Source organism: Acidovorax sp. Q11, from assembly GCF_054950075.1.
The window spans coordinates 1-55,292 of sequence record NZ_JBUDZG010000021.1 but is presented as its reverse complement, the minus strand read 5'-3'; the positions used below and the strand labels follow the sequence as shown (position 1 = coordinate 55,292).

General features: G+C 66.2%; 52 protein-coding genes, 1 pseudogene and 1 riboswitch (1 of these 54 running past the window's edge). Of the genes and pseudogenes, 22 read left to right on the top strand and 31 right to left on the bottom strand.

The window, feature by feature from the left end; genetic code table 11:
* The 3 genes in view from ACYZGB_RS16270 to ACYZGB_RS16260 are tightly spaced (at most 14 nt apart) and all read left to right on the top strand, a layout consistent with a single transcriptional unit that may run on beyond the window.
* Positions 1-57, top strand: the end of a protein-coding gene (locus tag ACYZGB_RS16270; RefSeq protein ID WP_462389794.1) for a FeoA family protein. Its footprint begins 273 nt before the window's first position; 57 of the gene's 330 nt are visible here — the last part of the coding sequence; its start codon lies beyond the left edge, outside the window; its stop codon occupies positions 55-57.
* A complete protein-coding gene (gene feoB, locus ACYZGB_RS16265) occupies positions 54-1,979 on the top strand; it encodes a ferrous iron transporter B (protein WP_462389753.1) in 1,926 nt (641 codons plus the stop codon). Before ACYZGB_RS16270 ends, feoB begins: the two co-directional genes overlap by 4 nt.
* A gap of 14 nt (positions 1,980-1,993) precedes the next feature.
* A complete protein-coding gene (locus ACYZGB_RS16260; protein ID WP_462389751.1) occupies positions 1,994-2,233 on the top strand; it encodes a hypothetical protein in 240 nt (79 codons plus the stop codon).
* Positions 2,234-2,323: 90 nt separating this feature from the next.
* Here ACYZGB_RS16260 and ACYZGB_RS16255 read toward each other — a convergent pair whose 3' ends face one another.
* Genes ACYZGB_RS16255 through ACYZGB_RS16245 form a run of 3 tightly spaced genes read right to left on the bottom strand, consistent with a single transcriptional unit; the run spans position 2,324 to position 5,155 of the window.
* Positions 2,324-3,004, bottom strand: coding sequence for an HD domain-containing protein (locus ACYZGB_RS16255; protein WP_462389749.1), 681 nt, complete (start codon positions 3,002-3,004; stop codon positions 2,324-2,326).
* Positions 3,005-3,011: 7 nt separating this feature from the next.
* A complete protein-coding gene (gene argF / locus ACYZGB_RS16250) occupies positions 3,012-3,941 on the bottom strand; it encodes an ornithine carbamoyltransferase (protein ID WP_462389747.1) in 930 nt (309 codons plus the stop codon).
* A 17-nt stretch (positions 3,942-3,958) separates the two neighbouring features.
* Positions 3,959-5,155 (bottom strand): acetylornithine/succinylornithine family transaminase, encoded by a 1,197-nt coding sequence (locus ACYZGB_RS16245; protein ID WP_462389746.1) that lies wholly within the window; start codon positions 5,153-5,155, stop codon positions 3,959-3,961.
* Between the two features lie 240 nt (positions 5,156-5,395).
* On the opposite strand from ACYZGB_RS16245, the gene ACYZGB_RS16240 reads away from it, so the two are divergent.
* The gene (locus tag ACYZGB_RS16240; RefSeq protein ID WP_462389745.1) at positions 5,396-5,719 is read left to right on the top strand and encodes a DUF3579 domain-containing protein; all 324 of its coding nucleotides are present in this window, start codon (positions 5,396-5,398) and stop codon (positions 5,717-5,719) included.
* A gap of 5 nt (positions 5,720-5,724) precedes the next feature.
* Here the strand turns inward: ACYZGB_RS16240 and ACYZGB_RS16235 are convergent, their stop codons facing one another.
* Together ACYZGB_RS16235 and rpsT are read right to left on the bottom strand one after the other, a co-directional pair.
* Positions 5,725-6,930 (bottom strand): AAA family ATPase, encoded by a 1,206-nt coding sequence (locus ACYZGB_RS16235; protein ID WP_462389743.1) that lies wholly within the window; start codon positions 6,928-6,930, stop codon positions 5,725-5,727.
* Positions 6,931-7,130: 200 nt separating this feature from the next.
* Positions 7,131-7,433 carry a 30S ribosomal protein S20 gene (rpsT, locus tag ACYZGB_RS16230; RefSeq protein ID WP_015015385.1) on the bottom strand — a complete coding sequence of 101 codons (303 nt, stop codon included), beginning with the start codon at positions 7,431-7,433 and terminating at the stop codon, positions 7,131-7,133.
* Positions 7,434-7,609: 176 nt separating this feature from the next.
* Here rpsT and murJ point away from each other — a divergent pair, with 176 nt between their 5' ends.
* Complete coding sequence (gene murJ, locus ACYZGB_RS16225; protein ID WP_462389741.1) at positions 7,610-9,169, top strand: murein biosynthesis integral membrane protein MurJ; 1,560 nt, start codon at positions 7,610-7,612, stop codon at positions 9,167-9,169.
* Between the two features lie 96 nt (positions 9,170-9,265).
* Positions 9,266-10,117 carry a SirB1 family protein gene (locus ACYZGB_RS16220; protein WP_094288185.1) on the top strand — a complete coding sequence of 284 codons (852 nt, stop codon included), beginning with the start codon at positions 9,266-9,268 and terminating at the stop codon, positions 10,115-10,117.
* 12 nt (positions 10,118-10,129) lie between these two features.
* On the opposite strand, the gene ACYZGB_RS16215 is transcribed toward ACYZGB_RS16220, so the two are convergent.
* The gene (locus tag ACYZGB_RS16215; RefSeq protein WP_462389739.1) at positions 10,130-10,996 is read right to left on the bottom strand and encodes a ParB N-terminal domain-containing protein; all 867 of its coding nucleotides are present in this window, start codon (positions 10,994-10,996) and stop codon (positions 10,130-10,132) included.
* 63 nt (positions 10,997-11,059) lie between these two features.
* Positions 11,060-12,145, bottom strand: a complete 1,086-nt coding sequence (locus tag ACYZGB_RS16210; RefSeq protein ID WP_462389738.1) for a transporter — start codon at positions 12,143-12,145, stop codon at positions 11,060-11,062.
* Positions 12,146-12,264: 119 nt separating this feature from the next.
* Here ACYZGB_RS16210 and ppk2 point away from each other — a divergent pair, with 119 nt between their 5' ends.
* Positions 12,265-13,179 (top strand): polyphosphate kinase 2, encoded by a 915-nt coding sequence (gene ppk2 / locus ACYZGB_RS16205; protein WP_462389792.1) that lies wholly within the window; start codon positions 12,265-12,267, stop codon positions 13,177-13,179.
* Positions 13,180-13,315: 136 nt separating this feature from the next.
* Here the strand turns inward: ppk2 and ACYZGB_RS16200 are convergent, their stop codons facing one another.
* The 7 genes from ACYZGB_RS16200 to ACYZGB_RS16170 form a co-directional block, all read right to left on the bottom strand.
* The gene (locus ACYZGB_RS16200) at positions 13,316-14,308 is read right to left on the bottom strand and encodes a GlxA family transcriptional regulator (protein ID WP_462389736.1); all 993 of its coding nucleotides are present in this window, start codon (positions 14,306-14,308) and stop codon (positions 13,316-13,318) included.
* Between the two features lie 18 nt (positions 14,309-14,326).
* Positions 14,327-14,941, bottom strand: a complete 615-nt coding sequence (locus ACYZGB_RS16195; RefSeq protein ID WP_462389734.1) for a DJ-1/PfpI family protein — start codon at positions 14,939-14,941, stop codon at positions 14,327-14,329.
* A complete protein-coding gene (locus ACYZGB_RS16190) occupies positions 14,938-15,498 on the bottom strand; it encodes a cysteine hydrolase family protein (protein WP_462389732.1) in 561 nt (186 codons plus the stop codon). Before ACYZGB_RS16190 ends, ACYZGB_RS16195 begins: the two co-directional genes overlap by 4 nt.
* 158 nt (positions 15,499-15,656) lie before the next feature.
* Positions 15,657-17,270 (bottom strand): methyl-accepting chemotaxis protein, encoded by a 1,614-nt coding sequence (locus ACYZGB_RS16185; RefSeq protein ID WP_462389730.1) that lies wholly within the window; start codon positions 17,268-17,270, stop codon positions 15,657-15,659.
* 199 nt (positions 17,271-17,469) lie between these two features.
* Complete coding sequence (locus ACYZGB_RS16180; RefSeq protein WP_462389791.1) at positions 17,470-18,483, bottom strand: AI-2E family transporter; 1,014 nt, start codon at positions 18,481-18,483, stop codon at positions 17,470-17,472.
* 250 nt (positions 18,484-18,733) lie between these two features.
* Complete coding sequence (gene purM / locus ACYZGB_RS16175; RefSeq protein ID WP_462389729.1) at positions 18,734-19,777, bottom strand: phosphoribosylformylglycinamidine cyclo-ligase; 1,044 nt, start codon at positions 19,775-19,777, stop codon at positions 18,734-18,736.
* An 80-nt stretch (positions 19,778-19,857) separates the two neighbouring features.
* Positions 19,858-21,075 carry an MFS transporter gene (locus ACYZGB_RS16170; RefSeq protein WP_462389727.1) on the bottom strand — a complete coding sequence of 406 codons (1,218 nt, stop codon included), beginning with the start codon at positions 21,073-21,075 and terminating at the stop codon, positions 19,858-19,860.
* A gap of 271 nt (positions 21,076-21,346) precedes the next feature.
* On the opposite strand from ACYZGB_RS16170, the gene hda reads away from it, so the two are divergent.
* Genes hda through folK form a run of 4 tightly spaced genes read left to right on the top strand, consistent with a single transcriptional unit; the run spans position 21,347 to position 24,943 of the window.
* Complete coding sequence (gene hda, locus ACYZGB_RS16165) at positions 21,347-22,045, top strand: DnaA regulatory inactivator Hda (RefSeq protein ID WP_462389789.1); 699 nt, start codon at positions 21,347-21,349, stop codon at positions 22,043-22,045.
* A gap of 35 nt (positions 22,046-22,080) precedes the next feature.
* Positions 22,081-22,791 (top strand): histidinol-phosphatase, encoded by a 711-nt coding sequence (locus tag ACYZGB_RS16160; RefSeq protein ID WP_462389725.1) that lies wholly within the window; start codon positions 22,081-22,083, stop codon positions 22,789-22,791.
* A 13-nt stretch (positions 22,792-22,804) separates the two neighbouring features.
* Positions 22,805-24,415: a polynucleotide adenylyltransferase PcnB gene (pcnB, locus tag ACYZGB_RS16155; protein ID WP_462389724.1), complete on the top strand. Its 1,611-nt coding sequence runs from the start codon at positions 22,805-22,807 to the stop codon at positions 24,413-24,415.
* A 15-nt stretch (positions 24,416-24,430) separates the two neighbouring features.
* A complete protein-coding gene (gene folK / locus ACYZGB_RS16150; protein ID WP_462389787.1) occupies positions 24,431-24,943 on the top strand; it encodes a 2-amino-4-hydroxy-6-hydroxymethyldihydropteridine diphosphokinase in 513 nt (170 codons plus the stop codon).
* Between the two features lie 261 nt (positions 24,944-25,204).
* Here folK and ACYZGB_RS16145 read toward each other — a convergent pair whose 3' ends face one another.
* The 4 genes from ACYZGB_RS16145 to ACYZGB_RS16130 are packed head-to-tail and all read right to left on the bottom strand — an operon-like array spanning position 25,205 to position 30,175.
* Positions 25,205-26,185: a Bug family tripartite tricarboxylate transporter substrate binding protein gene (locus ACYZGB_RS16145; protein WP_462389723.1), complete on the bottom strand. Its 981-nt coding sequence runs from the start codon at positions 26,183-26,185 to the stop codon at positions 25,205-25,207.
* 32 nt (positions 26,186-26,217) lie between these two features.
* Positions 26,218-26,901, bottom strand: a complete 684-nt coding sequence (locus ACYZGB_RS16140) for a response regulator transcription factor (RefSeq protein WP_462389722.1) — start codon at positions 26,899-26,901, stop codon at positions 26,218-26,220.
* Positions 26,898-29,108, bottom strand: a complete 2,211-nt coding sequence (locus ACYZGB_RS16135) for a PAS domain S-box protein (RefSeq protein WP_462389720.1) — start codon at positions 29,106-29,108, stop codon at positions 26,898-26,900. Before ACYZGB_RS16135 ends, ACYZGB_RS16140 begins: the two co-directional genes overlap by 4 nt.
* A 2-nt stretch (positions 29,109-29,110) precedes the next feature.
* Entirely contained in the window at positions 29,111-30,175 is a 1,065-nt protein-coding gene (locus tag ACYZGB_RS16130) for a CDP-6-deoxy-delta-3,4-glucoseen reductase (protein WP_462389718.1), read from the bottom strand.
* 312 nt (positions 30,176-30,487) lie between these two features.
* On the opposite strand from ACYZGB_RS16130, the gene ACYZGB_RS16125 reads away from it, so the two are divergent.
* On the top strand, positions 30,488-31,471 hold the full coding sequence (locus tag ACYZGB_RS16125) for an NAD-dependent epimerase/dehydratase family protein (protein WP_462389716.1): 984 nt from the start codon (positions 30,488-30,490) through the stop codon (positions 31,469-31,471).
* On the opposite strand, the gene ACYZGB_RS16120 is transcribed toward ACYZGB_RS16125, so the two are convergent.
* From ACYZGB_RS16120 to ACYZGB_RS16090, 7 genes and pseudogenes are all read right to left on the bottom strand, one after another.
* Positions 31,459-32,115, bottom strand: coding sequence for a DUF4124 domain-containing protein (locus tag ACYZGB_RS16120; protein ID WP_462389715.1), 657 nt, complete (start codon positions 32,113-32,115; stop codon positions 31,459-31,461). The two genes, ACYZGB_RS16125 and ACYZGB_RS16120, sit on opposite strands and share 13 nt — an antisense overlap.
* Before the next feature lie 56 nt (positions 32,116-32,171).
* Complete coding sequence (locus ACYZGB_RS16115) at positions 32,172-32,714, bottom strand: hypothetical protein (RefSeq protein ID WP_462389713.1); 543 nt, start codon at positions 32,712-32,714, stop codon at positions 32,172-32,174.
* Positions 32,715-33,059: 345 nt separating this feature from the next.
* Positions 33,060-34,019, bottom strand: coding sequence for a chemotaxis protein (locus ACYZGB_RS16110; RefSeq protein WP_462389711.1), 960 nt, complete (start codon positions 34,017-34,019; stop codon positions 33,060-33,062).
* 131 nt (positions 34,020-34,150) lie between these two features.
* Positions 34,151-34,453: an antibiotic biosynthesis monooxygenase family protein gene (locus ACYZGB_RS16105; RefSeq protein ID WP_462389709.1), complete on the bottom strand. Its 303-nt coding sequence runs from the start codon at positions 34,451-34,453 to the stop codon at positions 34,151-34,153.
* Between the two features lie 46 nt (positions 34,454-34,499).
* Complete coding sequence (locus tag ACYZGB_RS16100) at positions 34,500-35,378, bottom strand: LysR family transcriptional regulator (RefSeq protein ID WP_462389707.1); 879 nt, start codon at positions 35,376-35,378, stop codon at positions 34,500-34,502.
* Positions 35,379-35,407: 29 nt separating this feature from the next.
* On the bottom strand, positions 35,408-35,812 hold the full coding sequence (locus tag ACYZGB_RS16095) for a hypothetical protein (protein WP_462389706.1): 405 nt from the start codon (positions 35,810-35,812) through the stop codon (positions 35,408-35,410).
* A gap of 150 nt (positions 35,813-35,962) precedes the next feature.
* A pseudogene (locus tag ACYZGB_RS16090) lies at positions 35,963-36,863 on the bottom strand (LysR family transcriptional regulator).
* Positions 36,864-36,973: 110 nt separating this feature from the next.
* Between ACYZGB_RS16090 and ACYZGB_RS16085 the strand changes: the two are divergent.
* Entirely contained in the window at positions 36,974-37,615 is a 642-nt protein-coding gene (locus ACYZGB_RS16085) for an NAD(P)-dependent oxidoreductase (RefSeq protein ID WP_462389704.1), read from the top strand.
* A gap of 57 nt (positions 37,616-37,672) precedes the next feature.
* Here ACYZGB_RS16085 and ACYZGB_RS16080 read toward each other — a convergent pair whose 3' ends face one another.
* Positions 37,673-38,197: a CPBP family intramembrane glutamic endopeptidase gene (locus ACYZGB_RS16080; RefSeq protein ID WP_462389702.1), complete on the bottom strand. Its 525-nt coding sequence runs from the start codon at positions 38,195-38,197 to the stop codon at positions 37,673-37,675.
* A gap of 396 nt (positions 38,198-38,593) precedes the next feature.
* On the opposite strand from ACYZGB_RS16080, the gene ACYZGB_RS16075 reads away from it, so the two are divergent.
* From ACYZGB_RS16075 to ACYZGB_RS16065, 3 genes are all read left to right on the top strand, one after another.
* Entirely contained in the window at positions 38,594-39,091 is a 498-nt protein-coding gene (locus tag ACYZGB_RS16075; RefSeq protein ID WP_462389700.1) for a hypothetical protein, read from the top strand.
* Positions 39,092-39,228: 137 nt separating this feature from the next.
* Positions 39,229-39,398, top strand: a riboswitch (FMN riboswitch).
* Positions 39,383-39,508 carry a hypothetical protein gene (locus tag ACYZGB_RS16070; RefSeq protein ID WP_462389698.1) on the top strand — a complete coding sequence of 42 codons (126 nt, stop codon included), beginning with the start codon at positions 39,383-39,385 and terminating at the stop codon, positions 39,506-39,508. It overlaps the preceding riboswitch by 16 nt.
* A 16-nt stretch (positions 39,509-39,524) precedes the next feature.
* Entirely contained in the window at positions 39,525-40,082 is a 558-nt protein-coding gene (locus ACYZGB_RS16065; RefSeq protein WP_462389697.1) for a 6,7-dimethyl-8-ribityllumazine synthase, read from the top strand.
* A gap of 115 nt (positions 40,083-40,197) precedes the next feature.
* Here the strand turns inward: ACYZGB_RS16065 and ACYZGB_RS16060 are convergent, their stop codons facing one another.
* Positions 40,198-41,793 carry a methyl-accepting chemotaxis protein gene (locus tag ACYZGB_RS16060; protein WP_462389695.1) on the bottom strand — a complete coding sequence of 532 codons (1,596 nt, stop codon included), beginning with the start codon at positions 41,791-41,793 and terminating at the stop codon, positions 40,198-40,200.
* Positions 41,794-42,092: 299 nt separating this feature from the next.
* Here ACYZGB_RS16060 and ACYZGB_RS16055 point away from each other — a divergent pair, with 299 nt between their 5' ends.
* On the top strand, positions 42,093-43,739 hold the full coding sequence (locus ACYZGB_RS16055; RefSeq protein WP_462389693.1) for an ankyrin repeat domain-containing protein: 1,647 nt from the start codon (positions 42,093-42,095) through the stop codon (positions 43,737-43,739).
* A 69-nt stretch (positions 43,740-43,808) separates the two neighbouring features.
* Here the strand turns inward: ACYZGB_RS16055 and ACYZGB_RS16050 are convergent, their stop codons facing one another.
* On the bottom strand, positions 43,809-45,083 hold the full coding sequence (locus ACYZGB_RS16050) for a CaiB/BaiF CoA transferase family protein (protein WP_462389692.1): 1,275 nt from the start codon (positions 45,081-45,083) through the stop codon (positions 43,809-43,811).
* A 167-nt stretch (positions 45,084-45,250) separates the two neighbouring features.
* Entirely contained in the window at positions 45,251-46,447 is a 1,197-nt protein-coding gene (locus ACYZGB_RS16045) for an acyl-CoA dehydrogenase (protein ID WP_462389690.1), read from the bottom strand.
* A 181-nt stretch (positions 46,448-46,628) separates the two neighbouring features.
* Here ACYZGB_RS16045 and ACYZGB_RS16040 point away from each other — a divergent pair, with 181 nt between their 5' ends.
* On the top strand, positions 46,629-47,573 hold the full coding sequence (locus ACYZGB_RS16040) for a LysR family transcriptional regulator (RefSeq protein WP_462389689.1): 945 nt from the start codon (positions 46,629-46,631) through the stop codon (positions 47,571-47,573).
* Positions 47,574-47,660: 87 nt separating this feature from the next.
* Positions 47,661-47,876: a hypothetical protein gene (locus ACYZGB_RS16035; RefSeq protein ID WP_291469747.1), complete on the top strand. Its 216-nt coding sequence runs from the start codon at positions 47,661-47,663 to the stop codon at positions 47,874-47,876.
* A 65-nt stretch (positions 47,877-47,941) separates the two neighbouring features.
* Here ACYZGB_RS16035 and ACYZGB_RS16030 read toward each other — a convergent pair whose 3' ends face one another.
* On the bottom strand, positions 47,942-49,510 hold the full coding sequence (locus tag ACYZGB_RS16030; RefSeq protein ID WP_462389688.1) for a tetratricopeptide repeat protein: 1,569 nt from the start codon (positions 49,508-49,510) through the stop codon (positions 47,942-47,944).
* A gap of 378 nt (positions 49,511-49,888) precedes the next feature.
* Between ACYZGB_RS16030 and ACYZGB_RS16025 the strand changes: the two genes are divergently transcribed.
* The 3 genes from ACYZGB_RS16025 (at position 49,889) to ACYZGB_RS16015 (ending at position 52,395) form a co-directional block, all read left to right on the top strand.
* Positions 49,889-50,770 carry a DUF6279 family lipoprotein gene (locus tag ACYZGB_RS16025; RefSeq protein WP_462389686.1) on the top strand — a complete coding sequence of 294 codons (882 nt, stop codon included), beginning with the start codon at positions 49,889-49,891 and terminating at the stop codon, positions 50,768-50,770.
* A gap of 97 nt (positions 50,771-50,867) precedes the next feature.
* Positions 50,868-51,047: a hypothetical protein gene (locus ACYZGB_RS16020; protein ID WP_063462633.1), complete on the top strand. Its 180-nt coding sequence runs from the start codon at positions 50,868-50,870 to the stop codon at positions 51,045-51,047.
* 166 nt (positions 51,048-51,213) lie between these two features.
* Positions 51,214-52,395: a tyrosine-type recombinase/integrase gene (locus tag ACYZGB_RS16015; protein ID WP_462389684.1), complete on the top strand. Its 1,182-nt coding sequence runs from the start codon at positions 51,214-51,216 to the stop codon at positions 52,393-52,395.
* A gap of 859 nt (positions 52,396-53,254) precedes the next feature.
* On the opposite strand, the gene ACYZGB_RS16010 is transcribed toward ACYZGB_RS16015, so the two are convergent.
* Positions 53,255-54,964: a DUF262 domain-containing protein gene (locus tag ACYZGB_RS16010; protein ID WP_462389682.1), complete on the bottom strand. Its 1,710-nt coding sequence runs from the start codon at positions 54,962-54,964 to the stop codon at positions 53,255-53,257.
* Positions 54,965-55,292 lie beyond the last annotated feature (328 nt).

The following is a 55,292-nucleotide window of genomic DNA, read 5'->3' as shown; positions in this document are numbered from 1 at the left end:
ATGGTGCAGGTGCAGCCTTTGGATGACGCCACCGTGCCTGCCAAGGAGCTGGCATGAGCGCCCAGGCCACTATGCAGCCCTCCGCCGCTGATGCCCCCTTGCGCATTGCGCTGCTGGGCAACCCCAACTGCGGCAAGACCGCGCTGTTCAACCTGCTCACCGGCGCGCGCCAGAAGGTGGCCAACTACGCGGGCGTGACGGTGGAGCGCAAGGAGGGCCTGCTGCAGACCGCTGCGGGCCGCAGCGTGCGGGTGCTGGACCTGCCCGGCGCCTACAGCCTGCACGCGCACAGCGCGGACGAGGCCATCACCCGCGACATCGTGCGCGGGCGGCGCGCGGGTGAGCCCGTGCCCGACGTGCTGGTGTGCGTGACCGATGCCACCCACCTGCGCCTGAACCTGCGCCTGGTGCTGGAGGCCCGGGCCCTGGGCCTGCCCATGGTGCTGGTGCTCAACATGATGGACGTAGCCCGGCGCCAGGGCATAGAGATCGACCGCGAGGCGCTGGCGCGTGAGCTGGGCATGCCGGTGCTGGCCACCGTGGGGGTGCGCAGGGATGGCGCCCAGGAGCTGGTGCAGTGGCTGGACGGCGCGAAACTGCAGCAGCTGGAGCGCCCGGTGGTGGCACCCGATGCGGCGGCGCGGCTGGATGCAGCGGATCTGGACGCGCAGAACGACGTCATCCGCACGCACCAGGATGTGCGGCGCATTCTGGATCGGGCCGTGCGTGTGCCCGTGGTGAGCCTGCGCGCCGACGACCGCATCGATGCGGTGGTGCTGCACCCGGTCTGGGGCCTGCTGATCCTGGCGGCCACGCTGTTTCTGATGTTCCAGGCGGTGTTCAGCTGGGCCGAGCTGCCCAAGTCGTGGATCGAGGACGGGATGGCCTGGATGGCGGCGCTTATCAACACCCACATGGCCGACGGCCCCTTGCGCAGTTTGCTGACCGATGGGGTGCTGGCGGGCGCGGGCGGGGTGCTGGTGTTCTTGCCGCAGATTCTGTTTCTGTTCCTGTTCATCCTGGCGCTCGAAGACTCGGGCTACCTGCCGCGCGCGGCTTTTTTGCTGGACCGCGTGATGGGCACGGTGGGCCTGTCGGGGCGCTCGTTCATCCCGCTGCTGTCGAGCTTTGCCTGTGCCGTGCCGGGCGTGATGGCCACACGCTCGATCACCCACTGGCGCGACCGGCTGGTGACCATCATGATCGCCCCGCTCATGACCTGCTCGGCGCGCCTGCCGGTGTATGCGCTGCTGATTGCGGCCTTCATCCCCGAGCGCACGGTGGCGGGTGTTTTCAACCTGCAAGGGGTGGTGTTGTTTGGCCTGTATGTGGCGGGCATCGTGAGTGCCATGGCCGTGGCGGCGGTGGCTAAACTCGCGCGCAGCGACACACGGGCCACGCCGCTGATGATGGAGCTGCCCGCCTACCGCTGGCCCAGCGTGCGGGGCCTGGCGTTTGGCCTGTACGAGCGGGCGATGATTTTCATCAAGCGCGTGGGCGGCATCATCCTGGCCGTCACCGTACTGCTGTGGTTTTTGTCCACCTACCCCGGCGCGCCGGAAGGCGCCACCCAGGCGGCCATCACCTACAGCTATGCGGGCCAGTTGGGCCGGTGGCTGGAGGTGATCGTGGCGCCGATTGGCTTCAACTGGCAGATCGCCATCGCCCTGGTGCCCGGCATGGCGGCGCGCGAGGTGGCGGTGAGCGCGCTGGGCACGGTGTATGCCCTGTCTGCCACGGGCGACGAGGCGGCCAACCAGTTAGGGGCGCTGGTGGCAGGCTCGTGGTCGCTGGCCACGGCGCTGTCGCTGATGGCTTGGTATGTGTTTGCGCCCCAGTGCATCTCCACCATTGCCGCCGTGCGGCGCGAGACCAATGGCTGGCGCTACCCGCTGCTCATGGTGGTGTACCTGTTTGCCATGGCGTATGCCGCCAGCTTTGTGACCTACCGCGTGGCGCTGGTGCTGGGCGGCGGCTGAGGGGAAAGGTGCTTATGGCCCAGCAATTCATCGTTGGTCTGATCGTCGCCGCTGCAGCGCTCTATGTGCTGTGGCGTTATCTGCCCGCTCGCTGGCGCCAAGGGTTGGGCAAGGTCCACCCGGGGCTGGTCCAGTCGCCCGGCTGTGGCGGGGGCGATGGTGGGTGCAGCAGTTGTGGCAGCTGCGGTGTGCCGCCCGAGGCGGGCGCCGAAAAGCCGATGGCCATGCCAGCACCGCGCAGGCCCGTGGCGTAGAGTTTGCTATATATTTAATAGCTATTCGCGCCTTATGGATGCGCGGTAAGGCCTGTTTTTCTTCATAAAAGTCCGCACCTTTGGGGCCTGCTACTGGTGCAGCCTGCCTTCGCCCAGCGCGTGCAGCGCCTGCTGCAGATTGGCGCGTGCCTGCGCTTCATAGCGCTGCGCAAAGTAGCCCGTGCCGTAGATCTGCGGGCGGTCCAGGAAACCCTTCAGCACGGCGCTGCGCCCCTCCACATAGCGCGGCCAGCGCACAAAGAAATATTCGCGCCGTACATTGCGCTCGAACTGGCGGTACACCGCATCGCTCTGGCCGAGGATGGCCAGGTCGATGTCCACCACCCACAACGCGTCGCCCGTGAGCGGGCCGGGGGTGTGGCGGGTGTCCATCACATGCTGGTGCACGGCCTCGGCCAGCGTGGTGGGGAGCCCTTGGCTGAGCAGGAACTGGCGCGCCCAGTCGGCGCTGCGCGCCTCGTTGTGCCCGCTCCACGGCCAGTAGATGGCGTCGTGGTACCAGAGGGCCAAGGCGACGGCATGGGGGTTGTGGAGTGCGCCGGGTTGCTGATCCAGCACCGCCTGCAGGTGCCGCAGGCAGGCCCACAGGTGCGTGGTGTCGTGGTAGGCCCGGGGCCAGCGGGCCCAGCTGCGCAGCAGGCGCCGGCCCTCGGCTCGCCAGGCTGGCGTGTCGCGCCCCAGTGCTTGGCCCAGGTCCTGCCAGTGCGCCAGCAATTCGGCGCTGTGAACGGGCTGGCGGCGCCAGGGCATGGGGCTGTCAGGCCAGCTTGCCCAGAAGCAGATATTCCATCAGTGCTTTTTGTACGTGCATGCGGTTCTCTGCCTCATCCCACACCACCGACTGCGGCCCGTCGATCACGTCGGCCTCGACCTCTTCGCCCCGGTGCGCGGGCAGGCAGTGCATGAAGAGGGCGTCGGGTTGGGCGGCGGCCATCATTTCGGTGTCCACGCACCAGTCGGCAAAGGCCTTCTTGCGCGCTTCGTTCTCGGCTTCGTAGCCCATGCTGGTCCACACGTCGGTGGTGACCAGGTCGGCGCCCCGGCAGGCTTCCATGGGGTTGCTAAAGAATTGATAGCTATCAGCGCTGATACCGTGCGCGCCAGCGGCCAATTTTTCGTCCACTTCATAGCCACGCGGTGTGCTCACATGCACCTTGAAGCCCAGCAGCGACGCGGCCTGCAGCCAGGTGTTGGCCATGTTGTTGCCGTCGCCCACCCAGGCCACCGTCTTGCCTTTGATGGAACCCCGGTGCTCGATGTAGGTGAAGATGTCCGCCAGGATCTGGCAGGGGTGGTACTCGTTGGTCAGACCGTTGATGACGGGCACACGCGAGTTGGCGGCAAAGCGCTCGATCTTGGCCTGCTCGTAGGTGCGGATCATCACCAGGTCGGTCATGCGGCTGATGACCTTGGCGCTATCTTCAATCGGCTCGGCGCGGCCCAGCTGGCTGTCGCCCGTGGTCAGGTGCACCACCGAGCCGCCGAGCTGGTACATGCCCGCCTCGAAGCTCACGCGCGTGCGGGTGCTGGCTTTCTCGAAGATCATGGCCAGCGTGCGGTCCACCAGCGGGTGGTGCTTTTCGTAGGCCTTGAACTTCTTCTTGATGAGCGCGGCGCGCTCGAACAGGTAGGTGTATTCGTCGGCGTTGAGGTCGGTGAACTGCAGGTAATGTTTCAGCGTCGTCATGACAATCTTGCTTTGCTTCATTCAGCCAGGATGGCTTTGACCAGCGGGGTCAGTATGGCGACGATCTCGTCGGCCTCGGCGGTGGTGAGGATCAGCGGCGGCACCAGGCGGATCACGCTGTCGGCCGTGACCGACAGCAAGAGGCCCGCTTCGGCCGCGCGGCCGATCAGGGCACCGCAGGGCTTGTTCAGCTCAATGCCCAGCATCAGGCCCTGGCCGCGGATTTCCTTCACGCCCGGCAGGCTGCCCAGCTCGCGCGTCAGGGCGGCCCGCAGGTGGTCGCCCGCCTGGGCTGCATTGTGCAGCAGGCCGTCTTCTTCCATGATGCGGATGGTCTCGACACCAGCGCGCATGGCCAGCGGGTTGCCGCCGAAGGTGGTGCCATGGTTGCCGGGCTGCAGCACGCTGGCGGCCTTGGGGCCCGCCACCACAGCGCCAATCGGCACGCCCGAGCCCAGGCCCTTGGCCAGGGGCATCACGTCGGGCACGATGCCGGCCCACTGGTGGGCAAACCACTTGCCGGTGCGGCCCATGCCGCACTGCACTTCGTCGATCATCATGAGCCAACCGCGCTCGTCGCAGAGCTTGCGCAGCTGCTGCAGGTATTCGATGCGCATGGCGTTGATGCCGCCTTCGCCCTGGATGGTTTCGAAGAACACGGCGACCACGTTGGGGTTGCCTTCGGTGGCCTGCTTGATGGCTTCAATGTCATTCATCGGCACACGCACAAAGCCCTCTACCAGCGGGCCAAAGCCGCTGTGGATCTTGGGGTTGCCCGTGGCCGACATGGTGGCGATGGAGCGGCCGTGGAAGGCCTTTTCATAGACAACGATCTCGGGCTTGGCGATGCCTTTGTCCACGCCGAACTTGCGGGCGATCTTCAGGGCCGCCTCGTTGGCCTCCAGGCCCGAGTTGCAGAAGAACACGTTCTGCATGCCCGACAGCTCCACCAGCTTGGTGGCGAGCTTCTCCTGCAACGGCACGTGGTAGTAGTTGGAGGTGTGGATCAGCTTGGCGATCTGGTCCTGCAGCGCGGGCACCAGCTTGGGGTGGTTGTGGCCCAGCGTGTTCACGGCGATGCCGCCCAGGCCGTCGATGTATTCCTTGCCGTTCACATCCCACACGCGGCAGCCCTGGCCACGTTCCAGCGCGATCGGCACGCGGCCGTAGGTGTTCATCACGTGGGGCGAAGCGGCTTCGATGAAAGCGGTCATGCGGGAATCTCCAGACGGTACGGTGGCAAAAAACGAAGCACGATTCTAGGGCGCGCACTGTAATCGTCTGTTGACGATTGCGCATTACTGCAATGCAGGCTGTTACCAGGGATTTGCGCCAGATTCCCGGTGCTGGCGATGGATTAGAGGGGTAGCTCTTATATAAGAGTTAGAATACGCGCTGCGGTGCAGCATGCAGTGATCCTGTGTCTGGCGCGCTCACTACCACTCCAATCCCCGATGGTTTTCCCCTCCTCCAAAGAAGTTTTCATTCAGGGCATCACCCATGACGGGAAAACCTTTCGGCCCAGTGACTGGGCCGAGCGGCTGGCCGGGGTGATGAGCAGCTTTCGCCCTGGTGGTGCGCGGCCCGGTAGCCACCTGAGCTACTCGCCCTGGTGCATTCCCACCACGCTCAATGGCGTGAAATGTGTGGTGGTCCACCGCGACCTGCAGGGGCACGAACCCATGGCCTGGGACTTCGTCATCAACTTCGCCCGCGACAACAACCTGCAGGTGGCCGAGGCCTGCCTGCTGCCCGACCCGCCCGCTGCCAAGGGCTGAGGCGCTCAGTTTCCTTTTTCTGTCCCCAGCCGGGGCGTTTCGCCAGCAGGGCTGGCGCGCAGCAGCTGGTCGGCCTGCAGCCGGTTCATCCAGGCTTTTTCCACAAACGGGTCCGTCACGCCGTAGTGCCCATGCTTCACGCGCATGAGCAGGTTGGCCGAGGTCATCGTGCCGATGATGCCCTGCACCTCCTGGGCCGTCACTTCGCGCCCGATCTGCGCCGCATAGGCCTTGAGTGCCTCGCCGGTGAATACGCCCTTTACGTCGCCGCCAATGCTGCAGATCCGTGAGAACACGGCCTCAGCCAGCGGGCCCATGGCCTCCACCTTTTGCAGTTCCACGTCGGCCGCCGCAGCGCCCAAAGACTGCGCGATGGTGGGCAGGTGTTCGTCGGGCAGGGCGTCCGGCGGCAGGCTGCGCAGCACATTGAGCGCCTTCATCAGCTCCTCGGGCCGGCTGCCCATGCTGCGAAAGGCGGCTTCGGTGACTTCCGCAGAAGGCAGCATGGCGCCCAGCTGGGGGCCGACCTGCGCCAGCACGTAGTCGATGAAATTCCGCCCCAGCACCGGAAATTCGTTGGTCACCGCGCCGTTGAAGGCTTGGTTGCCCTTGAGCGTGAGTTCCTGCACGCGCGCACGGTGCGAGCCGGTGCCGATGAAGAGGAAATGCCCCGGTGTGCCCGGGCGGGTGTTGATGGCGTCGCGCGCAGCTTTGAGCGCGTGCAGCAGGTGGTCGCCATCGGCGCTGCCCAGCGCGTGCTGCACCTCGTCCACGATGAGCACCACATCCGTTTTGGCCTGGTCGATCAGCTCCTGGAACGCCTGGGCCAGGCTCACGCCGTCGTCCTTGCCCACATCGGCGAGCTTGAAGCCGAACTTGAAACCCGCAGCGCCCGCTTCGAGGTTGGTGACTTCCTTGAGCCGTTTGAGGATGCTCGAGCCAGGTATCTGCAGTTCTTTGAGTGTCTTGCGGATGGCCTCGTGCACCAGATCGGCCGGGTTGGCCTGGGGCTGGCTCCACAGGTCCACATAGACCACGATGGCGCCCAGGGCCTCCAGCGCCGGGATCAGGTCGGTGGCCAGGAAAGTGGTCTTGCCCACACGCCGCTGGCCCGACAGGAACAGGCCGGAGCGCAGCGAGGTGTCCAGGAACGAGGGCCTGAGCAGCTGCTGGGCCATTTGTTCGGCGAGGGCGGTGCGGCGGAAGGTCATGGTTTATTGGATTTTATGAAATTCCAATAATTATGCTAAATCAATAATTTAAGGTAAAGCGTGCTGTGTAAATAAAGCCCGGAAACGAAAAAACCGCCCGAAGGCGGTTTGTTCGTTTTTTTGCTGACAGCGCACCCGTTACAAACGGCGAGCGGCGGGGCCGCCCGGGCTGTTTGCCTGCCGGAGCAGGCGGTGAGTTTTTAAGCGGCTGCGGGTGCCAGGGCTTTCACCTTGGCAGACAGACGGCTCTTGTCGCGAGCAGCCTTGTTCTTGTGGAAGATGCCCTTGTCGGCCACGGTGTCCACCACGGCTTGCATCTTGGCGAACAGTTCGGTCGCCTTGGTCTTGTCGCCAGCCAGAACAGCCTTTTCGACGTTCTTGACAGCGGTACGGTACTTGGAGCGCAGCGAGGTGTTCGCGGCGTTGATCTTGACGTCCTGGCGGACGCGCTTACGGCCCGAAGCGAGGCGGGGGTTCTTCTTTTTTGGTTTAGCGGATGCCATGATGAATATTCCTTGGGTCTGTGGATGTTGCCAGCAAAGCCCGCGATTATAGCCCAGCGAGGGATTTTTGCCACCACCTCGCCGGAAGCCGGTGCGGCGTGCCCATGGGGTGGGTCTGGCCGGGCCACCGGGCGCGCCATCCGAGCGGGAGATCATCCAGGGCTACACTTCTTGCGGTGTCGTTATTCAAAGCAGCCTCCACCGTCTCCTTGCTGACCCTCGCCTCCCGCATCACCGGGCTGGTGCGCGAGTTGCTCATGGCCTCCGTCTTCGGGGTCAGCGCCATGACGGACGCCTTCAACGTGGCGTTCCGCATTCCCAACCTGTTCCGCCGTGTGCTGGGCGAAGGGGCTTTCAGCCAGGCCTTCGTGCCGGTGCTGGCCGCTACCCGCGCGCAGGAGGGTGACGACGGTGCCCGGGCGCTGATTGACCATGTGGCCACGCTGCTGGCCTGGACGCTGGTGCTGCTGTGCATCGCCGGGGTGCTGGGCGCTCCGTGGATGGTGTGGGCCATGGCCAGCGGGCTCCAGCCCCAGGGGTTTGACGCCGCCGTCACCATGACGCGCTGGATGTTCCCCTACATCGGCTTCATGTCGCTGGTCGCGCTGGCCGGGGGCATTCTCAACACCTGGAAGAAGTTTGCGGTGCCGGCAGCTTCGCCGGTGCTGCTCAACATCGCGCTCATTTTGTCCATCACGCTGGGCGCGCCTTTGTTCGCACGCTACGGCATCGAGCCCATCTATGCCCAGGCGGCCGGGGTGATGCTGGGCGGCCTGCTGCAACTGGCCATCCAGGTGCCCGCGTTGCTGCGGCTGGGGCTGCTGCCGCGCATCGGCGTGCGTTGGGCGGCCATCCGCGCCGCCTGGGCCGACCCCACCACCCGCAAGGTGGCGCGCCTGATGCTGCCCGCGCTGCTGGGCGTGAGCGTGGCGCAGATATCGCTGCTCATCAACACGCAGATTGCCTCGCACCTGGCCACGGGCAGCGTGAGCTGGATCACCTATGCCGACCGTCTGATGGAGTTGCCCACCGCCTTGCTGGGCGTGGCGCTGGGCGTGGTGCTGATGCCGCAGCTGGCCAGCGCCCGCGCCAAGCAGGACGATGAACGCTACTCGGCCATGCTTGACTGGGGGCTGCGCCTGGTCGTGCTGTTGTCGGTGCCTTGCATGGTGGCTTTGCTGGTGTTCTCCGAGCCGCTGGTGGCGGTGCTGTACCACTACGGCGCGTTCGGCGACGAAGACGTGCGCAAGACCACGCTGGCGCTCACGGGCTATGGTGCGGGCCTGGTGGGCATCGTGGCCATCAAGGTGCTGGCGCCGGGCTTTTATGCCAAGCACGACATGCGCACGCCCATGCTGATTGCCGTGGCGGTGCTGGTGCTCACGCAGCTGATGAACCTCGTGCTCGTGCCCTACCTGCAGCATGCGGCGTTGACGCTGACCATTGGCATCGGCGCGCTCATCAACGCCATCTGGCTGCTGGTGGGCCTGCTGCGGCGTGGTAGCTACAAGCCCCTGCCGGGCTGGGGCAAGTTCGCGCTGCAGGTGATTGCCGCGAGCGCCCTGCTGGCCGTGCTGCTGGTGTGGGGCGCGCAGTATTTCGACTGGGTGGAGATGCGCGGAAAATCCTGGCAGCGCATCGGCCTGCTGGCCGCGCTGATGGTGGCGGCCGCCGTGCTGTACTTTGGTGCACTGTGGGCCGGGGGCCTCAAGCTGCGTCAGATGCTGCGGCGCTGAAACCCCGTGGCATATTGCCCCAAAGACCAAAAATGCCCTGTCAAGACGGGTTTTCTGTCGATTGACGCTGACCAGCGTGACGCTTAAAAATTCACCATGTCCCTGAGCTATTCCGTGCCCACCTCGCTGGAGTACTTTGCATCGCTGGTGCACAGCGATGAGCACTTTCCGCTGCTGGAGGCCGCCGCCAGCCTGGCCCAGGACGAATACCCCGAGTTCGACGTGCAGCAACTGCTGGGTGATATGGACCAGCTGCTCGCACGCATCCAGCGCCGCCTGCCGGCCGATGCCCCCGCTCTGCAGCGCCTGCGCACGCTCAACCAGTTCTTTTTTGCCGACCTGGGCTTTGGCGGCAACATCAACAACTACTACGACCCTGAAAACAGCTACCTCAACGCCGTGCTGCGCACGCGCCGGGGCATTCCTATCAGCCTGGCCGTGCTGTGGATGGAGCTGGCCCAGGGCCTGGGGCTGCATGCGCGGGGCATTGCGTTCCCCGGGCACTTCATGGTCAAGGTGCTGCTGCCCAAGGGGCAGGTGGTGATGGACCCGATCTCGGGCCAGTCATTGAGCCGCGAGGAACTGGCCGAGCGGCTGGAGCCCTACAAGCGCCGCAATGGCCTGGTGGACGACTATGACGTGCCGCTGGGCCTGTACCTGCAGGCCGCCACGCCGCGCGACATCATTGCGCGCATGCTGCGCAACCTGAAGGAAGTGCACCGCACCCAGCAGGACTGGCAGCGCCTGATTGCCGTGCTGGACCGGCTCATCGTGCTGCTGCCCGAGGCCTGGGGCGAGCGGCGCGACCGGGGGCTGGCCCATGCCGAGAGGGGCAACACGGCCGACGCGGTGACCGACCTGGAGGCTTACCTGACCCACGCCGAAGACGGGCTCGACATCGACCTGATCGCCGACCGGCTGAGCGCGCTGCGCAACGCCAGCGGTTGATCTTCAGAATCTTCAGAACGGCGCGCCGCCCTCAGGCAGCGCCGCCTGCAATTGCGCCACCTGCCTGCGCAGCTCGGCATTCTCTGCCGTGAGTTCCGCCACGCGGCTGCGCAGGCTGTGCAGCTCGTCGGCATGGCCTTCGGCACCCGCTGCGGCTTCCGCTGCCGGTTTTTCGTCGGACGGCGCTTCGTCGCGTGGCTTGCGCTTGTTCAATTCACGCACGCGCTTGGCGGCCTGCTTGAGTTCGTCCTTGCCTGCCACCACGGCCGCCACCTGCTCTTCAGCGGGCAGGGTGGCAACAGCTGCAGCGGCGTTGATGGAGATGGTGCCGGACTTCACGGCGGCCACCAGTTCGGGGGCGGCCTGCTTCTGGATTTTTTCGATCATCACCACCTGGCTGCTGCTCAGGCGTGCGGCCTTGGCAATGGCCTCGCGGCTGCTCAACGGATCGGGTGCGGGCAGGGCGGCAACGGCCTCGGGGGCGGCCGCTGGCAATTCGGCCATGGCGGCGGCCGTTGATTCGGCGGGCTCGGCGGCGGTGCTGGCCCGCGCCTTGCGGTCCGCAATGATCTCGCGCTTGCGCAGCGCCAGCACACCGCGCTGGAAGTCCGACACGCTGCGGCGGCCCAGGTGCTGGTCGATCATCCACAGGTGCACGTCTTCCATCGACGTGAAGCGCGGGTTCTGCACGGTCTGGAACGGCAGGCCATGCTTTTGGCAGATGCCGTAGCGGTTGTGACCGTCCACCAGCACATCGCCCCACAGCACCAGTGCGTCGCGGCAGCCTTCGGTGAGGATGCTGCGCTCCAGGGCCTCGTGCTCCTCGGGGGTCAGGGGTTCGATGTAGGCTTTGAGTTCTTCGTTGACGACGATGTTCATGGTGGCACACGGGTCCGGGGGATCTGGGCAAGGGGCGGCATTGTAGTGGTCCCGCCACCGGGTCTACCGATCGCGTGTGTCCCGCAGCGCCAGCCAGCCCGCCACCGCCGTGAACGCCACCACCACGGCCACGATGATCCAGAAGCCCTGGGGGTCGTCCGACAGCGGCACGCCCCCCACGTTCATGCCAAACAGGCCCGCCAGGATGTTGATGGGCAAGGCCAGCACGGTGACCACCGTCAGCACGAACAGGCTGCGGCTGTTGGTCTCCTGCACGCTGGCGGCGATCTCTTCCTGCAGCAGCTTGATGCGCTCCTGCAGGCCCTGCATGTCGCGCAGCACCACCGAGAACTCTTCGGTCGAATCGCGCAGCTCCTGCGCGTCGTCGGCGCCCATCCACGCGGGCGGGTGCTGCAGCAGGCGGAACAGCGCTGCGGGCTCGGGTGCCAGCAGCCGCTGCAGTCGCACCAGCAGGCGTCGCAGCACGCCCAGCCGGGCGCGTTTGTGGTCCAGGCGGCCCGCCAGCAGCGCGTCTTCCACGTCGTCGATGCGTTGGGTCACGCCGCGCACGATGTCCACCAGGCCCGAGGCCTGCGTGCGCATCAGCTCGGCCAGCAGGGCCACGCTGGAGCAGGGCGCATTGCCGCTGCGCACTGCCGTGCGCAGTGCGTCTACCGAGCGCAGCGGCCGGGTGCGCCCCGTCACCATCAGGTGCGGGGCCACGCTGGTCCACAGGGTGGCGATGTCCGAGGGTTCGAACGCAAAGTCGAAGTGCGCGTCGTTGAGCACCGCAATCAGCGTGTCGTCGTCGCGCTCGATGCGGGTGGAGACAGAGCGGTCCTTGAGCGCATCGAAAAACGCTTCGGGCAGGTCGGCATGCCGCTCCATCCAGCGCATGGCCTGCGCGTGGCTCAGGTTGAAGTGCAGCCACAGAAACTGGCCTTGGCCTTTCCCCTCCTGCGCTGCACCCCCGGCCTGCTGGCCCGCGAGCCATTGCGCCGCCTGGGCCGAGTCGATCTCTCGCGGTGCGGCGTCGGCGCCCAGCAGGTAGCCGCAGATCAGCCCGGCGGCGTCACCCCCGTAGTTCAGGCTGGCGCTGGCAGGGAGGGTGGTGGCGGAAGTAGGAGGAGGGAGGTCAGCAGACGGCACGGACCCGCATCGTGGCCTGCGGGCATGACAACGCCGTGACAGATCACACCGATGTCACGGCATTGTCATTGCAGCGCGCCACCATGGCGCATCTTTTTTGCACTGCCGAATGGCTCCCCATGTTCTACAACAACGCCCTTGACTCCCAGGAGCTGATGCAGCGCATCGCCAACGACCTCATCGACAGCTATGACGAGGAGCTGGAGCTGGAGATCGAAGACCGCGAGGTGGACGACATTGGCGCCCCCACAGCCGCCGACAAGCTGGCGCGCCAGCAATATTTCAAGGAGCTGTTCCGCCTGCAGGGCGAGCTGGTCAAGCTGCAGGACTGGGTGCAGCACAGCCGCGAGAAGGTGGTGATCCTGTTTGAAGGGCGCGATGCCGCAGGCAAGGGCGGGGTGATCAAGCGCATCACGCAGCGCCTGAACCCGCGTGTGGCCCGTGTGGCTGCGCTGCCTGCACCCAATGACCGCGAGCGCACGCAGTGGTACTTTCAGCGCTATGTGGCGCACCTGCCTGCGGCGGGCGAGATGGTGCTGTTTGACCGCAGCTGGTACAACCGCGCGGGCGTCGAGCGGGTGATGGGTTTTTGCAGCGACGACGAGTACGAGGAGTTCTTTCGCACCGTGCCGGAGTTTGAAAAGATGCTGGTGCGCTCGGGCATCCGGCTCGTCAAATACTGGTTCTCCATCACCGACGAAGAGCAGCATCTGCGCTTCCTCGGCCGCATCCACGACCCGCTCAAGCAGTGGAAACTCAGCCCCATGGACCTGGAAAGCCGCGTGCGCTGGGAGGCCTACACCAAGGCCAAAGAGACCATGCTGGAGCGCACCCACATCCCCGAAGCGCCCTGGTGGGTGGTGCAGGCGGTGGACAAGAAAAAGGCGCGCCTGAACTGCATTGCCCACCTGCTGGCCCAAATGCCCTACCAGGAGGTGCCCCACCCCGCCGTGGTGCTGCCTGACCGCGTGCGCAACCCCGAGTACCTGCGCCAGCCCGTGCCAGCGTCCATGTATGTGCCGGAAGTTTATTGATCGCTATGACTAAGTTGCTATGAAAAATATAGCTAAAAAGGCATATCCATTGCGCGCAGAAGGCTAAAAAAACTGCAAAAATCCTGCTCAAAACCCTGGGATGCCATGCACGGGTTCTGATGAAGGCTGTGTTAGGTCAGTGCGCCCGACCGGTGTCGCCCTGCGACGGCGTGCCGCCCCGCCCGAACTGGTGCCAAGCGCGGCGCAGCTGGGTGTCGGAGCTGAAGCCCGCCATCAGCGCGGCCTGTGTCACGTTCTGGCCCGAGCGCAGCGCGGCCTCGGCCGTGGCCAGCCGGATGCGGCGCAGGTACTGCAGCGGCGCAATGCCCGCATGTTCCAGAAACAGCCGGGTGAGGTGGCGTGGCGAGGTGTGCGCCACCTCGGCCATCTGCGGCACGCTCCAGTCGGCCTGCGGTTGTTGCCCCACGGCGTCTTGCACGCGGTGCAGTGCGGGGTGCAGGTGGTTGCGGTGGTGCAGAAAAGGCGAAAACTCCGGGTCGTTCGGCCCCCGGCGCAGGGCCACCACCATGGCCTGCGCCACCTGGGCCGCCAGCGCGGGGCCGCAGGTGTCGGAGATGCGGTGCAGCAGCAGGTCGATGCCCGTGGTCACGCCCGCGCTGCTGTACACGGCACCATCGGCCACAAACACGCGGTTGGCGACCACGTCGCAGCGTGGGTCCACGGCGGCCAGTTCATCCAGGTGCAGGTGGTGCGTGGTGGCACGGCGGCCCGTGAGCAGCCCGGCATGGGCCGCCAGCACCGAACCGGCGCACACGGTGACCAGCTCCAGCTGCCCTGCCACGGGCCGCAACCCGCGCAGCCAGTGCAGCAGCGCACGCGCCTCGTCACCCGCCACGTCGATGTGTTTGCCCGCCAGCCCCACCAGCACCACCCAGGCGGGTGTGGGCAGGGTGGCGGGCAGGGGCTCCAGCCCCGTCAGCACGGCGCCCACCGAGGTCACGGACTGCGGCGTGGGGCTCACGAAATGCTGCACAAACCGCTCGGGCTGGCCCCGGCTCACCAGCGCCTGGTTGGCAATGCGCAGCGCCTCGGCCGGGCCAGCCCAGTCCAGCACCAGGCTGCCCGGCAGCAGGGCGAAGTAAACATGGATGGGGCGCGTTTCTGGCATCACCGGTTCAAGGAAGTTTTAAGGCTCGCGGTTCCATGGAGTGTCCATCTGGCGGGCGGTGCGCTCGGACAGCGCCGCGCCCGCCAGCCGGGTGACCAGGTGCAGGCTCATGTCGATGCCCGCGCTGATGCCGGCCGACGTGACCAGCGCACCCCGGTCCACCCAGCGCACATTCTCCTGCACGTCGAGCGCCGGAAACTGCGCGCGCAGGTCGGTAATGTCCTCCCAGTGTGTGGTGGCAGGGCCTTCGGTCAGGACCCCGGCGGCTGCCAGGATGAAAGCGCCCGTGCAGACCGATGCCGTGATCTGCGCGCGGCCCGCTGTCTGGGCCACCCAGGCGCGGGTGGCGGGGCAGGTCGCAGCGGCATCGACCACGCCACCCGGCACGATGAGCACGTCGGGCGCGGCAGCGCTGGCAAAGTCCGCATCGGGCAGCACACGCAGGCCCGCACGGGCGCGCACCGGGGCCAGGCTGCGGGCCACGCACTGCACCACAAACGGTGCCGGCGCGCAGGGGTGCTGCCGCTGGTGCATGCGGCTTGCGGTGGTGAAGACCTCGTAGGGCCCGCCCAGGTCCAGGACCTCCACATCGTCGAACACCAGGATGGCGACTTTCAATGGCGCGGCGCTCATGCGGCGGCCCGGTCCAGTGCCTGCTGCACGGTGCACAGCGTGGCAAAGCGGCCTTGCAGCACGGTGGCGGTGCGGGTCTTGATGTCAGCCGCCGCCAGCACCTGGCCATCGGGCTGCACCATGTCCCAGGTGTGGGTGGCGTCGGTCACGTAGTCCACGGCCCAGCCCAGGTCGGACGCGTGGCGCGTGGTGGTCTCGCAGCATTGTTCGGTGCGGATGCCGCTGATGATGAGGCGCTGGATGCCATGGCGCGTGAGCCACACGTCCAGCCCTGTGCCCACCAGCGCACTGTGGCGCGACTTGGTGAAGGTGGCGGCCGCGTCGAAGCTGGCCAGGCCCTCCAGGGCGCGCACCTGGCCGGATGTCTGGGAGAACGGGTTCTCGGCCACCTCGGGGCCCTCGCTGTGGAACACGCGCACCACAGGGATGCCCTGGGCGACGCTGCCCGCGATCAGGGCGTTCTGGGCCTGCAGGTAGGCGGGCAGGTCCTGCTCCGTGAAGAACGGGCGGTGGCGGAAGGATTCCTGGACATCAATCACAATCAGACAGGTTTTCATGCGGAAATCTCTGGAGAGGGGTGGTTGGAAGCCCCTATCCTCGCGCCGAAGGCCTTTGTTGTCCGATGTTTGTGGGACATGCTTCGATCAATTTAGGCCATTTTTGGCTGAGCCTTTCTGATCGCAGTCCCCGGGGGCGTCCTTCCTTCGCAGTCCCGTCAGCGCAGCTGGCGCGGTGCCTTCGCCCCAGGCAGGGCCGCCGGGGCGCCGTCGTGCCCAGCCCCGTGTCCCCCCTCGTGCAGCCGGAAGGCGGCCACCACCTGGTTCAGTTCGTGCGCCTGCTGCTGCAGTGCGGCGGCTGCGGCAGTGGCCTGCTCCACCAGGGCTGCGTTTTGCTGGGTGCCCTGGTCCATCTGGGCGACGGCCTCGTTGATCTGTTCGATGCCGTCGGTCTGCTCGCGGCTGGCCTGGCTGATCTCTTCGATCACGGCCGACACGCGCTGCACGCTGTTCACCACCTCCTGCATGGTGCTGCCTGCCTGCTGGGCCAGGTCGGCGCCTGCCTTCACCTGCTCGGCCGAGTTGCCGATCAGCGCCTTGATCTCCTTGGCGGCTTCGGACGAGCGCTGGGCCAGGCTGCGCACCTCGCTGGCCACCACCGCAAAACCCCGGCCCTGCTCGCCTGCGCGTGCGGCCTCCACAGCCGCGTTCAGCGCCAGGATGTTGGTCTGGAACGCAATGCCCTCGATCACCCCGGTGATGTCGGACACCTTGCGCGAGGACGCGTCGATGGAGCCCATGGTCTGCACCACCTGCTCGACCACCGCACCGCCCTTGCGCGCCACCTCGGACGCCGACTGCGCCAGGGCGCTGGCCTGGCGGGCGTTGTCGGCGTTCTGCTTCACGTTGGAGGTCATCTCTTCCATCGAGGCGGCGGTCTGCTCCAGCGCGCTCGCCTGGGATTCGGTGCGCGCCGACAGGTCGTGGTTGCCCGCGGCGATCTGCTGCGAAGCACTGGCGATGTGTTCGGTGCCGTTGCGTACCTTCTGCACGATGCGGTGCAGGTTGTCCTGCATGGCCTGCATGTCCAGCATCAGGCTGGAGCGGTCGCCCGAGCGCGTGGCCACGGCCACCGACAGGTTGCCTTCGGAAATGCTGCGGGCAATGCTGCGCGCGTAGTCGGGCTCGCCACCCAGCTGCCGGATCAGGTTGCGCGCGATCAGCGTGCCGACGACCAGCAGGGCGGCGCCCAGCAGCAGCGCCAGCAGGCCAAAGCGGGTGGCGCGCTGCCAGATGGCGGTGTCCACGGCGTCGATGTACACGCCCGAGCCAATGACCCAGCCCCAGGGCGCAAAACCCTTCACGTACGAGGTCTTCTCAACTGGCGTGTCGCTGCCCGCCTTGGGCCACAGGTAGGGCACAAACCCTGCGCCGCTGGCCTGCACGGTGCGCACGAACTCCACAAACAGCTGCTTGCCGTTGGGGTCCTTGTTGGCGGTAAGGTCCTGCCCATTGAGCTCGGGGCGGATGGGGTGCATCACCATGCGCGGGTGCATGTCATTGATCCACACATATTCATTGCCGCTGTAGCGCACGGCCTGGATGGCCGCCGCCGCGCGCTTGCGCGCCTCGTCGTCGGGCATGCCGCCCTTGGTGCTGAGCTCGTGGAAATGCGTGGCAATGCCGTGTGCGGATTCCACCACCTGGCGCACGCCGGTCTGGCGCTCTTCCAGGATCAGCTGGCGTTCGGACACCAGGAACCAGGTGGTCAACACGGCGATGCCGAGAACAGCGCTCAGCACCAACAGGGCCAGTTTGCGTGCGGTGGTCATGGGGAACCTCCTGAAATGGGGTGGGTGGGCTGTGCGGGCGGCTCTCCTGCAAGAGGGAGGCCTTGCGTGGCAGGTTACTGCCACCACCCCGTGGGCGGCAGGGCAATAACCCGCATGGTCAGCAGAGGTGGCTGTATTGGAGGGCAGGCCTGTACAGGATTGCAGTGCGCGGGAGCGCCGGAAGCTGCGCGGCGGGGCGCTACACCAGCCGCGCCGCCACCAGTTCCTTCTTGAGGTAGGCGTAGAACAGCGGCGCTGCCACCAGTCCGGCGGGGCCGAACACCGCCTCGGCGACGAACATCACGGAGAGCAACTCCCACACGCCCATCTGCGTGCGGCGGCCCACCACCTTGGCGTTGATCACGTATTCGGCCTTGTGGATCAGGATCAGGAAACCCAGGCAGGCCGCAGCCGCCAGCGGCGACACCGACAGCCCCACGATGGTGAGCACCACGTTGCACACCAGGTTGCCCACGATGGGCACCAGCCCGGCGACGAAGGTGAAGGTGATGAGCACGGGTGTGTAGGGCAGCTCCATGCCCCACAGCGGCAGCACAAACAGCAGGAACAGGGCCGTGAGCAGGGTGTTGAACGCCGCGATCCAGAACTGCGCCGCCACGATCTGGCGGAAAGCCTCGCCGAACAGGGTGATGCGCAGCCGCAACTGATCGGCCAGCGGGCCCAGGGCGCTGCCCAGGGGGCGCACGGCGGCCAGGGCGCCGATCAGCAGCCCCACATAGGCAAACAGCACCCCGGCCAGCCAGGCGCGCCCGGCCATGGCCAGCGCGCCTGCCTTGGCGCCCAGGTAGTTGGCAATCACGCGCTGCAATTCGACGGCTCCGTCGGGCAGGTGGCTGGCCATGTCGGGCGGCAGTTTCAGCCGCAGCTCCAGCACCGTGCGGGCCATGTAGTTGAGCAGTTCCTGGTACTGGTGCGGCGCGGCCACCAGGTAGCCGCGCGAATGCGTCAGTCCTACGCCCAGCAGCACCAGGGGCAGCAGCATCACCAGCGCGGCGGCGGCGATTTGGGCCAGATGCAGTGTGCGGGGTGTTGCCGAAGGCTGGCGCAGCGCACGCGCAGCCAGGGCGCCAAACCACCGCGTGAGTGCCCGGGTGAGCAAGAAGCCCAGGCACACGCACAGCAGGCCAGGCAGCAGGCCGCGCCACATCACCAGCAGCAGCACACCTGCCATCAGCAGGTAACTGGCAATCATCACGCCCCGGGTGGCGGGGCGTGCGGGCGTGGCTGCTTCAAAGTCTGCAGCAGGGGAGACCCCGTCCACGGGAACGGGCGGGGTGGGGGTTGCCGCAGGCGGCAAGGCGGGGAGGGTGGGACGCGATGCCATGCGCAGTCACCTCAGGAACGGTCTGGTGGGGCGAACACAATCCAAAGCGCTAGCGGCGCGCACAAGCCAGCGCGTGGCCAGCGCGCGGCCGACCGTGGCGGGATGGGGGCGAGGGCCTTCAGGCGACCACCACGGCGGCGCCATCGCCGCGTGCTGCAATCGCACCAATGGTGTAGACCTGTTCACCCGCCGCACGCAGCGTGGCGGCTGTGGCCTCTGCGTTGGCAGCATCCACCACCACCACCATGCCGATGCCGTTGTTGAAGGTGCGGTTCATCTCGATGTCGTCGATGCCGGCGGTCTTCTGCAGCCAGGCGAAGAGCTCGGTCTGGGGCCAGCTGCCCTTGGTGAGGTGGGCAGCCGTGCCTTCGGGCAGCACGCGGGGGATGTTTTCGAGCAGGCCGCCGCCAGTGATGTGGGCCAGGGCCTTGATGGGATGCTGGGCCAGCGCAGCCAGCACGTTCTTCACATACAGGCGGGTGGGTTCCATGATGGCTTGCTTGAAGGGCTTGCCGTCCAGCGTGGCGGGGGCGCTGTCACCCGCGCGGTCGATGCACTTGCGCACCAGGCTGAAACCGTTGGAGTGCACACCGGCCGAGGCCAGGCCCAGCACCACGTCGCCTGGCTTCACATCCCGGCCGGTCAGGATCATGGACTTTTCGACCGCACCCACGGCAAAACCGGCCAGGTCGTATTCGCCTGCGGGGTACATGCCGGGCATTTCAGCGGTTTCGCCGCCGATCAGCGCACAACCGGAGAGTTCGCAGCCCTTGGCAATACCGCCGACCACGGCAGCCGCCGTGTCCACGTCGAGCTTGCCGCAGGCAAAGTAGTCGAGGAAGAACAGGGGCTCGGCGCCCTGCACCAGCACGTCGTTCACGCTCATGGCCACCAGGTCGATGCCCACGGTGTCGTGCATGTTCCATTCAAACGCCAGCTTGAGCTTGGTGCCCACGCCGTCGGTGCCAGAGACCAGCACGGGTTCCTGGTAGCGCTTGGGCACTTCAAACAGCGCGCCAAAGCCGCCAATGCCTGCCAGCACGCCTTCGCGCATGGTCTTCTTGGCCAGCGGCTTGATGCGCTCGACCAGCGCGTCGCCCGCGTCGATGTCAACGCCGGCGTCTTTGTAGGAGATGGGGGTGGAGGAGGCAGAGGAACTCATGGGAGGTGCTTTGGTGCTGGTAGGCCCGACGAGCGGGCTGGAATCCGGGGATTTTAAGGGGGCTGGGCCGACCGCCCCGCTCAGCCCTGTGTGAGCGGGGGCTTTGGCGGGGTCGCTTCGGTGCGCGCGTGCCACAGCACACCCACCAGCGCCAGGGTGCTGAACGCGCCTCCGGCCAGGAAAGTGGCGCTGGCGCCCCACTGGTCCCACAGCAGGCCCGCCAGGGCGCTGGCGACCAGCAGCGCCACGCCGCTGGCCAGGTTGAACATGCCAAAGGCCGTGCCACGCAGGTCGGCGGGCGCGCTGGCCGCCACCATGGTGGCCAGCAGCCCCTGGGTCATGGCCATGTGCAGGCCCCACAGCGCAACGCCCAGCCAGGCCGCGATGCCGTGGCCGCGCCAAGCCAGCAGCGCATCGGCCGTAATCAGCACCACCAGGCCCCAGGCCAGCAGCGTGGTGTGGTTCATCCGGTCAGAGAGCTTGCCCAGGGGATAGGCGCCCAGGGAGAACACCAGGCTCATGAGCACCAGGGCCAGTGGCGTGAGGGCCAGTGGCAGCCCATCTTGCTGCAGGCGCAGCACCAGAAACGCCTCGCTGAACCGCGCCAGCGTGAAGACTGCGCCCAGGGTTACCACCCACCAGTAGTTTTGGCTCAGGCGGCGCAGGTTTTCGCGGCGGATGGGGTTGGTGCGTGGCTGGCCGACGGGGCGCTCGGGCTCCTTCACGCCGCACACCAGCACCACGATGCACAGCGCGGCGGGGAACACGGCCACCCAGAACACCGCGCGGAAGTCGTTGGCCCACAACAACATCAGCCCCATGGCCAGCAGGGGGCCCAGGAAGGCACCCACAGTGTCCAGCGATTGCCGCAGGCCGAAGGCAGCCCCCCGCTGGTCGGGCGGCGCCAGGTCGGCCACCAGCGCATCTCGTGGCGCCGCCCGGATGCCCTTGCCCACCCGGTCGAGCAACCGGGCCGTGATCACCCAGCCCGCCGTGGACGCCAGGGCAAACAGCGGCTTGGACAGCGCACCCAGCCCATAGCCCACGATGGCCAGCGGCTTGCGCTTGCCCCACCAGTCGCTCAGCGCCCCCGAAAACACCTTGAGGACCATGGCCGTGCCCTCGGCCGCGCCTTCGATCAGGCCCACTGTGAGCATGCTCACGCCCAGGGCTGTGACCATGAAGACGGGCAGCAGGCTGTGGATCATTGCGGAGGAAATGTCCATGAGCAGGCTGACAAACCCGAGGGCCCAGATGCCAGCGGGCAGGCGCTTGGAGGGGGAGGCGGGAGGGGCCATGGTGTGGGATCTCGACGGCGGGGTGAGGCGGCGGCAGCAGGCGGGCTGCGCCAGACTAAAATCAGGTGCATTGTCGCCCAGCCCCCTGCTCAGGGAGCCGGTCGCGCCCCGCGCCGTGAGCCACTTTGCCGCTGCACCCCGCCGCAGCCAGCCATGGCCGGGCGCCTTCTTCCCATTCTCCTGTGATGCTGCTGCTGAAACTCTCCTCGCCTGCCGCTCCCGCACCGACCGCCACGGGCCTGCCCCTGCCGCCGGGGGGCCGCGCATGATGATGAAGCAACTGGCGCTGGACATCGGCCTGGCCACAGGGCCCACCCTGGCCCGTTTTTTTGCCGGGCCCAACGAGGCAGCATTGCAGCACCTGCGCCTGGCCGCAGGTGACGGCAGCAGCCAGGCCACCCGCTCGCCTGTGCCCACCTACCTGTGGGGCGAGCCCGGCAGCGGCAAGACCCATTTGCTCAAGGCCGTGCGCCAGGCCCTGCGCGAGCAGGGTGCCAGCGTGGGCTGGCTCGACCCCTCAGTGGCTGAGCCGCCGGATTTCAACGAAGACTGGGTCGCCATCGTCATGGACGATGTGCATCTGTACGACACCGCCCAGCAGGCCACGGCCTTCAACTGGTTTGTCAACGCCATCAGCCCGGCCAGCGGCGGCCAGCGCTGGGTGCTGGCTGCGGGCGACCTGCCCCCGGCCGACCTGCCGCTGCGCGACGACCTGCGCAGCCGCCTGGGCTGGGGCCATGTGTTCCAGCTGCAGCTGCTGGGTGAGGCCGAGCGCCGCTCGGTGCTGCGCCAGGAGGCCGACGCGCGCGGCGTGTTCCTGGGCGACGAGGTGATGGATTACATGCTCAACCGTTTTTCGCGCGACCTGGGCAGCCTGATGCAGCTGCTGGACCAGCTCGATGCATTCGCCTTGCGCACCCAGCGCGCCATCACGATTCCGCTGCTGAAAACCATGCTGGAGTCGGAGTGAAGCGGTGTTTCCCTTTTGTCTCTTTGTGAATCTCAATGACCTCTGAACCACGCCGCCTGCGGCTTGCGCTGTTCGATCTGGACCACACGCTGCTGCCGCTCGACTCCGACTACGAGTGGGGCGAGTTCACCATCCGCATCGGCTGGAACGACCCGGTGGAGTTCGCGCGCCGCAACGACGAGTTCTACGCCCACTACCAGGCGGGCACGCTCAACGTGCACGACTACGTGCGGTTTGCCACCGAGGCCGTGCGCCTGCGCGGGCCCGAGGCCGCAGCGGCCGCGCACCAGCAGTTCATGCGCGAGGTCATCACCCCGGCCATCCAGCCGCAGGCACTCGACCTCATCCGCCAGCACCAGGCGGCGGGCGACGAGGTGCTGATCGTCACCGCCACCAACGAGTTTGTGACCACGCCCATCGCCCAGGCGCTGGGCGTGCCGCAGCTGCTGGCCGTGCAGCTGGTACGTGACGCCAGCGGCTGGTACACCGGCGAGATCGACGGCGTGCCCACCATGCGCGAGGGCAAGGTCACGCGCATGGAGCAATGGCTGGCCGCGCGCCAGCTCACCTGGGTCGATGTGGACAGCACGTTCTACAGCGACTCCATGAACGACGTGCCCCTGCTCGAAAAGGTAAACCGCCCTGTGGCCACCAACCCCGACCCGCGCCTGCGCGCCCTGGCCCAGCAGCGCGGCTGGCGCATACTGGACCTGTTCACGGCCCCTGCCAGCCAGGCGTCCTCCTGATTACTCCCTATCCATGATCAAGAAGTTCATCGACAAACTGCTGGGCAAATCGACGCCCGGCACCTCGGGCGGCAAGCCCCATTTCGGCAAGCGTGAAGAGGTGCCTGCCTCGGTCCACGGCATCAACCCCGAGCTGGTGGACCGCCGCGCCGCCGAGGTGGTAGCCACCCTCAAGCAAGCAGGTTTTGAGGCCTACATCGTCGGCGGCGCCGTGCGCGACCTGCTACTGGGCCTGCGCCCCAAGGACTTCGACGTGGCCACCAACGCCACGCCCGAGCAGGTCAAGGGCCTGTTCCGCCGCGCCTTCATCATCGGCAAGCGCTTTCGCATCGTGCACGTGGTGCATGGCCGGGGGCGTGAGCATGAGGTGATCGAGGTCTCCACCTTCCGTGCCTACCTCGACAACGCCGCTGCAGGCCAGGTGTCGGGCAACGAAAAGACCAGCAAGGCCCAGCTGTCGGGCATGCAGCATGCCGTGGACGCATCGGGCCGCGTGCTGCGCGACAACGTCTGGGGCCCGCAGGACGAAGACGCCACACGCCGCGATTTCACCGTGAACGCCATGTACTACGACCCGGTCAGCCAGATCGTGGTGGATTACCACAAGGGTTTGCAGGACGCCAAGAAGAAGACCCTGCGCATGATTGGCGACCCCGCCACGCGCTACCGCGAAGACCCGGTGCGCATCATCCGCGCCGTGCGGTTTGCGGCCAAGCTCAGCCCGCTGGGCTTCAGCATCGACGCCAAGTCGGCCGCGCCGCTGGTGCAGTCGCAGGCGCTGCTGGCCGAGGTACCGCAAAGCCGCATGTTTGACGAAATGCTCAAGCTGCTGCAGACCGGCCACGCCATTGCCACCATCGAGCAGCTCAAGAAGCTGGGCATGGCCAAGGGCATCTACCCGCTGCTGGACGTGGCCGTGGAGCGTGCCGACACCCCGTTTGTGAAGGCTGCGCTGGTGGACACCGACCGCCGCGTGAACGAAGGCAAGCCCGTGGCCCCCAGCTTCTTGCTGGCCTGCGTGCTGTGGGAAGACGTACGCAATGGCTGGCAAGAGCGCCTGAACCAGCGCCAGCACCCGCTGCCCGCGCTGCAGGAGGCCATCGACGAAGTTTTCGACCGCCGCATCGGCGACGTGTCGGGCCGGGGCAAGCTGGCGGCCGACATGCGCGAGATCTGGGTCATGCAGCCCCGCTTTGAAAAGCGCGTGGGCAGCACCCCGTTTGGCATGGTGATGCAGCCGCGCTTCCGGGCCGGGTTCGACTTCATGCGCCTGCGCGCCGACGTGGGCGAGGTGGAAGAAGCGCTGGCCGAATGGTGGCAGGACTTCCAGGCGGCCGACGACGAGCGCCGCGAAGACCTGATGGACCAGGCGCGCGAAGAGCAGAAGGCCCGCCAGAAGGCGCAGCAGCCCGTGGTCAAGCGCGTGCCGCGCAACCAGGCGCCAGCGCCGGCATCGGCCCCGCGCGCGGCAGGCCAACCGGAAGACGCTGATCTGCCAGGGGGCGACGCCGAGTTCGCCACCGAAGGCAGCGCCCCCAAAAAACGCCGCCGCCGTCGCCGCAAGCCCGGTGGCGGGGCGGGCGGTGGTGGCGAAGGCGCAGCGCCTGCCACTGCAGGCGAGTGAGTGAGTTGGCGGGACATGGGCGCTGAGCCCGCCCTGGCCTATGTGGGCCTGGGCGCCAACCTGGGCGAGCGCGAAGCCGCCCTGCGCCAGGCCCTGGCGGCTTTGGGCCAATGCCCCGGCACCCGGGTGCTGCGGGTGTCGCCGCTGTACGGTAGCGCCCCTGTGGATGCCAGTGGCCCCGACTACCTGAACGCCGTGGCCGAAGTGGCCACCACCCTCGCACCCGAGGCCCTGCTGCAGGCGCTGCAGGCCATTGAACAATCTGCCGGGCGCGAGCGCCCTTACCGCAATGCGCCGCGCACGCTGGACCTGGACATCCTGTGGTTTGGCGACCAGGTGATTCACACCCCCACCCTCACCGCGCCCCACCCCCGCATGGCCGAGCGCGCCTTTGTGCTGCACCCCCTGGCCGACCTGGTGCCCGACCGGGTGAGTGCCGCCGCCTTGCAGGCCGTGGCCGCGCAGAGCATCTACCGGCTGGCCGATGCGGGCTGGGCAGAGGGTGTTGTGGGTGGTGATTGCTCCTGATTTAGGAGCTGCTAGCGCTTGATGGGCGCGCGCAAGAGGCCAAAAAAGCCTAAAGAAAGCAGTGCACTTGGCTCACCCGCACCGTATGACGCGGGCGCGGCCCCACGCCAGCGCCACCGTGGAACCGGCTCTGCCGGGCCACGGGCGGCGTCCCCCTTGGGGCTGAGAGGCCGCAACTCCAAGCCTGCCTGCGCAGGCTTGGACGGCATCGAAGAGCTGCCGCCTCTGGCGGCGGCACCGAGCGGGTTGCTGCTCAGGGGGTCAATCTACCTTCGCGCCTGACGCCTTCACCACCTGCTGGTACTTGGCACGCTCGGCGGCCATGAAGCTGTCGAACTGCTGCGGCGTGGTGGCCACGGGTTCGGCCAGCAGGGCACCAAAGCGGGTCTTGGTCTCGGGCGCGTTCAGCGCTGCGACAAAGGCCTTGTTCAGCTTGTCGATGATGGGCTTGGGCGTGGCCGCAGGCGCCACCAGGCCCCACCAGGTGTCGATGGAGAAGCCCTTGAAGGTAGAGGACAGCGGCGGCACGCCGGGCAGCGACGCCGAGGCATCCAGCGAGGTCACGGCCAGCGCCTTGAGCTTGCCCGCGCGGATGTTGGGCGCGGCGGCAGCCAGGTTGTCGATGTTGAAGTCCACCTCGCCCGCCAGCAGCGCGAGCTGGGCCGGGTTGGCGCCCCGGTAGGGGATGTGCAGCGCGAAGATGCCCGCGCGCTGCTTGAACATCTCGCCCGCCAGATGGCCTGCGCTGCCGTTGCCGCCGCTGCCGTAGTTGAGCTTGGCGGGGTTGGCCTTGGCGTACGCAATCAGGTCGGCCACCGAGTTGATCTTGAGCTGCTCGGCCTTGGCGGCGTTCATGACCAGCACGTTGGGTACGCGCACCATCTGCGTGATGGCTGCAAAGTCCTTGCCCGCGTCATAGGGCATGCGGGCATACAGCCAGGGGTTGACCGCATGGGTGGCGGTGGCGGCGATGCCGATGGTCAGGCCATCGGGCGCGGCCTTGGCAATGGCGTCGGCGCCGATGTTGCCGCCCGCGCCGCCCTTGTTGTCGATGATCACCGTGCCCAGCGAATCGCGCACGCGCTCGGCCAGTGCACGCGCCGTCACGTCGATGGGGCCGCCGGGGGCATACGGCACGATCAGGCGGATGGGTTGGCTCGTGTCCTGCGCCGAAGCGATGGAGGGAGAAAAAACCGTTGCGGCGGCAACGGCACTGGCGAGGAGGATGTTTCTGCGGTTCATGGATGCATTGTGCAAAAAATTCGTAAGAAGGCTTACGAAAGCCTGGGGGAAAGGCCTTCGGCAAGCCCCAGTTCTTCCACCAGCTTGCCCAGCTCGTGCGACGAGCGTATGTCCAGCTTCAAAAAGATGGCCGAGCGGTGTGTGTCCACGGTGCGGGGGTCGATGGGGCGGTCGGGGTCGTGCTGCGCCAGGGCGCGGGCGACTTCCTTGCTGCTGATGCCCGTGGCCACCAGGCGCGCCACCTCCTGCTGGCGTGGGCTCAGCGCGTTCCAGCGCTCCAGCAACCCGGCGCGGCGCTGCGCCTCGGCGGCCAGCGCCTGCGACAGGCTGGCTGCGCGCTGCACGGCGGCCAGCAGTGTGGCTTCGTCGCAGGGTTTTTCCAGCCAGTCCACCGCGCCCTGCTTGACGGCGGCCACAGCCGAGGCCAGCTCGCCGTGGGCGGACAGGAACACGGTCTTGAGCACCGACCCGCGCTGGCGCATGGCCTCGAACACCTGCAGGCCGCTTATGCCGTCCATGCGCAGGTCCAGCAGCACGCAGCCGGGCTGGGCCAGGTCGGCCTGGGCCAGAAACTCCGCCCCGCTGGCAAACACCTGGGCCGCGTGGCCACGGGCCAGCAGCAGCGCGGCCAGCGAGTGGCGCACACCTGCGTCGTCGTCCACGATGTAGACCTGAAGAAGCGGGGCGGGTGGCTGGGCCGGGGTGGGGTCGTTCATGGCAAGGTCGCAGCGGATGTGGAAACCTGGTGCAGGGGAAGCCGTATCTCGAAGATCGCGCCGCCCCCTTCGCGGTTGCGGGCCAGCAGCGCGCCGCCCATGCTTTCGACGATGGAGCGGCAGATGTTCAGGCCCAGGCCCAGGCCGCCTTCGCGGGTGGTGAAGAAGGGCTCGAACAGGCGCTCGGCAATCTCGGGCGCGAGGCCGGGGCCCCGGTCCAGCACCTGCAGGGAGGCATGGCCGTCCTCGGCCGCCGTGCGCAGCAGCAGCTCAGGGCCGTGGGCGGGCGCAGCCTGGGACTGCATGGCCTGCAGTGCGTTCAGCCCCAGGTTCAGCACCACCTGCTCCAGCAGCACGCGGTCGGCACTCACCCGCACGGGCTCGCGGGCCAGGTCCAGGCGCACGGCCACGCCATGCCGGCGCGCCTCGGCGCGCAGCAGCAGCGCGAGCGACTGATCCACGGCGGCGTTCAGGTCGCAGGGCTCGCGGGCTGCCGGGTGCTGGCGCACCCAGTGGCGGATGCGGCCCACGATGTCGGCCGCGCGCAGCGCCTGGGCCGAGAGCGCGGCCAGGGTCTCGTTCAGCAGCTCTGGCTTGCCCTGTGCGGCCAGGGACTTGGCTGCGGCCGCGTAGTTGACCAGGGCCGCGAGTGGCTGGTTCAGCTCGTGCGCCAGGGTCGAGGCCATCTCGCCCACGGTGATCACGCGCTGCACGCGCTGCAGCTGGGCCTCGCGCTGCTGTTGCTGCTCTTCGGCGCGTTTCTGGGCCGTGATGTTCACCACCGAACTCATCCAGCCGATGTGTTGGCCGTGGCCGTCGATGAGCCGGGTGGTGTAGAACATGGTGTAGACGTCCGAGCCATCGCGGTGGCGCAGCCGGTTTTCGCGGCCCTGGGGCGATGCCTTGCCAGCCAGCACGGTGTCGCTGTCGTTCCAGTGCCGGTCCAGCTCGTCGGGGTGCCAATAGGGGTAGGGCGGTCGCTGGCCGATGAGTTCGTCGGCGCGGTAGCCCACCATGTCGCACATGGCGGCATTCACGTAGACGATGCGGCCCTCCAGGTCGCGGGCGCGCATGCCGACCAGCAGTGAGTCTTCCATCGACTGACGGAACGCCTGGGCCTGCTGCAGCGCGTGGGTGCGCTCCTGCACGCGCTGCTCCAGCCCGATGCGGGCCTGGCGGTTTTCGGCCAGGCGGCGCTCGCGCAGCTGCCAGTAGAGCGCGCCCAGCACCAGCAGGCCCGAGGCCAGCGTGGCCAGCGCCCAGGCCTGCTGGCGCGCCACGGTCACCACCCGGCTGTCGGCTGTGACGGTGAGTGTCCAGCCCAGGTCGGGCAGGGCTTCCTCGAATGCCAGGTACCGCTTGCCATTGCCGTCCAGGCGCAGCTCGGCGCCGGGCTGGTCGGCCTGCTGGCGCAAGGCCCAGGGCACGGGGCGGGGTGTCCAGCCGGTGCCATATTGTTCGTTGTGCTGCAGCTGCTGCACGTCGGCGGCGGGCACGGGACGGCTGGTACGGTACAGCCAGCTGGGCTCGGAGCCCAGGAACACGATGCCGCGTGCGTCCGTTACGAACACCGGGTCGCGCAGCTGCTCCCAGGGGTTGGCGATGGGCTCCATGCGCACTTTCACGGCCACCACGCCAATCACCCGGCCGTTGTCGCGCACGGGGGCCGACACAAACAGGCCGGGCTCGCCCGTGGTCTTGCCCACGCCATAGAAGCGCCCGGTGTCACCACCCAGGGCATCGTGGAAGTAGGGGCGGTTGCGGTAGTTCTGGTGCACAAAGCTGTTGGGTGTGTCCCAGTTGCTTGATGCGAGGGTGAGGCCCTGCGGGTCCATCACGTAGAGCATGTCGGAGCCTGCGTGCTCGTTCACGGTCTGGAGGTAAGCGTTGGCGGCATCACGCACCTCCTGGGAAGTGGGGTGGTGCAGCAACTGGCGCACCAGCGGGTGCTGGGCGGTGGTGAAGGGCAGGTAGTTGTAGCGTGTGGCCACGCCCAGCAGCGCCAGGGCCTGCACTTCGCCCGAGCGGCGCAGGTTGTCCCACTGGGTGTCCCGCTCGCTCTGGGCCGCCCATTCACCGGCCGCCACCACCAGCAGTACGGCCACACACAGCAGGGCTGCGATGAACCCCGCGCCCCGGGGCAAGCGGTGTGAAGGGCGCGGGGCACCGGCCTCGGCAGAGTCGGCGGGCGCCGCGCGCGGGTCCACGGTCAGCCGCCGTGTTTATCGGCTTCGGAGGTGAAGGAGTCGGCGAAGAACTCTTCGGGTGGCAGGCCGCGCTGGGCGCTGTAGGCCGCGCGGGCCGAATCGACCACGATGGGCGCACCGCAGGCATAGACCTGGTGGCCTGAGAGGTCAGCAAAATCATCCAGCACGGCCTGGTGCACAAAGCCCGTGCGGCCGCTCCAGCCGTCTTCAGGTAGGGCGTTGGAGATGACGGGGATGTAGCGCAGCCAGGGCAGCTCAGCGGCGTGGGCCTGCACCCAGTCGTGCATGTACAGGTCTTCGGGGCGGCGGCCACCCCAGTACAGCGCGGTGGGACGGGTGATGCCCTTGAACTGCAGGTGCTCGATCAGCGCCTTGATGGGCGCAAAGCCCGTGCCTGAGGCCAGCAGCACGATGGGCTTGTCCGAGTCCTCGCGCAGGAAGAAGCTGCCGAACGGGCCTTCCACGCGCAGGATTTCCTTTTCCTTCATCGCGCCGAACACATGGTCGGTGAACTTGCCGCCGGGCATGTGGCGGATGTGCAGTTCCACCCCGGGTGCCTCGGTCTGGGTGTGGGGGGCGTTGGCCATCGAATAGGCGCGGCGCGCGCCATCACGCAGGATGAATTCGATGTACTGGCCCGCGTGGTAGCGGAAGGTGTCGGCGGCGGGCAGCTGCAGGCGCACCTGCATCACGTCCGGCGACTTTTTCTCCAGGGTGGACACGCGCACCGGCATCTTCTTGATGGGGTAGGCGCTTTCGTCGGTGACCTGGCGCGATTCGAGCACCACGTCCGACAGCGGCTCGGCGCAGCAGGTCAGCACCAGGCCTGCAGCCTCTTCGTCGGCGCTGAGCGCCTTGGGCTGGTGTTCGCCATGGCGCACCGTGCCACTGATCTTCTTGCACTTGCACGAGCCGCAGGCGCCGTCCTTGCAGCCATAGGGCAGGCCCACGCCGTTCTGGATGGCAGCGGCCAGGATGGTCTGGCCTGTGGGGGCACTGAAAGCGCTGCCGCTGGGCTGCACGGTGATCTGGAACGCTGCGGTGGTGGCAGCCTCGGCGCTGGTCATGTTGTGGGTATCCTCGGGACGTGTTCTATCCAAGCAAACGGCCCCGATTTTGCCCTCAGAGCGTGTTCATAGTTTGTTCATAGTGCCCGTTGCCCCACAAAGGCTGTGGCTGCAAGGCGCAAACCGCAGCCGGGCTGGTGGCCCGGCGAGGATTTGCAACGCCGCAGACGCTGCCTTTGCGGGGCAACCCTTCGGGCAAGGTCGCAAACAGCCACGCTCGTTGTTGCCCGCCTTGCCCATGCCACCAGCATGGGCTGCGGAGGGCGCCTAGATCGTGGCTGTTTGCGACCTTGCGGACACTATGAACAAACTATGAACACGCTCTCAAACCCCCTTGGCGCCCTGCCGGCGCGCTTTCGCCGTGAACGCCTGCTGATCGTGGGCTGTGGTGATGTGGGTCAACGTGTGGTGCGTGACCTGAATACGGGCCCGGGTGCGGGGCGCCTGCAGGTGCTGGCGCTCACCTCCAGCCCGTCCCGCGTGGTGGGGCTGCGCCGTCTGGGCGCGCGGCCATTGCTCGGCAACCTGGACGATGCCGCCACGCTGCGCCGCCTGTCGGGGGTGGCCACGCGGGTGCTGCACCTGGCGCCGCCGCCCGGCGAAGGCGCTGGCGGCGCTGCCTGGTGGGCCGACCCGCGCACCGTGGCACTGGCCCGGGTGCTGCGGCTGCGCAGCCTGCCGGTGTCGCTGGCCTATGCATCCACCAGCGGGGTGTATGGCGATTGCCAGGGCGCCCTGGTGCCCGAGACGCGCACTTTGGCCCCTGCCACACCGCGCGCGCAGCGCCGGGTGAATGCCGAGCGTGCCGTGCGCCACCTGGGCCGCGCCGGGGTGCGGGCCAGCGTGCTGCGCATTCCGGGCATCTATGCCCCCGACCGCGAGGGCGGCACGCCCGAGGCCCGCCTGCGGCGCGGAACGCCGGTGCTGGTGCCCGAGGACGATGTGTTCACCAACCACATCCACGCCGACGATCTGGCGCGTGCCTGCGTGGCCGCGCTGTGGAAGGGGCGGCCGCAGCGCGCCTACAACGTGAGCGACGCGACCCACATGAAGATGGGCGACTACTTCGACCTGGCGGCCGACCTGTATGGCCTGCCGCGCCCGCCCAGGGTGCCGCGCAGCACGGCGCAGGAGCAGTTGTCCTTGATGCTGCTGAGCTTCATGGGCGAGTCGCGCCGACTGGACAACCGGCGCATGTTGCAGGAGCTGGGTGTGCGGCTGCGCTACCCCAGCGTGGCGCAGGGGCTGAAGGGCTTGCGCGCGACGGACGTACCGGCAGGTTCTCAGCGCGGGTAGACGTTGCCCTGGCTGTCGTAGCAGCGGAACACGTTGCACTGCGTGAATTTTTTCGGCTCCGGGGCCGGTGTGGGCTGGGGCGTGGGGCGCACCGGGTGGCGGGGCGGCACCACCACCACGACCGGCGCGGGGGTGGTGTTGACCGTGGTGGGGCGCGCCGCACGGGCTTTTTCTACCTCGGCATAACCCTCGGGGCCCAGGCAGTCCAGGTCCATCTGCCGCTGGGCGGCCTCTGCACGCTGGCTTTGTTCATAGCTGCCTGCGTTGCCGCTGCTCAGCACCACGTCCAGGTTGCGGCGTGAGCGCGCACATTCGGGGGAGCGGGCGTAGTCCTGCGATTTGGCGGCCGGGGTGCGCTCCCGCTGTGCGTTGCGCAGGGCCTCGGTTTCTGCAGCCTTGTTCTCGGCCTCCAGGCGCTTTTGCTTCAGCGCCAGCGCTTCGGCGGCCTGCTCGCGTTCGCGCTGGATTTCTTCTGGCGTTTTGCGCGCCTCCACCTCACGCGCCGTGGTGCCGCCCGCACATTTGCCGTCGGTGTAGGTCACCTTGCCGGTGGCGGGGTCGGTGCAGCGCACCACCTGGGCCTGGGCGGCGGTGCCGATCCAGGCCACACACAGGCATGCGAGGAAATGCTGGGCTCGGGTCATGGGGGCACCGCTCAAAAAGTGGGTTCGTTCGTCTGTTGATCGCCAGGCGACGCGGTTCAGGGCTGTTCCTGGCTGTTCGAGAACTGGCGCGAGCGCCAGTCCTGCGGATGGGGTGTGTAGCTGCCGGGGGCCAATTGCCCGGGGCCACGGTTGCGCCGGTCTTCTGCGGCGCGGCGGTCGCGCTCGGCCTGCTCGCGGCGGGCCTGGTCGCGTTCGCGGGCGCGGCGGTCGGCGTCGCGGGCCTGTTGTTCGCGTTGGTCCCGCTCGCGGGCCGCACGGTCCCGTTCGGCACGGTCACGGTCACGCTCCCGTTCGCGCCAGTCGTTGCGGTCACGGCCCTTGTCCCAGCGGTCGTCATGCCGGTCGCGTCCGCCGTAGTAGACGGGGGGCGGTGGTGGGGCCGAGTAGATCACCCCGGGTGCCCGGTACACGGGCGGGGCCTGGTACACCGGCGGCGGGGCGTTGTAGATGTACCCCGGCTGTTCGTACACCTGGTAGCGCGGGGGCTCGTAGTACGGGTCGCCCGGTACGGTGGCGCACCCGGTCACAAGAACCCCCAGGGCCGAGGCAGAAAGGATGCGGGCGAGTGTGTAGGTCATGGTGTTCAGACTCCGGCCCCGGGGTGCGCGTTCCACCCGGGTCCGTAAAGCCCCTGAAAAACACCCCGGTGGGATGTTACAAATTTCAAAGGCTGGCGTGTGCTGTGCCAAGCCCTTTAGCGTTTGGCGCCGCCATTTGGTTGACCGCTCCGGGGCGCCTGCCGGGCGGTTGCGCGGCCCGCACCGGGCCCAACGCTTCGCTGCCTTGTGTGGGTATCAAAATTGATAGCTTAAAAGGCATGCTGGACGCGCGCAAACGGCCAAAAAACATCGAAATATGCATCTGCCTACTGCCCTTCACGCCGTGCGCGGGCGTGGTGGCGGGCAGCAGGGCGGCGGCCGGGCTTACTTGGGCAGCACGCGGCGGATGGTTTCGGCCAGGTCTTCGGCCACGAACTTGGCCACATAGCCGTCGGCGCCCACGCTGCGCACATGGTCTTCATTGGCCGAGCCCGACAGCGACGAGTGGATGACCACTGGCAGGCCGTGGAAGCGCGCGTCCTGCTTGATGTTGCGGGTCAGGGTGAAGCCGTCCATCTCCGGCATTTCCAGGTCGGTGAGCACCATGGCCACGCGGTCGAGCACCGTTTTGCCTTCGGCCTCGGCGCTTCTGGCGATGGCGTTGAGCCGGTCCCAGGCCTCCTTGCCCGACTTGACCATCTCGTAGGGGGCGTTGAGCACCTTGAGTTCCTGCTCAATGAGCGAACGGGCCACGAAGGAGTCGTCTGCCGCCAGGACGATGGTGCCGGGCTTGAGCTTGAGCTTGGCGCCCACCTTCTCTTCGGTCACCTCGTGGCCGTCAGACGGCGACACCATCTGCAGGATGGCTTCCACGTCCAGCACCTGGGCCAGGCGGGATTCATCGGTGTTGCCGTCCAGCCGGGCGATGCTGGTGACCAGCTTGCCCTTGGCGCCGCTGGTTTCGGCCGACAGCACCTGTTTCCAGTCCAGCCGCACGATGTCTTCCACCGATTCGACCGCAAACGCCTGGGTGGTGCGTGCGTATTCGGTCACCAGCATGATGTTCAGGCCCGTCTGGGGCTTGCAGCCTACGATGGAGGGCAGGTCCAGCACCGGGATCACCTGACCGCGCAGGTTGACCACGCCCAGCGAATGCGGCGTGGTGCCCGCAATGGGGGTGATGCTGGGCATGGCCACGATCTCGCGGATCTTGAAGACGTTGATGCCGAACAGCTCGGACTTGTTCAAAGCGGTGTCGGTGCCCAGGCGGAACAGCAGCAGCTCAAACTTGTTGGTGCTGGTGAGGTTGGTCCGCTCGTCGATGTCCTGCTGGATGGCTTTCATGATGGATCCTTGGCGCAGAAATGAAGATACGCGCTTTTACAAATTCTAGGACCCAAACGGCATGTGCAGTGCGCTAAATCTTCAGGCAATACCCGAATAGTGCGCCGCAGCAGGCGGGCGTGGTGGCGCCGTCACAGTCTGGCCAGGGCCACCGGCTCAAAGTGCACAACCGTGGGGAAAGGGTCATAGAAGTGGTGCAGCAGTTGCTTCCACTCCTGGTACTGGGGAGATTTCCGAAACCCTACCTCGTGGTCGGCCAGCGTGGACCAGCGCACCAGCAGTACATAGTCCTGCGGCCGCTCCAGGCAATGGCCCAGCTCATGGGAGATGTAGCCGGGCATGGAGGCAATGATGCGCTGCGCCTGGGCAAACGCCTGTTCAAACGCACTGTTCTGGCCAGGGCGGACGGTGAGGTGGGCAATTTCCAGAATCATTGGGGGTGGCCAGAGGGGGTGCAACAAGGGTGGATGGGGCAGGGGATCAGACTACATTGCTGCGCTGCACGGGCTCGGGCTGGGCTGCGGTGGCCTTCATGCCGTCCGCCAGGCGGTGCAGCAGACCGAGCAGGGGCGCGTCCGACGCGTCGCAGGCCAGGCCAATGTGGCGCGAAAAGGCCAGGGGCCCGTCCAGCGGGCGGGTGAGCGCGCGGCGCGCCTGGGCTGCATGCGACTGCGGCACCACGGCCAGGCCCATGCCCGCGTCCACCATGTGCAGCAGCAGCTCCTCGCGCGCGGCACTGGCCTGCACCTGCAGCGCAATCCCCCGCTCGGCCAGCAGGCGGATGAAGGACTGGTGCAGCGGGCAATAGGGCCACTCGATGAGGGGCAGGTTTTCAATGTCTGCCAGTCCAAAGCGCTTCTTGAAGCGCAGCGGGTGCTGCTCGGGCACCAGCATCACATAGGGCTCGTGCCACAGCGGCACAAAGGTGTCGCCCGGCGGCTTGCAGTGCTCGGCCACCATGCGCAGCCGGGCCTCTTGTGCGCTGGCGGTGAGCCGCACCATGGTGTGGGGCCACTCTTGCGCAATCTGTGCGAACAGGGGCGTGGCCTGCTGCACCATCAGGTCGTCCTGCAGGAAGATGCCCAGCGTTTCACGTGGTGCATCGCGAAAGTCGCGCACCATGGCGCTGGACTGGGCCAGCAGGCTGCAGGCGCGGGGGTACAGCCGGTGCGCGGCAGGTGTGGGGGCCAGGCCCTGGCGGCTGCGCTCGAACAGGGTGGTTTCGAGCGCATCCTCCAGCCCCTTGATGGCCATGCTGATGGACGGCTGCGCCACAAAACAGCGGCGCGATGCGGCAGTGACAGAGCGCTCTTCATAGGCCGCCACAAAGTAGCCCAGGGCGCGCAGATCAAACAGCATGGCGTCAGGGCCTTTCTTGGATCAGGTTGTCAGACGGGGATGATGGTGGTGACGGTCTCGCGGAAATAGTCCACCTGGCCGTTCTGCGAATGGCTGGTGATCCAGGTCACGGATTCCACCTCGCGCTGTTGTACCGCATAAAAGAAGCGCTGGTGAAAGTGCGTGAGCACCCAGTCGTTGCCCAGCGGCTGGCTGTGGGTGTGCAGGATCTTCGTGCCGCGCGGGAACACCTCCATCCCCAGGCGCTGCACCACGGCCATCGCCTCGGCCTTGTTGCGGGCGGTTTGCCAGCTGGTGTCGGCATCGTCGCGGTAGTGGTCAATGCGGAAGTCCACATCGTTGGCAATGGTGGCCAGCAGTGTGGGCACGTCCTGCTGCTCGAAGGCGGTCAGCACGCGGTCGATGGGGAAGGTCAGTGGCGGGTTGGTCGTCATGTCGGGTCTCCGGTGGGTGGTGGGGTCAATCCATCAAACAAACCCTGGCCAGGGAGCCGCCACTGTAGGCAGAGCCCGGCGCCCACACAACGATGGAATTTGTGGGGCCGTGCGATAAAAAACCGATGGGAAGGCGGCCAAGACTGGCACTCAGTCAGAGATCCCGGGCACCTGCCGCAGATAGGCGTGCAGCGCTGCAATCGACTGGCGCACCTTGGCGGGCTGCGCATCGCGCTGCGGCGTCACGGCCCAGATGTCCAGCGTGCCAAACGACCACTCGGGCAGCAGCCGCACCAGCTGCCCGGCCTGCAGCGCCTCGTGCGCGTCCATGCTGCCCACCAGCGCCAGGCCCAGCCCGGCCTCGCACATCTGCTGGATGGACAGCTGGTTGTTGCTGGCAATGCGGGGCTCCACCCGCAGTGCACGCGGTTCGCCCGCCGGGCTGTGCAGGTCCAGCAACAGCCCGCCCCCTTCGCGCGCAAAGCCCAGCCAGCTGTGGGTGAGCAGTGCATCGGGGTCGCGCGGCGCGCCATGCTGCGCCAGCCACTGCGGCGACGCGGCCAGGTACCACTGCATGCCACACAGCCTGCGCGCCGCCCAGGTCGAGTCCGAAAGCCGCCCAAAGCGCACCGCCAGGTCGATGCGCGCATTGATGAGGTCGATGGGCGCGTCGTCCACCAGCAGCCGCAGGCGCAGCGCCGGGTGGGCGGCCAGCAATTCGCCCAGCGCGGGCGCTATGTGGCGCGCAAACCCTACCGTGGCCGACAGGCGCAGTTCGCCGCTGGGTTCATCGCGCGAGGCCGCCAGCTCGGCCCGTGCCTGCTCGGCGGCGGCCCACATGGCGGCGCAGCGCGCGTGGTAACGCTGGCCCGCCTCGGTGAGTGCCAGCTTGCGGGTGGAGCGGTGCAGCAGCGTCACGCCGCCATCGCTTTCGAGCTTGCGCACCTGCTGGCTCACGGCCGAAGTGCTCATGCCCAGCGCGCGCGGCGCCACTCATCGATCCGTGCTGCACCACGGCGGCAAACACGGCCATACGTTTGAGGTCTTCCATGGGGTAATTGTGAAGTACAGCTTCAAGGAGAAGGCATTTTTAGCCCTCTACCGCGCACTTTGACAAGCCCGTAATCTCACCCCATCGCAACTTTGACCCCAGGAGACCCCATGAACATCGCCCTGATCGGCGCCACCGGCTTTGTCGGCTCGGCCGTGCTGAACGAACTGCTGCAACGCGGCCACCGCGTGACCGTGCTGGCCCGCAACCCCGGCAAGCTCACTCCCCGTGAAGGCCTCACGGTGGTGGCTGCCGACGCACAGGATGCTGCCCAGGTCGCCAAGGCCGCCGCAGGCCACGACGCGGTGGTGAGCGCCTACAACCCCGGCTGGACCGTGCCCGATATCCACGACCAGTTCCTCAAGGGCACCCGCGCCACCATCGACGGGACCAAGCAGGCCGACGTGCGCCGCTTTCTGATGGTGGGCGGTGCGGGCAGCCTGTTTGTGGCACCCGGTGTGCAGCTGGTGGACACGCCCCAGTTCCCCGCCGAATGGAAGCAGGGCGCCCTGGCCGCCCGCGAGGCGCTGAACTGGATCCGCACCGAAAACACGCTGGACTGGACCTTCCTCTCGCCCCCCATCCTGCTGCAGCCCGGCGAGCGCACCGGCCAGTACCGCCTGGGCGACGAAGCCCCGCTGATGAACGGCGAACAGCCCGGCAGCATCAGCGTGGCGGACCTGGCCGTGGCCATCGTGGACGAGCTGGAAACGCCGCGCCACGTGCAAAAGCGGTTCACGGTGGCGAACTGAGCCTTTCCGGATTGACGGGGGTTGCGTCCAGTGGGCGCAGCCCTTTTCTTTGTGACTTCAGGAAAAAGCCGCCAAGTCGATCAGTGTGTGGCCCAGCACTATGGGCCACAGGGTTCTCCAGTGCAGGAACCAGCGGCACATCACCCCATGCGCAAAGAAGGCCGCGATCACGCCGTGCCTGCCGTGCTCCCAGTGCGCCAGCGCAAAGATGGTTGATACGCAGAGTGTGAAGCGCATTTCTGAAGGATGTTGGCGCGCACTTGCGTACAGCAGCCATGGCAGCCCAATGAAAAAGATGCTCTCTATCAGCCCGGCACTTACTGCTGCGTAGATTTGCAACGCCGCACCCGCCAGGCCCTGAGGGAAAAGTTGCACCAACTGGAAGCTGCCAGGCGACGGGCCGAGCACCCGCCACGACAGGTTCCGCTTCATCAGGAAGGCCAGCCCTGCGGTGACAAACACCATCAGGCCCTGTCCCGCGAGGGGCAAGAGGTTCTTTTCTGGAGGGGCAAGTCCATAGCGCCTGGGGTGCAAAGAGGCCTTGTGCGCAAGCAGCCACAGGAGGGCGGTGGGCAACAGCACGCACTGTATGCCGTCGGCTACCTAGAACAGGAGTGGGCTTGTCAGTGCAAGCCTGTTCAGGCAAAGGCCATTGAACAGCCAGACCAGCAGCACGGGCAGCAAGGCGCATGCAATCATGAGCGGCTCATGCCGACTCAGTGCAGGGGCGGCATGCGGTTTCCAACTTTGGGTCAAGTGTGTTTCCAGGTGAGGGGAGCGCGGGATGGCGTGCAAGCCATGCTGTGATTTGGGCGGGCCAGACCTTCGTAAGGCGATAGCCAGACGTAGGGCTTTAGCGGTGTTCCCCTGCTCCGACTGGCTCTGCCGGGACGGAGACCTGCAATTCGTGAAGTAGTCCCGGATGGTGGGCTGCACTTTCGCCGTATGCTCTGCGCCTTTTTCCCTTCCGCCGCACCCATGACCGACCCCATTGCCAACAGCTTCGACGTACCCGACACCATCCAGGAACCCCGCTGCTGGAGCGATGGGCGCTGGACGGCGCAGGTCATCAAGAACGAAGACGACGATGGCTGGGCCGTGTCCATGACGCTGAAGGGCGAGGCCGAACCCGCGCTGGTGGGCCCCTGGACCATGGGACGTGACAAGAAGAACCCCAAGCCGCTCGATGTGTCGGCCTTCCACACCCTGGTCAAGACCGCCAGCGAAGTGGTACGCCGCCACGAGCAGCAACTGCACGCGCAGCTGAACAAGAGCGTTCACATCACCACCGCAGACGGCCAGCGCCTGCGCGTGGCGCTGGCCATCGTGCCCGATGAGGAAGGCGCCACGGCCACGCTGAGCGCGCAGGACGAGCTGGGCGAAGAGGTTGCCCGTGCGTCCGCGCCGCCCACCTTCAAGCTCACGCCCGCCAGCGCAGCGGCCTGGGCCGAAGGCGGGTTTCAGCGCGTGCGCTGAGCAGACTTCGACATTCAATACAGCCCACAGCCGCAGAAACCGGCACTGCCAGTGCAGGCAATCGCCTGCGCGACGGCGTGCCGCGTGCCCGCCGCCTAAAATCCCACCCGTCGGCCCCGGATGACCTTCGGGGCCGACAGCGTTCTCAGGGCGGGGCGGAATTCCCCACCGGCGGTATTTGTTGGCTGAAAAGCCAGCAAGAGCCCGCGAGCGCCTGCGGTGCCGTTTTTCGGATCGGCCTGCAGGGTCAGCAGATCTGGTGCGAAACCAGAGCCGACGGTCACAGTCCGGATGAAAGAGATCGCGAAACCCACGGGCCCCGTGGCGGGTGTCAGCTGGTGGGCGCGCTTTGGCGCGTCCGTAGGCCATGCCATTCGCCAGGGGTACGTGTTCGCGCGCGCCCTGATTCTGGTATGACCTTTTCGAGGAACCCATGAATCAGTCTTCTTCACCTTCCGTTTCCCCCCTGGCTCCCGTCGCCGCCCACCGTGGCGCCCGCGTGGCCATCATCAGTGCCAGCTGGCACCAGGACATCGTGCACCAGGCCCGCGACGCGGCCCTGGCCGAGTTTGACCGCCACGGCCTGCCCCCCGCGCAGGTGGCGCTGTTCGACGTGCCCGGTGCGTTTGAGATTCCGCTGTTGGCCCGCAAGCTCGCGCGCAGCGGGCGCTACGACGCCATCGTGGCCTGTGCGCTGGTGGTCAACGGCGGCATCTACCGCCACGAGTTCGTCACCACCGCCGTCATCGACGGCCTGATGCGCGTGCAACTCGACACCGAGGTGCCCGTGATGTCGGCCGTGCTCACCCCGCGCGACTTCCACGACCACGAGGACCATGTGCGCTTCTTCCGCGAGCATTTTGTGAAGAAGGGCACCGAGGTGGCCCAGGCCTGCCTGCAGACCATGGCCTACCTGCGCAAGCTGGCATCGCCCACGCTGGCCACCCCCCAGCAGGCCAGCCCTGCGGTGGCCGAGGCCGTAGCAGCCTGAGCGGGCCTGGCGCCACTCTCTGCCACGCCCGTCAACACTGTATTGCTATAAAATATATAGCTATAAAGACATGATGGACGCGCGGTAACGGCTTTTTTTATCCATAGAAAGCCGCTCAGGTCGCGGCCAGCCGGGGCTGGCGGCCCACGGGCGCCGTGGGGTGCGCGAGGACCGGGGCATCCGTCTCTGCCAGCCGGAACACCGCCACCGCCTGCACCAGCTGCTGTGCCTGCACCTTCAGGCTGTCGGCGGCGGCGGCACTTTGTTCGACCAGTGCCGCGTTCTGCTGCGTGGCCTGGTCCATCTGCATCACGGCCTCGCCCACCTGGGCTACGCCCGCGCTCTGTTCGCTGCTCGCGGCGCTGATCTCGCCCACGATGTCGGTCACGCGGCGGATGGAGGCCACCACCTCGGTCATGGTGGCACCCGCCTTGTCCACCAGCGTCGTGCCTTGTTCCACGCGCTCCACGCTGGCGTGGATCAGGCCCTTGATCTCCTTGGCGGCTTCGGCGCTGCGCTGCGCGAGGTTGCGCACCTCGCTGGCCACCACGGCAAAACCCCGGCCCTGCTCGCCCGCACGGGCGGCCTCCACGGCCGCGTTCAGCGCCAGGATGTTGGTCTGGAAGGCAATGCCGTCGATCACGCTGATGATGTCGGCGATCTTCTTGCTGCTGTCGTTGATGCCCTTCATGGTGGTCACCACCTCGGCCACCACGTCGCCACCCTGCACGGCGACGGTGCTGGCGCTCGCCGCCAGCTGGTTGGCCTGGCGCGCGTTTTCGGCATTGGCCTGCACGGTGGAGCTGAGCTCTTCCATCGATGCCGAGGTTTCCTCCAGCGCGCTGGCCTGCTGCTCGGTGCGCGCGCTCAGGTCGTTGTTGCCCTGTGCAATCTCGGTGCTGGCGGCGGCCACGCTGTCAGCGTTGTTGCGCACGTTGCTCACCACGCGCGACAGGCTTTGCTGCATGGCATGCAGTGCGTTGAGCAACTGGGTAACCTCGTCCTTGCCCTGCACATGCTGCGCCACCGTCAGGTCGCCCCCGGCCACGGCCTGCGATACGCGCACGGCGTTGTCCAGCGGGTTCACCACCGTGCGGCTGAAGGCCACGGCCCCGGCAATGCCCAGGGCGCACACCACCAGCATCACGCCCAGGCTGATGGTGGTGGCGCGCTGCGCGGTGGCGGCGGCGCGTTCGGCCACCTCGCTGCTGGCCTTGGCGATCAGGTCGCCCGCCTGGTCCAGCAGCTGCGAGGGCTCGCGGTCCATGCCCGCCACGGCCTTGTCACCCGCCTGCGGGTCGTGGTCGGCGGCCTTGAAGGCCTCAAACCCCTTGCGATAGGCCGCACCCATGCGCTCATGCGCCTGCGCAAACTGGCTCACGCGCTCGCGCCCATCGCCCGGGGGTAGGGCGGCCATGAGCTTTTGCGCCTCGTCCTTGATGGCCTTTTCCTGCTTTTCAAAGGCTGTCCAGTAGCGTGTGAGCTGGGCCGGGTCTTTGCCGCGCAGCAGCACGTTTTTCCACTCCTGCACCTGCACCTTGAAGTCGTTGAGCATGGTGGCCGCGAGCCGCTCGTTCTCGAAGCTTTGCGCCACCGTGGTCTGGTAGGTGTCCAGCGCCTGGTTCAGGCGGCTTATGCCAAACAGCGCCGCAGCAAACAGCAGCAGCAAGGCCACCGTGAAGGCGAGGGGGAGCTTGAGGCTGAGCTTCATGGCGGACTCCTTGGTTTGTGGCAACCAGCGTGGGGGAGTAAAGAAGACTGCAGATAGGCACTACAAACGCCGGTGGGGCGGCGAAATGGGGTGTCTTCACCGCATTGTGGAGCGTTTGTAATTTTTTGTACAAGCATTTTCCTGGGCGGCGCGGGTAAGATCCCGCGCTGCGCGGACGCAAGCCGCGCCCGGGCCTGCGGACAGGGTGCAACCCACTTGCCGACTCCCAGAGAGACCGTTCTTTCCCCTTTGTGCTGCCGGAACTGCAGGCCGTCGGCGTTGTATGCACGGAGGTTCTCGTGAAACGTCTTCCCCCTCGGCCCGATCTGGGCCATCTCAAGAAACAAGCCAAAACGCTGCTGGCCGAGGCCCGCGCAGGCGATGCCGCCGCACTGGCGCGCCTGGCGCCACTGGCCTTGCCCGCAGGCACCGACCTGCGCCTGCACCACGCGCAGTGGTGCCTGGCGCGCGAGCATGGCTTTGCCTCGTGGCCGCAGTTCCAGGCCTTTGTGCTGGCGCGCCGCGCGCTGGTGGACGACCCTGCGCGTGCCACGCTGCTGTGGCTGCGCCTGGTCTATGCAGGCGACATCGCCGGTGGCAACCACACCGCACGGCCCGCGCTGGCCGGGCAGCTCTGGACCGAGGGCGCCGTGCCGCAGGCGGAGCAGGACATCTGGCTGGCCTGTGCCGTGGGCGATGTGGCCCGGCTGCGCGATCAGGTGGCGCGCGACACCGCCTGGGTGCACCAGCCCGGCGGGCCGCTGCAGCTGCCGCCGCTGCTCGCCGTCACCCATTCCAGCCTGGCGCGGCTGCCCGCGTTTGCCGACCGGCTGCAGGCCTGCGTGGCCCTGTTGCTGGAGGCAGGCGCTGATGCGAACCAGCGCGTGGGCAGCCGCTGGCCTCCCGCATCGCTGCAGGCGCCCGATGTGTCGCACCCGCTGTCGGCCCTGTACGGCGCGGCCGGTGCCCACCACCACGCGGGCATCACCCGGCTGCTGCTGGAAGCGGGCGCCCACCCCAACGATGGCGAGTCGCTGTACCACGCGCTGGGCAGCCTGGAGTGCACGCGGCTGCTGCTGCAGGCGGGGGCGCGTGTGCCCGGCACCAACGCGCTGCACCGCGTGCTCGATATGGACGACCTGCCCGCGCTGCAGCTGCTGCTGGCCCATGGCGCGGACCCCAACGAGCCCCTGGGTGGCAGCGCCCCCGGCGCCGCGCCGCTGCTGTGGGCGCTACGCCGCCGCCGGTCGCTGGCGCATGTGCAGGCGCTGGTGGCAGCAGGGGCAGACCCGCAGGTGTGCACCGCCGAGGGCACGCCTGCGCACCTGCAGGCGTTGCGCTACGGCTTGCCGGATGTGGCGGCCTTTTTGCGTGGCCTGCTGGGTGTGGTTGACGTGCCCGCCGACGAGCGTTTTGTAGCGGCCTGCGCGCAGGGCGACGAGGCCCAGGCGCGTGAACTGCTGGGCACGCAGCCCGGCCTGGTGCAGGGCTTGTCGCCCGCCCATCGGCGCCTGCTGCCCGAGCTGGCCGCGCAGCCGGGCTGCGGCGATGCCGTGCGGCTGATGGTGCGCCTGGGCTGGCCCATCGACACGCCGGGTGGCGACTGGGAGGGCACGGCGCTGCACCACGCGATCTTCCGGGGCGATGCGGCGCTGACCCGCTTTGTGCTGGAGCATGGCGCGCGCTGGCAGGCGCAGCACGGGTTTCAGGACAACGCCTGCGGTGCGCTCGCCTGGGGTTCCATCAACACACCGGAGCCAGGCGGCGACTGGGCGGGTTGCGCGCAGGCGCTGCTGGACCATGGCCTGCCGCCCGCTGCGCCGGACCCGAATGGGTCGGATGCCGTCTGGCTGGACGGCCGCCTGATGCACTTCTCTGACGAGGTGACGGACTGCCTGCTGGCCGCTGCAGAACTACCGGTGCAGTCCGCGCAGCCAGCGCAGTAACCCCAGAAAGACCAACGCCCCGCATCCTGTCGGAGCGGGGCGTTGTGGCGTGGATGGAAAAGCGCGCCGCTACACCACGCCCTGGTCCCGCAGCGCGGCAATGCGCGTTGCGTCCAGCCCCATCTCTGCAAGCACTTCATCGGTGTGCTGCCCCAGCGCAGGTGGCGCATTGCGCAGCACCGGCGGCGTGGCCGACAGGCGCAGAGGGCTGGCCACGCCGGTGATCTGCTGCACCTTGTCGGTGGCGGCCTCGCCGTCCTTCCAGCGCGGCAGCGTCACGGCCAGGCCACGGGCCTGCACCTGCGCGTCGTCAAACGCCTGGGCAATGGTGTTGATGGGGCCGCAAGGCACGGCCTTGTCTTCCAGCAGCGTGATCCAGTCGGCCGTGGTGCGCGTGAGGGTCACGGCCTCCATGGCGGGGATCAGCGCAGTGCGGTTTTGCACGCGCAGTGTGTTGGTGGCATAGCGCGGGTCGCTGGCCCACTGGGGCTGGTCGGCGGCGGCGCAAAAGCGCTGGAACTGCCCGTCGTTGCCAATGGCCAGCAGCATGTTGCCGTCGGCGGTGGGGAAGTCCTGGTAGGGCGCGAGGCTGGGGTGGCTGTTGCCCATGCGCCCGGGCGCCTTGCCGGTGGCGAGGAAGCCCGACGCCTGGTTGGCCAGCACGGCCATGCCCACGTCGAGCAGCGCCATGTCGATGTGCTGGCCCTGGCCCGTGCCGCTGGTGGCGTTGTCACGCACATGCAGCGCGGCCAGGATGGCGTTGCTGGCATACAGGCCGGTGAAGAGGTCGATCACGGCCACGCCCACGCGCATGGGGCCGCCGCCGGGCTGGTTGTCGGCCTGGCCGGTGATGCTCATCAGGCCCGTCATGGCCTGCACCATCAGGTCGTAGCCTGCGCGCTCGGCATAGGGCCCGTCCTGTCCGAAGCCGGTGACGGAGCAGTAGATGAGGCGCGGGTTGAGTGCGCGCAGGCTGTCATGGTCCAGGCCGTATTGCTTGAGGCCACCGACCTTGAAGTTCTCCACCACGATGTCCGCCTCTTGCGCCATCTGCCGGATCAGCGCCTGGCCGTCGGGCGAGGCCATGTCGATGGTCACCGAGCGCTTGTTGCGGTTGCAGGCGGTGTAGTAGCTCGCCTGGTTGGTGTCGTTGCCGTCCGCGTCTTTCAAAAAGGGCGGGCCCCACTGGCGCGTGTCGTCGCCCACGCCGGGGCGCTCCACCTTGACCACATCCGCGCCCAGGTCGGCCAGCACCTGGGTGCACCAGGGCCCAGCCAGCACGCGGGAGAGGTCGAGCACCTTGATGCCTGCGAGGGCGCCAGCGTTGGAGGGGGATGTGGACATGTGAATACTATTAAATTGATAGCTATAAAGGCATATCCAGAGCGCGGAGAAGGCCTGAAAAGCTTGAAGTTTGCAGAGCGTGCCCTGTTCAACTCCCTCTCCCGCGAGGGGAGAGGAGAGGGGGGCTCACCGCCGCAGCGAGCAGCGGGAGAGAGGGCCTTCCTACCTCAGTTCGAAAACGCGGCGATGCCCGTCTGGGCGCGGCCCAGGATGAGGGCATGCACATCGTGCGTGCCTTCGTAAGTGTTCACCACTTCCAGGTTCACCAGGTGGCGGGCCACGCCGAATTCGTCGCTGATGCCGTTGCCGCCCATCATGTCGCGCGCCAGGCGGGCAATGTCCAGCGCCTTGCCGCAGCTGTTGCGCTTGATGATGGAGGTGCCTTCCACGCTGGCCGTGCCCGCATCCTTCATGCGGCCGAACTGCAGGCAGGCCTGCAGGCCGATGGCGATCTCGGTCTGCATGTCGGCCAGCTTCTTCTGGATGAGCTGGTTGGCAGCCAGGGGGCGGCCAAACTGCTTGCGGTCCAGCGTGTACTGGCGGGCGGTGTGCCAGCAGAACTCGGCCGCACCTAAAGCGCCCCAGGCGATGCCGTAGCGGGCGCTGTTCAGGCAGGTGAACGGGCCCTTCAGGCCCTGCACTTCAGGGAAGGCGTTTTCTTCGGGCACGAACACATCGTCCATCACGATCTCGCCGGTGATGGAGGCGCGCAGGCCCACCTTGCCGTGGATGGCAGGAGCGGTCAGGCCCTTCCAGCCCTTCTCCAGCACAAAGCCGCGAATCGGGCCCACAGCGCCGCCTTCGGACACTTCCTTGGCCCAGACTACGAACACGTCGGCCACAGGGCTGTTGGTGATCCACATCTTGCTGCCCTTGAGCTTGTAGCCGCCATCGACCTTGTAGGCGCGCGTGGCCATGCTGCCAGGGTCGGAGCCGTGGTCGGGCTCGGTCAGGCCAAAGCAGCCGATCCACTCGCCGGTGGCGAGCTTGGGCAGGTACTTCTGCTTTTGTGCTTCGGTGCCGAACTCATGGATGGGCACCATCACCAGCGACGACTGCACGCTGGCCATGGAGCGGTAGCCCGAATCCACGCGCTCCACCTCGCGGGCGATCAGGCCGTAGGCCACGTACGACAGGCCAGGGCCGCCGTACTGCTCGGGGATGGTGGGGCCCAGCAAGCCCACTTCGCCCATCTCACGGAAGATGCTCACGTCCATCTTTTCGTGGCGGAAGGCGTCCAGCACGCGGGGCGCCAGCTTGTCCTGGCAGTAGGCGGCGGCAGCCGCCTGGATGGCGCGCTCGTCGTCGGTCAGTTGCTGGCTCAGGAGGAAAGGGTCATCCCATTGAAAAGCGGCGTGGGCCATATGTGTCTCCAGGTCGGAAAGTGGGGGAAGAAAAGAAACAAATCTGGAACGCATCGTAGGCCTTGGTCTAGTGGCCTGCAAGCGAGTTCTTTTCATCCAGATATGCGTTTGTGGAATGTATGGAATACTTGCCGCAGAAGGTTTCAATGGCTGGTTTTCTTTCCACAAGTTCCTCTTCATCATGCGCCGCAACATTCCATCGACCCAGGCACTGGCCTGTTTTGAAGTCGCCGCCCGCCACGAGAGCTACACCCGCGCCGCGCAGGAGCTGTCGCTCACCCAAAGCGCCATTTCGCGCCAGATCCAGGCGCTGGAGGAATTCTTGGGCGTGCAGCTCTTTCGCCGCACGCGCCACGGCGTGGTGCTGACGCCCGCCGGCGCGCATTACGGCCGCCAAGTGGCGCGCTGGCTGCAGGGGCTGGAGCGCGACACGCTCGATGTGATGGCCCACCAGGGAGAGGGCGGCACGATCGCGCTGGCGGCTGTGCCCACCTTTGCAACGCGCTGGCTCATCCCGCGCCTGCCGCAGCTGGCGCAGGCGCACCCCGACATCGTGGTGCACATCGACACGCAGACACGGCCTTTTTTGTTTGCCGACACCACGTTCGATGCCGCCTTGTATGCGGGCACGCCCGAGCAGGTCGCCAACTGGCCCGGCGTGCAGGCGCAGCTGCTGATGCACGAAGACGTGGTGCCTGTGTGTGCCCCGCGCCTGCTCGAATCCGCCGCGCCCCGGGGCCGGGGCCGCGCGCACCAGCCCGTGGCGGCCGAGGCGCTGGCCGAGCTGCCGCTGCTGCAGCAAAGCACGCGCCCCTATGGCTGGCGGCAGTGGTTTGATGCGATGGAGGTGGATGCGCCGCATGCGCTGGATGGCCCGCGCTACGAGCTGTTCTCCATGCTCGCCGTGGCCGCCACGCATGGCATGGGTGTGGCGCTGATCCCGCCCCTGCTGATCGAGGCCGAGCTCGCCAGCGGCGAGCTGGTGGTGGCCTGCAACCGCCCGCTGCGCGGCGAGCGTGCCTACTACCTCATCAGCCCCGCGCAGGCGCAGCCACCGGTACTGGTCACCTTTGCGCGCTGGCTGCAGCACATGGCCGAAGCGGGTGGCACCCCGGTTGCGGGATGACGCGCTTGCATTGCCCCTGGCGCTGAACTAATCTGGTTGCGCGGAAGTCAGTCTTTCTTTCACCAACCCAGTTGGAGAGCGACCACCATGACCACTTACCACGCTCCGCATTTCGATCCCACCGTGGACGAGATTGCAACCCTCAAGCAACTTGAGATGGGCGAAGTCATCACGCTGCCCCACGCGCTCAAGGACCATGTCTCCGGGCGCCTGCTGGAGTGGGGGTTTGTCACCAAGGGGCCTGGGGGTGAGCTGGCCATCACGGCCAGCGGCCGCCAGCTGATTCGGCGGCAGGACAACTAGAGGGGCATGGGCGGTCACAGGCGGCCCGTCACTTGCCCCTGCCCGTGCCTGTTTCCTGCCGGGGCTCACCCGCCCATCAGCCGCCGCAGCCATGATTTGGGTTTGTCCAGGTCGGCCAGGGTTTCGGCACAGGCCTCGACGCTGAGGGTGTTCCCCTCCAGCGTGTACAGGTGCTGGGCTTTGAGCAGCAGGGCGCGCGCTTCTTCCGTTTTGCCCAGCTGGGCCAGCGCCTTGCCCAGGCCCCAGTGGCAGTAGGGCACGCTGATGTCCTGCGCAATCAACCGTTCAAACCGCTGCGCGGCCTGAGCGGGGTCTCCGGCGTTGAGCAGCTCGGTGGTGTAGTCCAGGGCCACGGCGCCGTCGTCGGGGTGGGCGGCGCACCAGGTGTCGAACACCTGCAGCGCCTCTTTGCTGCGGCCCAGCGCCAGCAGGGCGCGTGCGCGGTGCTCGTGGGGCGCCCACTGCGCGGGCTGCAGTGCCATGGCGGCCTCTGCCACGGCCAGTGCACGCGTGGCCTCGCCCTTGTTGGGGCGGCCGTTGTGCAGCAGGCAGGTTGCCAGGTTGTTATGGGCGCGGTAGCTCTCGGGGTCGTCGGCAATGGCCTGCTCGAAATAGGGGCGGGCGGCGTCGAGATCGCCCATGTTCTTGTAGGTGGCGCCCAGCAGGTTGGCCAGGAACTCGCCCTGCAGCTCCTGGGCCTGCTCGAGCGCCTGCAGGGCCTTCAGTGTGGCGGGGTAGTCGGCGCGGTCGAAGTGGATCGTGGCCTCCAGCGTCAGGTGCTGGGTGGATGTGGGGTCTACCTGTTTCAGGCGCTGCAGGTCGGCCAGCGCGGCGTCAAACTGCTCCAGATCGCGGTAGCAGCGGGCGCGGCCTGCGCGGGGCCAGTCCCAGTCGGGCTCGTGTTCGAGCAGGTCGCTCCACTCGTCGATGGCGTCCTGGTAACGGTCCAGCTTCTCCAGGCAGGCCGCCCGGTTGTGCTGCACATTGTTGATGCGCCCCATCTTCTGGCGCGCAATGTCCAGAAACTCGATGGCTTTGCGGGGGCTCTTTTTCATCAGCAGCGTGCCCAGGTTGTATTCGATGGCCATGTGGTAGCTGTGCATGGGCACCTGTGCAGCGCGGATCAGGGCAATGGCCTCGTCCTCGCGGCCCAGCTCGCACAGCACCTGCATCAGCAGGTTGTGCGCGCGAAAACTCGCGGGGTGCGCCTGGCAGGCCCGCCGGTAGCACGCGGCGGCCTCTTCGGGCGCGTCCAGCGCCTTGTGGACCTTGCCCAGCGTGACCAGCGTGTCCAGGTGCGTGGGGTGCGTGGCCAGCACCTGCTGGCCCAGGCCCAGCGCCTCGTGCAGCGCGGGGCCGCCCTCGGCGTGTGCCAGCAGGCAGCGCACCCAGGCGTTGCCCCAGTGCGTGGCATCCAGCGCCTGGGCGGCCTGCAGGTCCTGGCGTGCCGCCTGCGCGTTGTCCAGCCGCAGGTGGATGCGCGCGCGGGCCTGCAAGGCCTCGCAGGCCGCCGGAAACCGCTGGACGATGGTGTCCGCCAGTTCCAGGTCGTGGTCGTCGATGTCGTCGGCCGCCATCAGGGTGGCCAACAGTTGGTGAAGCTCGCCCGTTGCGGGTGTGGCTGCGGCGGTCATGGCGGTGGATTTCCCTCTCTTGTCTTGGTAAGGCCGAATGTGCCCATCTCCGCATTGGCGCGGGCCCTGGTGCAGCCGGGGCTGCACAGGGGGCTGGGTTCGGCGTCACCCTGGTTTTTGGCGTTGTGCTCTGGGCGCTGCAGATGGCGCGCGCTGTTTATAGAGGCTGTGGGCACATTGCCGCCCGCCCGGGTGGCGCGGATTCGTAAGCAGATGTTCTGCAAGCCCGGTTATGGCCGGGCAACTGCGCGCTTTTTGGGGGCTTGCGGGGCCCCTCGCACGGGCGGCAATTCTGTGGCTCCCGTCCGGGTATTCGCGGGGGCGGGGCGCGCGCCGGGTTCTCGCTCTATCCTGCGGCCTTCTTTGCGAGGTCTGCGCATGTTTCCTCTTCGCACCACCCTGGGTGTGGTCAGCCTGGTGTTGGCCGGCCTGCTGCTGGCAGGCTGCAGCACCGTGAAGCTGGCCTACAACCAGGCCCCACAGCTGCTGTCGTGGCAGCTCAACCGGTACCTGGACCTGACGCAGCCGCAGGCCGAGCGGGTGCGCGACGAGCTGGCCGATCTGCACCGCTGGCACCGCGACACCCTGCTGCCCGAGCACGCCGGGCTGCTGCAAAAGCTGCGCCAGCAGTTGCCAGCCCCCATGTCCGCCGAGCAGGCCTGCCGCGCCTATGCCGACCTGCGAACCCAGGTCGACCAGCTGCTCGCCCGGGCCGAGCCCTCGCTGGTGTGGCTGGCCTCCGACCTGTCCGAAGCCCAGATCCGCAGCCTGCAGAAAAAGCAGTCCGACAGCAACGCCGACTGGAAAAAAGAGTGGCTGGACCCGCCCCCGGACAAGCTGCGCGAGCACCGCTACCAGCTGCTGCTGTCGCGCACCGAAGACTTCTACGGCACCCTGCAAGAGCCCCAGAAGGCCGCGCTGCGCAGCTACATCGCCCAGTCATCCTTTGACCCGCAGCGCACCTATGCCGAGCGCCAGCGCCGCCAGCAAGACCTGGTGCAGGTGCTGCGCAAGATCGCCGCAGAGCGCGGCAACACCGACCAGACCCGTGCGCTGCTGCGCGGCTACCTCGCCCGCCTCAACACCTCTCCGGACGCCGCCTACCAGCGCTACGCCACCACGCTGGTGGACGAAGGCTGCGCCGGGTTTGCGCTGGTGCACAGCGCCATGACCCCCGCCCAGCGCCTGCAGGCAGTGGCCTCCATCGGGGCCTACGAGCAGGACTTCATCACCCTGGCGGCGCAGCGCGTGACGCCCTGACCGGGCTCAGCCGGGGTGGCAACCGGGCAACAAACCGATGGCATTGCCCGCCCGTTGGAGAGATCATCGGGGCTCTTGGCACCTGCAGGAGACCCCCATGAACCAGGCTGTCTATCTGAAGCTCAAGGGCATCGTGATCCAGGACCTCATCAAAAACCCGCGCCGCGTGTCGTTTCACGAGCGGGAACTCAAGAGCGACGGGCTGACGCCGGAGTACCGGCGCGCGGTGGAGGAGGCGCTGGAGGAGTTGCGCGCTGCGCAGCGGCGCAGGGGGTAGACACCCAGGCCAATAAAAAAGTCCGCAAGAGGCAGTGCTCTTGCGGACTTGTTCGTGGCGGGGCCACACTCACAATCCGGGCGCTAACCCGCATGAATGCTAGCGATCTGCCAAGCGCTGGCAGAATGTGCCCCCTTTTGTGCCCCCTGCCATTTCTGGTGCCCCCTTGAAACTCACCGACACGAAGCTACGCACCCTCGCCGAGCCCGGCAAACACTCTGACGGCCTGGGCCTCTATCTCGAAGTAACCAAAGCAGGCGGGCGCTACTGGCGCATGAAGTACCGCTTTGCCGGAAAAGAAAAGCGCCTGGCATTCGGGGTGTACCCCGACATCAGTTTGAAGATGGCCAGGGAGTCGGCTGGCAAGGCGCGCAAGCTGCTCCAAGACAACCAAGACCCCGGCGAAGTCCGCAAGGAGCAAAAGGCCCGGGTCATCCACGAAAACCGCAACACCCTCGAAGCCGTGGCTCGCGACTGGCTTGCGCACCAGTCGGCGCGATGGGAGCCAGTCACGATGGGCCGCATCCAGGCATCGCTGGAGAACGACATTTTTCCGGCGCTGGGTTCCCGGCCTATGGCCAACCTGAAGGCGCGCGACGTGATGGAAGCTGTGAAGGCCGTGGAAGCGCGTGGCGCGACCGACCAAGCGGGCAGGGTGCTGCAGCGGGTCAAGGCCATCTTCCGCTGGGCCATCACACACGAGCGCATCCAGACCAATCCCATGCTCGATCTGGTGCCCTCTGAAATTCTCAAGCCACGCACCGTGCAGCACCGGGCCGCACTGGCAGAGAAAGAGCTGCCCGAATTCATGCGCAGGCTTGCGGCCTACGATGGCGCCGCGTCTATCACGCTGGGACTGCGCATGCTCATGCTCACCGCCTGCAGGCCGGGCGAAGTGCGGGGCGCGCGCTGGGCTGAGTTCGACCTCAAGGCCGCGCTATGGACTATCCCGGCCGAGCGCATGAAGATGCGCGAGGAACACCGCGTGCCCTTGTCCAAGCAGGCCCTCGAAGTGCTGGACAAAATCGACGCCATCAGCGGCGGCCGCGAGCTGGTGTTCCCGAGTCCCTACTACCCCAGCAAACCGCTGAGCGAGAACACGTTCAACTCAGCGCTTGCACGCATGGGCTACAAGAGCATTGCCACCGCGCACGGCTTTCGCGCCTTGTTCTCGACCGTGGCCAACGAACACGGATGGAACCCCGATGTGATCGAGAGGCAACTGGCCCACAAGGAGAGCAACGAGATACGCGCCGCGTACCACCGCACCACGTACATGGCCGACCGCACGAAACTGATGCAGTGGTGGGCCGACTACCTGCAGGCCGCAGGCGCGCGCCAGAGCTGACCACCGCCGCCGCGCACTGAGCTGGCGCGCGCCCATCTACTACCCGACGCCCAGCGGCCGACGCTACGCGCTGCGGCCGGTGGCATGCCGTGGCCAGCCCCAGCCGCCATGCAAGACGACCAAATGCCCTGGCGCGCTGTCGAGACCCCGCCGCGCCTGCTGGCTTCGTGCGTTGATTTCGTCGGGGGTGCCGCTTGGGTGCACCGCTAAGCCTGATGCGGCCTTGCGGGGCGCTGCAGCGCCGCTTTCACTGTCGGGAATCGTCGGACTTTTGAGGCCGTGGGCCGGGTTGTGCCGGAGCCTGTGACGTAACGGGAAGAAGCTTTTTTCAAACTAGAAATGCTTGGAATCAACTACCTACAAACCCACCAATGAAGACCTGTTTGTAGGCTTTGTAGGTAGTTCTTTTCGGGTATCTCAATTTTGAATTGGTATGGGTTCCAGCAGGGTGCAGGCTGGTGTGATGGGCAAAACGCTGGCTCGCGCTTCGAGGGGCGGTAAACCCTTCAAAGCCTACAAACCCCACCAAGCGGCGACCATCCGGAAGGTTTTTCAGATGGCGTCTCCCGGGGTCTCGAATTTGATTTGTTGCCGGTTCCTGCAGGGTGCAGGCCGGTGCCTTGGGCAAAACACTTGCTCGCGCTTCGACGGTCGGTAAACCCTTCAAAGCCTACAAACCCCACCAAGCGGTGACCACCCGGAAGATGGTGCCGCTGGCGTCCCGGTGTCTCAAATTTAATTTGGTGGAAGTCCCAGCACGGTGCAGGCAGGTGCTTTGGGCAAAACACTTGCTCGCGCTTTGATGGTCTGCAAACCCTCCAAACCCTCCAAAGCCTACAAACCCTACTAATTAGGATGTTCAAGAGTTGTCGCCGTATGCCCAGGCCTTGACCGCCAGGGCTGCAAGATAACTCTGACGGTCTTCAATGGCTCCGCGATTCCAATCTTCATAGGAACATATTTTTATAGTTGTTGAAAACTCTGTGCACTGAGAAAAAAGTTCGTCCTTCTTCTCTGCGAAAGATTTTGATCCGACCTTTTTATTCTTTGATTTTGGAACGAGGGCCAGATTTCCTAATCTGTTCACAAAATCCCTGTGCTCATCCTGCAATACCCCCGTATCGTCTGGGTTCCAATGCTGGTTGATATTTTTTGGGAGAATGTGTTCTAGATTAACTTCATCAGGATCGGAATTGACAATTTTCTCTGATGAAGATGTACTGTTTTCGATTTCTGCAAGAATGTAACGTGCTCTTTTAGTATCTGTGACGCTTTTGACTTTGAATGCATCGGCAAACGCAGCATCATTCGGATATATTGGCTTCAGTTGTTTGAAGATATGAGAAGCTTTTGATATTGTTTTTAACCTAATAGGTTTCGGGATGTCAGAGTAATAATTGGCTGCAACTCCGGTTCTTTCTTCTCCGATAAAGTTGTATCGGACTGCCATCACTACCAGTAGTCTCGTGAGCTTTTTAAATTCTTCGGCGGAGAAATTTCCGTATGCTGCCATAAGAATGGGTAGGGCCTGTTGAGCGTCCAGTAGTCGGAGTACATCTATATTTTTCCGTGTTTCTGCTGAGTGCTCATTCCATATTGGACTCGATCCGCTGCGCAACGCTTCATAAATTCGAGATGCTTCGGTTAGTTGATTTGCGAATGTTATGGATTCTTGAGAAGATCCAATTTGATCGCGAATAGACCGAAAAAGACCGGTTGTCGAAGTTCGTCCGTGCATCGAACTCCAGAAGTGATTGAGAAATCGATTTTTTGGATCTGCATCTTGCAGATTTTCTTTGAGGGCAGCCCATTTTTGCTTTACCTCTGGAAGGCCTGTTTTTGCCTTCGAAAACAAGTGATTTTTCAGTAAATCAAGTGTGTCAAGCGACCTTCCGCGATCGTTTAGTGTCTCAAAAATTTGGTACGCATCAGCTTCATCGTTGACACTGAGTATCAGTATCTTCACTCGCTCTCTCAAGTATGTAACTATCGCCAATAATTTTTGACCATCATAGTCATCACCCATATATTTTTTAACTAGGGGGAGCAGAGTGACATAGGAGTTTAGTAATAGGTGATTTGAGTGTTTTTTATGGTACTTTCCTAGTTCTATAGATATTTTTTCTGGTCCAATCTCTTTGGAGATGAAGTTTCGATACGTTTCGCCGTTCTCTTCATTCATTAGAAATTTATCTTCTATTCTCAGCGTAAGAATATCCTTTTCACCAAAAAACCAGTTTGTGAGTAGATCAGCTCTCTCGGAGTCCCCATGCTCTCGGAAGATTCCACGTAGAACGCTTATTATTACAAGCGTTGTGGTTATCCGTTGTTGACCGTCGATAAGCTCGCTTTCGCCTGCAGCGATGTTTTTCACAACCACTGGGCCAATGAAATATTCAGACCTGTGATTTACTATTGCATCAACCAGGTCGTTCCAGAGTTGAGACACTTCATCGGCTGTCCATGCATAACTGCGCTGATATTCTGGAACTGAATTTTTCTTTGCATCGGACAAAAATTTACCAATAGGGACCATTGTGGTGCCGATGAAATTCTCTGATTTACTCATTGCATCCCTCTTTGTGAAGTTGATGGCGAACGTGCATGCTTGAACAAGGTGCAAAAATAGATCATAGACACCTTGTCCTATCGCTAGGTACTTCTATTTAGCCATGCATGTATAGCAAACGTGCAGAGCTTGGCCGCTGCGGAACATTCGCACTCCCCGCCCCTTGACTTGCTGAACCGACTGCGCCAAACGGAGGCCTAGCAGGCTGAAGAAATACTCCCCAGATTCCAAGCCCGTCCTGCCCCACAGCCGCAGGCTGGCTCGCTTTTTTCACATTCCGGGATTAGCGGGCCCAATTGGGCGTTTTATTGCACTTCGGAGGCCGCTT

Excerpts from the sequence above, each read along its gene's own strand:
- feoB (WP_462389753.1), top strand. The coding sequence starts at position 54 with ATGAGCGCCCAGGCCACTATGCAGCCCTCCGCCGCTGATGCCCCCTTG.
- ACYZGB_RS16260 (WP_462389751.1), top strand. The coding sequence starts at position 1,994 with ATGGCCCAGCAATTCATCGTTGGTCTGATCGTCGCCGCTGCAGCGCTC.
- ACYZGB_RS16255 (WP_462389749.1), bottom strand. The coding sequence starts at position 3,004 with ATGCCCTGGCGCCGCCAGCCCGTTCACAGCGCCGAATTGCTGGCGCAC.
- argF (WP_462389747.1), bottom strand. The coding sequence starts at position 3,941 with ATGACGACGCTGAAACATTACCTGCAGTTCACCGACCTCAACGCCGAC.
- ACYZGB_RS16245 (WP_462389746.1), bottom strand. The coding sequence starts at position 5,155 with ATGACCGCTTTCATCGAAGCCGCTTCGCCCCACGTGATGAACACCTAC.
- ACYZGB_RS16240 (WP_462389745.1), top strand. The coding sequence starts at position 5,396 with ATGGTTTTCCCCTCCTCCAAAGAAGTTTTCATTCAGGGCATCACCCAT.
- ACYZGB_RS16235 (WP_462389743.1), bottom strand. The coding sequence starts at position 6,930 with ATGACCTTCCGCCGCACCGCCCTCGCCGAACAAATGGCCCAGCAGCTG.
- rpsT (WP_015015385.1), bottom strand. The coding sequence starts at position 7,433 with ATGGCATCCGCTAAACCAAAAAAGAAGAACCCCCGCCTCGCTTCGGGC.
- ACYZGB_RS16220 (WP_094288185.1), top strand. The coding sequence starts at position 9,266 with ATGTCCCTGAGCTATTCCGTGCCCACCTCGCTGGAGTACTTTGCATCG.
- ACYZGB_RS16215 (WP_462389739.1), bottom strand. The coding sequence starts at position 10,996 with ATGAACATCGTCGTCAACGAAGAACTCAAAGCCTACATCGAACCCCTG.
- ppk2 (WP_462389792.1), top strand. The coding sequence starts at position 12,265 with ATGTTCTACAACAACGCCCTTGACTCCCAGGAGCTGATGCAGCGCATC.
- ACYZGB_RS16200 (WP_462389736.1), bottom strand. The coding sequence starts at position 14,308 with ATGCCAGAAACGCGCCCCATCCATGTTTACTTCGCCCTGCTGCCGGGC.
- ACYZGB_RS16195 (WP_462389734.1), bottom strand. The coding sequence starts at position 14,941 with ATGAGCGCCGCGCCATTGAAAGTCGCCATCCTGGTGTTCGACGATGTG.
- ACYZGB_RS16190 (WP_462389732.1), bottom strand. The coding sequence starts at position 15,498 with ATGAAAACCTGTCTGATTGTGATTGATGTCCAGGAATCCTTCCGCCAC.
- ACYZGB_RS16185 (WP_462389730.1), bottom strand. The coding sequence starts at position 17,270 with ATGACCACCGCACGCAAACTGGCCCTGTTGGTGCTGAGCGCTGTTCTC.
- ACYZGB_RS16180 (WP_462389791.1), bottom strand. The coding sequence starts at position 18,483 with ATGATTGCCAGTTACCTGCTGATGGCAGGTGTGCTGCTGCTGGTGATG.
- purM (WP_462389729.1), bottom strand. The coding sequence starts at position 19,777 with ATGAGTTCCTCTGCCTCCTCCACCCCCATCTCCTACAAAGACGCCGGC.
- ACYZGB_RS16170 (WP_462389727.1), bottom strand. The coding sequence starts at position 21,075 with ATGGCCCCTCCCGCCTCCCCCTCCAAGCGCCTGCCCGCTGGCATCTGG.
- hda (WP_462389789.1), top strand. The coding sequence starts at position 21,347 with ATGAAGCAACTGGCGCTGGACATCGGCCTGGCCACAGGGCCCACCCTG.
- ACYZGB_RS16160 (WP_462389725.1), top strand. The coding sequence starts at position 22,081 with ATGACCTCTGAACCACGCCGCCTGCGGCTTGCGCTGTTCGATCTGGAC.
- pcnB (WP_462389724.1), top strand. The coding sequence starts at position 22,805 with ATGATCAAGAAGTTCATCGACAAACTGCTGGGCAAATCGACGCCCGGC.
- folK (WP_462389787.1), top strand. The coding sequence starts at position 24,431 with ATGGGCGCTGAGCCCGCCCTGGCCTATGTGGGCCTGGGCGCCAACCTG.
- ACYZGB_RS16145 (WP_462389723.1), bottom strand. The coding sequence starts at position 26,185 with ATGAACCGCAGAAACATCCTCCTCGCCAGTGCCGTTGCCGCCGCAACG.
- ACYZGB_RS16140 (WP_462389722.1), bottom strand. The coding sequence starts at position 26,901 with ATGAACGACCCCACCCCGGCCCAGCCACCCGCCCCGCTTCTTCAGGTC.
- ACYZGB_RS16130 (WP_462389718.1), bottom strand. The coding sequence starts at position 30,175 with ATGACCAGCGCCGAGGCTGCCACCACCGCAGCGTTCCAGATCACCGTG.
- ACYZGB_RS16125 (WP_462389716.1), top strand. The coding sequence starts at position 30,488 with ATGAACACGCTCTCAAACCCCCTTGGCGCCCTGCCGGCGCGCTTTCGC.
- ACYZGB_RS16120 (WP_462389715.1), bottom strand. The coding sequence starts at position 32,115 with ATGACCCGAGCCCAGCATTTCCTCGCATGCCTGTGTGTGGCCTGGATC.
- ACYZGB_RS16115 (WP_462389713.1), bottom strand. The coding sequence starts at position 32,714 with ATGACCTACACACTCGCCCGCATCCTTTCTGCCTCGGCCCTGGGGGTT.
- ACYZGB_RS16110 (WP_462389711.1), bottom strand. The coding sequence starts at position 34,019 with ATGAAAGCCATCCAGCAGGACATCGACGAGCGGACCAACCTCACCAGC.
- ACYZGB_RS16105 (WP_462389709.1), bottom strand. The coding sequence starts at position 34,453 with ATGATTCTGGAAATTGCCCACCTCACCGTCCGCCCTGGCCAGAACAGT.
- ACYZGB_RS16100 (WP_462389707.1), bottom strand. The coding sequence starts at position 35,378 with ATGCTGTTTGATCTGCGCGCCCTGGGCTACTTTGTGGCGGCCTATGAA.
- ACYZGB_RS16095 (WP_462389706.1), bottom strand. The coding sequence starts at position 35,812 with ATGACGACCAACCCGCCACTGACCTTCCCCATCGACCGCGTGCTGACC.
- ACYZGB_RS16085 (WP_462389704.1), top strand. The coding sequence starts at position 36,974 with ATGAACATCGCCCTGATCGGCGCCACCGGCTTTGTCGGCTCGGCCGTG.
- ACYZGB_RS16075 (WP_462389700.1), top strand. The coding sequence starts at position 38,594 with ATGACCGACCCCATTGCCAACAGCTTCGACGTACCCGACACCATCCAG.
- ACYZGB_RS16070 (WP_462389698.1), top strand. The coding sequence starts at position 39,383 with ATGAAAGAGATCGCGAAACCCACGGGCCCCGTGGCGGGTGTCAGCTGG.
- ACYZGB_RS16065 (WP_462389697.1), top strand. The coding sequence starts at position 39,525 with ATGAATCAGTCTTCTTCACCTTCCGTTTCCCCCCTGGCTCCCGTCGCC.
- ACYZGB_RS16060 (WP_462389695.1), bottom strand. The coding sequence starts at position 41,793 with ATGAAGCTCAGCCTCAAGCTCCCCCTCGCCTTCACGGTGGCCTTGCTG.
- ACYZGB_RS16050 (WP_462389692.1), bottom strand. The coding sequence starts at position 45,083 with ATGTCCACATCCCCCTCCAACGCTGGCGCCCTCGCAGGCATCAAGGTG.
- ACYZGB_RS16045 (WP_462389690.1), bottom strand. The coding sequence starts at position 46,447 with ATGGCCCACGCCGCTTTTCAATGGGATGACCCTTTCCTCCTGAGCCAG.
- ACYZGB_RS16040 (WP_462389689.1), top strand. The coding sequence starts at position 46,629 with ATGCGCCGCAACATTCCATCGACCCAGGCACTGGCCTGTTTTGAAGTC.
- ACYZGB_RS16035 (WP_291469747.1), top strand. The coding sequence starts at position 47,661 with ATGACCACTTACCACGCTCCGCATTTCGATCCCACCGTGGACGAGATT.
- ACYZGB_RS16030 (WP_462389688.1), bottom strand. The coding sequence starts at position 49,510 with ATGACCGCCGCAGCCACACCCGCAACGGGCGAGCTTCACCAACTGTTG.
- ACYZGB_RS16025 (WP_462389686.1), top strand. The coding sequence starts at position 49,889 with ATGTTTCCTCTTCGCACCACCCTGGGTGTGGTCAGCCTGGTGTTGGCC.
- ACYZGB_RS16020 (WP_063462633.1), top strand. The coding sequence starts at position 50,868 with ATGAACCAGGCTGTCTATCTGAAGCTCAAGGGCATCGTGATCCAGGAC.
- ACYZGB_RS16010 (WP_462389682.1), bottom strand. The coding sequence starts at position 54,964 with ATGAGTAAATCAGAGAATTTCATCGGCACCACAATGGTCCCTATTGGT.